The organism is Hydrogenophaga sp. NFH-34, assembly GCF_021401345.1.
In the GTDB taxonomy this organism is placed as follows: Bacteria; Pseudomonadota; Gammaproteobacteria; order Burkholderiales; family Burkholderiaceae_C; genus Hydrogenophaga; species Hydrogenophaga electricum.
Map to the genome: position 1 here is coordinate 1 of NZ_JACBGE010000034.1, position 43,962 is coordinate 43,962.

39 protein-coding genes and 1 pseudogene are annotated in these 43,962 nt (G+C 68.0%); 23 read left to right on the top strand and 17 right to left on the bottom strand.

Annotated features, from left to right (window positions below):
• Nucleotides 1–269: 269 nt before the first annotated feature.
• The gene (locus L0977_RS23255) at nt 270–1,247 is read left to right on the top strand and encodes a hypothetical protein (RefSeq protein ID WP_234267312.1); all 978 of its coding nucleotides are present in this window, start codon (nt 270–272) and stop codon (nt 1,245–1,247) included.
• Nucleotides 1,248–1,274: 27 nt separating this feature from the next.
• Here the strand turns inward: L0977_RS23255 and L0977_RS23260 are convergent, their stop codons facing one another.
• Together L0977_RS23260 and L0977_RS23265 are read right to left on the bottom strand one after the other, a co-directional pair.
• On the bottom strand, nt 1,275–2,498 hold the full coding sequence (locus L0977_RS23260; RefSeq protein ID WP_234267313.1) for a DesA family fatty acid desaturase: 1,224 nt from the start codon (nt 2,496–2,498) through the stop codon (nt 1,275–1,277).
• Between the two features lie 164 nt (nt 2,499–2,662).
• Nucleotides 2,663–3,922, bottom strand: a complete 1,260-nt coding sequence (locus L0977_RS23265) for an RsmB/NOP family class I SAM-dependent RNA methyltransferase (protein WP_234267314.1) — start codon at nt 3,920–3,922, stop codon at nt 2,663–2,665.
• A 34-nt stretch (nt 3,923–3,956) separates the two neighbouring features.
• Here L0977_RS23265 and L0977_RS23270 point away from each other — a divergent pair, with 34 nt between their 5' ends.
• Together L0977_RS23270 and L0977_RS23275 are read left to right on the top strand one after the other, a co-directional pair.
• Nucleotides 3,957–5,576 carry a peptide chain release factor 3 gene (locus L0977_RS23270; protein WP_234267315.1) on the top strand — a complete coding sequence of 540 codons (1,620 nt, stop codon included), beginning with the start codon at nt 3,957–3,959 and terminating at the stop codon, nt 5,574–5,576.
• A gap of 23 nt (nt 5,577–5,599) precedes the next feature.
• A complete protein-coding gene (locus L0977_RS23275; RefSeq protein ID WP_234267316.1) occupies nt 5,600–5,827 on the top strand; it encodes a DUF3820 family protein in 228 nt (75 codons plus the stop codon).
• A 7-nt stretch (nt 5,828–5,834) separates the two neighbouring features.
• Here L0977_RS23275 and purN read toward each other — a convergent pair whose 3' ends face one another.
• On the bottom strand, nt 5,835–6,416 hold the full coding sequence (gene purN, locus L0977_RS23280; RefSeq protein ID WP_326491104.1) for a phosphoribosylglycinamide formyltransferase: 582 nt from the start codon (nt 6,414–6,416) through the stop codon (nt 5,835–5,837).
• 54 nt (nt 6,417–6,470) lie between these two features.
• Between purN and L0977_RS23285 the strand changes: the two genes are divergently transcribed.
• The 4 genes from L0977_RS23285 to mdtD all read left to right on the top strand — a co-directional run bounded on the left by L0977_RS23285 (nt 6,471) and on the right by mdtD (nt 11,258).
• On the top strand, nt 6,471–7,142 hold the full coding sequence (locus L0977_RS23285) for a YceH family protein (RefSeq protein ID WP_234267317.1): 672 nt from the start codon (nt 6,471–6,473) through the stop codon (nt 7,140–7,142).
• A gap of 78 nt (nt 7,143–7,220) precedes the next feature.
• Nucleotides 7,221–8,402: an acyl-CoA dehydrogenase family protein gene (locus tag L0977_RS23290; RefSeq protein ID WP_234267318.1), complete on the top strand. Its 1,182-nt coding sequence runs from the start codon at nt 7,221–7,223 to the stop codon at nt 8,400–8,402.
• A gap of 93 nt (nt 8,403–8,495) precedes the next feature.
• Nucleotides 8,496–9,611, top strand: a complete 1,116-nt coding sequence (locus L0977_RS23295; protein ID WP_234267319.1) for an acyl-CoA dehydrogenase family protein — start codon at nt 8,496–8,498, stop codon at nt 9,609–9,611.
• 207 nt (nt 9,612–9,818) lie between these two features.
• Complete coding sequence (mdtD, locus tag L0977_RS23300) at nt 9,819–11,258, top strand: multidrug transporter subunit MdtD (protein ID WP_234267321.1); 1,440 nt, start codon at nt 9,819–9,821, stop codon at nt 11,256–11,258.
• 29 nt (nt 11,259–11,287) lie between these two features.
• Here mdtD and L0977_RS23305 read toward each other — a convergent pair whose 3' ends face one another.
• Nucleotides 11,288–11,845 (bottom strand): HNH endonuclease, encoded by a 558-nt coding sequence (locus L0977_RS23305; protein WP_234267322.1) that lies wholly within the window; start codon nt 11,843–11,845, stop codon nt 11,288–11,290.
• 158 nt (nt 11,846–12,003) lie between these two features.
• Between L0977_RS23305 and L0977_RS23310 the strand changes: the two genes are divergently transcribed.
• The 6 genes from L0977_RS23310 to L0977_RS23335 all read left to right on the top strand — a co-directional run bounded on the left by L0977_RS23310 (nt 12,004) and on the right by L0977_RS23335 (nt 20,283).
• On the top strand, nt 12,004–13,077 hold the full coding sequence (locus tag L0977_RS23310; protein ID WP_234267323.1) for a bifunctional riboflavin kinase/FAD synthetase: 1,074 nt from the start codon (nt 12,004–12,006) through the stop codon (nt 13,075–13,077).
• A 121-nt stretch (nt 13,078–13,198) separates the two neighbouring features.
• On the top strand, nt 13,199–16,120 hold the full coding sequence (ileS, locus tag L0977_RS23315) for an isoleucine--tRNA ligase (protein WP_234267324.1): 2,922 nt from the start codon (nt 13,199–13,201) through the stop codon (nt 16,118–16,120).
• Nucleotides 16,121–16,122: 2 nt separating this feature from the next.
• Nucleotides 16,123–16,632, top strand: coding sequence for a signal peptidase II (gene lspA / locus L0977_RS23320; RefSeq protein WP_234267325.1), 510 nt, complete (start codon nt 16,123–16,125; stop codon nt 16,630–16,632).
• 76 nt (nt 16,633–16,708) lie between these two features.
• Nucleotides 16,709–18,367: a Na/Pi cotransporter family protein gene (locus L0977_RS23325; protein WP_234267326.1), complete on the top strand. Its 1,659-nt coding sequence runs from the start codon at nt 16,709–16,711 to the stop codon at nt 18,365–18,367.
• Between the two features lie 62 nt (nt 18,368–18,429).
• Nucleotides 18,430–19,575 (top strand): aminotransferase class V-fold PLP-dependent enzyme, encoded by a 1,146-nt coding sequence (locus tag L0977_RS23330; protein WP_234267327.1) that lies wholly within the window; start codon nt 18,430–18,432, stop codon nt 19,573–19,575.
• 195 nt (nt 19,576–19,770) lie between these two features.
• Nucleotides 19,771–20,283, top strand: a complete 513-nt coding sequence (locus L0977_RS23335) for a porin family protein (RefSeq protein WP_234267328.1) — start codon at nt 19,771–19,773, stop codon at nt 20,281–20,283.
• 72 nt (nt 20,284–20,355) lie between these two features.
• On the opposite strand, the gene L0977_RS23340 is transcribed toward L0977_RS23335, so the two are convergent.
• Entirely contained in the window at nt 20,356–21,348 is a 993-nt protein-coding gene (locus tag L0977_RS23340) for a quinone oxidoreductase family protein (RefSeq protein ID WP_234267329.1), read from the bottom strand.
• A gap of 139 nt (nt 21,349–21,487) precedes the next feature.
• Between L0977_RS23340 and L0977_RS23345 the strand changes: the two genes are divergently transcribed.
• Nucleotides 21,488–22,417, top strand: coding sequence for a DMT family transporter (locus L0977_RS23345; protein WP_234267331.1), 930 nt, complete (start codon nt 21,488–21,490; stop codon nt 22,415–22,417).
• Nucleotides 22,418–22,420: 3 nt separating this feature from the next.
• On the opposite strand, the gene L0977_RS23350 is transcribed toward L0977_RS23345, so the two are convergent.
• The 6 genes from L0977_RS23350 to L0977_RS23375 form a co-directional block, all read right to left on the bottom strand.
• A complete protein-coding gene (locus L0977_RS23350) occupies nt 22,421–23,815 on the bottom strand; it encodes a GntP family permease (RefSeq protein ID WP_234267332.1) in 1,395 nt (464 codons plus the stop codon).
• Nucleotides 23,816–23,943: 128 nt separating this feature from the next.
• A complete protein-coding gene (locus L0977_RS23355) occupies nt 23,944–24,741 on the bottom strand; it encodes an SDR family oxidoreductase (protein WP_234267334.1) in 798 nt (265 codons plus the stop codon).
• 28 nt (nt 24,742–24,769) lie between these two features.
• On the bottom strand, nt 24,770–25,717 hold the full coding sequence (locus L0977_RS23360; RefSeq protein WP_234267336.1) for a DMT family transporter: 948 nt from the start codon (nt 25,715–25,717) through the stop codon (nt 24,770–24,772).
• 64 nt (nt 25,718–25,781) lie between these two features.
• Nucleotides 25,782–26,519 (bottom strand): Crp/Fnr family transcriptional regulator, encoded by a 738-nt coding sequence (locus L0977_RS23365; RefSeq protein ID WP_234267337.1) that lies wholly within the window; start codon nt 26,517–26,519, stop codon nt 25,782–25,784.
• 5 nt (nt 26,520–26,524) lie between these two features.
• Nucleotides 26,525–28,345 carry a GspE/PulE family protein gene (locus L0977_RS23370; RefSeq protein ID WP_234267338.1) on the bottom strand — a complete coding sequence of 607 codons (1,821 nt, stop codon included), beginning with the start codon at nt 28,343–28,345 and terminating at the stop codon, nt 26,525–26,527.
• On the bottom strand, nt 28,342–29,142 hold the full coding sequence (locus L0977_RS23375) for a spermidine synthase (protein ID WP_234267339.1): 801 nt from the start codon (nt 29,140–29,142) through the stop codon (nt 28,342–28,344). Before L0977_RS23375 ends, L0977_RS23370 begins: the two co-directional genes overlap by 4 nt.
• 141 nt (nt 29,143–29,283) lie before the next feature.
• Between L0977_RS23375 and L0977_RS23380 the strand changes: the two genes are divergently transcribed.
• Nucleotides 29,284–30,093: a mechanosensitive ion channel family protein gene (locus L0977_RS23380; protein ID WP_234267340.1), complete on the top strand. Its 810-nt coding sequence runs from the start codon at nt 29,284–29,286 to the stop codon at nt 30,091–30,093.
• Between the two features lie 34 nt (nt 30,094–30,127).
• Here the strand turns inward: L0977_RS23380 and L0977_RS23385 are convergent, their stop codons facing one another.
• Nucleotides 30,128–30,625: a DNA-deoxyinosine glycosylase gene (locus L0977_RS23385; RefSeq protein WP_234267341.1), complete on the bottom strand. Its 498-nt coding sequence runs from the start codon at nt 30,623–30,625 to the stop codon at nt 30,128–30,130.
• Nucleotides 30,622–31,470 (bottom strand): TatD family hydrolase, encoded by an 849-nt coding sequence (locus L0977_RS23390; protein ID WP_234267342.1) that lies wholly within the window; start codon nt 31,468–31,470, stop codon nt 30,622–30,624. Before L0977_RS23390 ends, L0977_RS23385 begins: the two co-directional genes overlap by 4 nt.
• Before the next feature lie 126 nt (nt 31,471–31,596).
• Between L0977_RS23390 and L0977_RS23395 the strand changes: the two genes are divergently transcribed.
• Nucleotides 31,597–32,025, top strand: coding sequence for an META domain-containing protein (locus L0977_RS23395; RefSeq protein WP_234267343.1), 429 nt, complete (start codon nt 31,597–31,599; stop codon nt 32,023–32,025).
• Nucleotides 32,026–32,110: 85 nt separating this feature from the next.
• On the opposite strand, the gene lolD is transcribed toward L0977_RS23395, so the two are convergent.
• Together lolD and L0977_RS23405 are read right to left on the bottom strand one after the other, a co-directional pair.
• Nucleotides 32,111–32,785 (bottom strand): lipoprotein-releasing ABC transporter ATP-binding protein LolD, encoded by a 675-nt coding sequence (gene lolD, locus L0977_RS23400; protein WP_234267344.1) that lies wholly within the window; start codon nt 32,783–32,785, stop codon nt 32,111–32,113.
• A 257-nt stretch (nt 32,786–33,042) separates the two neighbouring features.
• Nucleotides 33,043–34,299 (bottom strand): lipoprotein-releasing ABC transporter permease subunit, encoded by a 1,257-nt coding sequence (locus tag L0977_RS23405; protein WP_234267345.1) that lies wholly within the window; start codon nt 34,297–34,299, stop codon nt 33,043–33,045.
• A 74-nt stretch (nt 34,300–34,373) separates the two neighbouring features.
• Here L0977_RS23405 and L0977_RS23410 point away from each other — a divergent pair, with 74 nt between their 5' ends.
• Together L0977_RS23410 and recJ are read left to right on the top strand one after the other, a co-directional pair.
• Complete coding sequence (locus L0977_RS23410; RefSeq protein WP_234267346.1) at nt 34,374–35,318, top strand: hypothetical protein; 945 nt, start codon at nt 34,374–34,376, stop codon at nt 35,316–35,318.
• A 10-nt stretch (nt 35,319–35,328) separates the two neighbouring features.
• Nucleotides 35,329–37,149, top strand: coding sequence for a single-stranded-DNA-specific exonuclease RecJ (gene recJ, locus L0977_RS23415; protein WP_234267347.1), 1,821 nt, complete (start codon nt 35,329–35,331; stop codon nt 37,147–37,149).
• A 5-nt stretch (nt 37,150–37,154) separates the two neighbouring features.
• Here recJ and L0977_RS23420 read toward each other — a convergent pair whose 3' ends face one another.
• Together L0977_RS23420 and L0977_RS23425 are read right to left on the bottom strand one after the other, a co-directional pair.
• Nucleotides 37,155–37,898 carry a LytR/AlgR family response regulator transcription factor gene (locus tag L0977_RS23420; RefSeq protein WP_234267348.1) on the bottom strand — a complete coding sequence of 248 codons (744 nt, stop codon included), beginning with the start codon at nt 37,896–37,898 and terminating at the stop codon, nt 37,155–37,157.
• A gap of 33 nt (nt 37,899–37,931) precedes the next feature.
• The gene (locus L0977_RS23425; protein ID WP_234267349.1) at nt 37,932–38,999 is read right to left on the bottom strand and encodes a sensor histidine kinase; all 1,068 of its coding nucleotides are present in this window, start codon (nt 38,997–38,999) and stop codon (nt 37,932–37,934) included.
• Between the two features lie 97 nt (nt 39,000–39,096).
• Here L0977_RS23425 and argH point away from each other — a divergent pair, with 97 nt between their 5' ends.
• From argH to L0977_RS25645, 5 genes and pseudogenes are all read left to right on the top strand, one after another.
• Nucleotides 39,097–40,548, top strand: a complete 1,452-nt coding sequence (gene argH, locus L0977_RS23430; RefSeq protein WP_234267350.1) for an argininosuccinate lyase — start codon at nt 39,097–39,099, stop codon at nt 40,546–40,548.
• A gap of 29 nt (nt 40,549–40,577) precedes the next feature.
• Nucleotides 40,578–41,465 (top strand): LysR substrate-binding domain-containing protein, encoded by an 888-nt coding sequence (locus L0977_RS23435; RefSeq protein ID WP_234267351.1) that lies wholly within the window; start codon nt 40,578–40,580, stop codon nt 41,463–41,465.
• 129 nt (nt 41,466–41,594) lie between these two features.
• Nucleotides 41,595–42,749, top strand: a complete 1,155-nt coding sequence (locus tag L0977_RS23440) for a mandelate racemase/muconate lactonizing enzyme family protein (RefSeq protein WP_234267352.1) — start codon at nt 41,595–41,597, stop codon at nt 42,747–42,749.
• A 49-nt stretch (nt 42,750–42,798) separates the two neighbouring features.
• Entirely contained in the window at nt 42,799–43,797 is a 999-nt protein-coding gene (locus L0977_RS23445; RefSeq protein ID WP_234267353.1) for a Bug family tripartite tricarboxylate transporter substrate binding protein, read from the top strand.
• Between the two features lie 43 nt (nt 43,798–43,840).
• A pseudogene (locus L0977_RS25645) lies at nt 43,841–43,962 on the top strand (L-lactate dehydrogenase); the annotation flags it as partial.

The following is a 43,962-nucleotide window of genomic DNA, read 5'->3' on the forward strand; positions in this document are numbered from 1 at the left end:
GATTTTCGATAGCGTAACTGTACAGTGAAGCGACAATGTTTGCAACACTGTTTTACGACTTCTGGCTGGCGTGACATACATCAGCCCATTGTTGGCGCCCACCCGCTTTTACGAATACCCGTTTTTTCATGCACGGGCGTCAGCACCGGGGTCGCGCCATAGGCCATTTCGCCTATTGCGAACACTTCGCTTTTGCCACACAGTGACGCACCTTTTGCCACTGGGCGAAGGCGGATGATCTGCAGCCGCCTCACCGCCGCCGCGCTCCGATGAAAAACATACAACTGCTGCAGAACTGCCTGACCGACACCCAGCTGGCCCACCTCATGCCGGGCTTCAAGGCCCTGGATTTTCGCCACAACCCCCGGCCGGAGTGCCGCGAGTTCCAGATCTTCGAAGCCCTGATGGAGGCGGGCGTCCCCCAGTCCCACGACCTGCTCGGGGCGGTGTCCAGCCGGTTCCAGGCCAAAACCCGGTTGAATGGCCTCCAGGTGCGCCAGTGGATCACCGCCCATCCGGGCTACGAGGTCTACGGTGTCCACCCCTGGCCCCAGTGGCAGTACCTGCATTTCAACAGTTTCGAGCGTGCCCACATCATTCACGGGCCGGACTTCACGGCCCGCACCCAGCAGGTGTTGGACGCGGCGCGAATCCCGATCAATGCCACCGCGCCAGGGCGCCAGCACAACCGCAACCTGTGCATGAGCAGCTACTGGTTCGGCACGCCACGTTTCTGGGGCCGGTTCATGTCGGAACTGGTGCTGCCGATCATGCGCCTGAGCCCCCGCGAACTGGGCAGCGAACTGCACGACTACCTGTATGGCAACCCACTGCCTTACTATGGCCTGTCCAATCACCGGGCCGGCGCCCTGCCCTTTGTGTTGGAGCGGCTCACCAGCCTCTACATCGCAGCGGCTTTCCCCGGCCAGGCCCTGTATTACCAGCGCGATCTGCCGCAGATCCTGGAAAGCTGCCTGTTCCCCTTCGAGCGCGACCTGATCACCCAGTTTCACACCCAGGTCGATGCCTGGGATGCGGCAGGCGTCTACGACACGGAAGCCATGCGCTACTTCGACCGGGCTTCCCGGCATGGGGCCCACGGATGGCTGACCTACATGCTGATGCACCCGGTCAGCTTCGACCACGGCGACCCGCGCCCGCGCCTGCCCTGGTTTGCCAGACAGGCACCCGCGAGCACCTCGGTCACGCCGCGCCCGGCAGTCACCACGCCCGAAGAGGCATGGTGACGACAGGATCGCGGAACGGTCCCCGGATCAGGCGTGCGCCGAACGCAGGCGCACGGAGAAGTCCCGCAGCGCCGCGATGCCACTTTCTTCGGCGCGACGGCACCAGGCCTGCAGGTCGGCCGCCATCTGTTCGCGCGTGGCATGGGTGCCCGTCCAGAGGGCACGCAGCTCTTCGCGCATGGTCACCATCTTGTCGAGCACCGGATGCTCGGCACGGACCTGGGCCAGTTGCGGACGCACCTCGGCGGGAACCTTGTCGTCGTCACGGTGCAACCAGCGCCGCGCCGACTTCATCACGCCCGTGTCGGCACTGCGGGCCTTGAGGCCTTCCAGCTCGCGCTGGCAGGCAGCACGCAACTCGACGGCGAAACCGGCCATGACCTCATAGCGGTTGGCGATGATGGCCTCCAGCGTCTTTTCATCCGCCACCGGCTTCACATCGCCGTATGCCATCTTGGGCGGCACCTTCTTGGGATTGGCCAACCCGAGCAGCCCCAGCGCCCGGATATAGAACCAGCCGATATCGAATTCGTAGGGCTTGACCGAGAACTTGGCCGAGGTGGGATAGGTGTGGTGGTTGTTGTGCAGCTCTTCGCCGCCCACCACCAAGCCCCAGGGAAACACGTTGGTACTGGCATCGGTCGCTTCGAAATTGCGATAACCCCAGTAGTGACCGATGCCGTTGATGACGCCCGCAGCCCAGAACGGAATCCAGAACATCTGGACGGCCCAGACCGTCAGACCCACGGCCCCGAACAGGACCACGTCCAGGATGAGCATCAGGCTCACCCCCAGCACCGGGAAGCGGGAGTACAGGTGGCGTTCGATCCAGTCATCGGGCGTACCGTGACCAAACCGGCTCAGCGTCTCGGCATTCTTGGCTTCGGCACGGTAGAGCTCGGCGCCCTCCCACATCACTTTCTGGATACCGAACACCTGCGGGCTGTGCGGGTCGTCCTCGCGCTCGCACTTGGCGTGGTGCTTGCGGTGGATGGCCGTCCACTCCTTGGTCACCATGCCGGTGGTCAGCCAGAGCCAGAAACGGAAAAAGTGCGCCGCCACCGGGTGCAGGTCCAGCGCCCGGTGCGCCGAATGGCGGTGCAGGTAGATGGTGACGCTGGCAATCGTGATGTGCGTGAGCACCAGGGTCACCAGCACAACCTGCCACCAGCTTGCACCGGTCAGACCTTGGTCCAGAAAGTGGACCACGCCGTCCCACAGGGTGGAAACAACGGTATCGGAGGTATTCATTCAGTTCCTAGCAGTTCGCCCAACGACGGCGAGGGGACAACCCGGCAGCGGCGGTCTGCGCGACCGGAAAACCACCGATTTTACCGACGGTACCATTGGGAACCAAATCGGGCCAGCCGGTGGAAAACACGGGTAAGACCCGCCAGTTCCCGAAAAGTGCCGCCTCAAGGTTTGCGCTGCCAGACGGCGGCAAAAAAGCCGTCCGTCGCATGCCGGTGGGGCCACAGGCGCAGAAAACGCCCATCGACGCCCTGGCACAGCCGACCGGCGTCCGCCCCCGGCAGCAGCGCGGCCACCGGCTGCGCCACAAAGTCGGGATGCGCCTGGTCGAACGCCTCGGCCACCGCCTCGTTTTCCTGCGGCAGCAGGCTGCAGGTGGCGTAGACCAGACGCCCACCCGGCTTGAGCAGACGGGCCGCGCTGGCCAGGATGCGCTGTTGCAGCTCTGCCTGGGCAGCAATGGTGTCCGGCGTCTGGCGCCACTTGAGGTCCGGGCTGCGGCGCAGCGTGCCCAGGCCGGAACAGGGGGCGTCGACCAGCACCCGGTCGATCTTGCCGGCCAGGCGTTTGATGCGCTCGTCGCGTTCATGGGCAATGGCCACCGGGTGCACATTGGACAGGCCGCTGCGCGCCAGCCGCGGCTTGATGGCGTCGAGCCGGTGCGCGGAGGTGTCGAAGGCGTAGAGCCGGCCGGTGTTTTTCATGGCGGCGCCAATGGCCAGGGTTTTGCCACCGGCTCCGGCACAGAAATCGGCCACCATCTCGCCGCGCTTGGCGTCCAGCAGCAAAGCCAGCAGTTGCGAACCCTCGTCCTGCACCTCGACCTCGCCGCTGGTGAAGGCTGGCAGTTTGTACAGGGATGGCTTGCCCTGCAAGCGGATGCCCAGTGGCGCATAGGGCGTCGGGTCCGCCACCAGCCCAGCTGCGCGCAACTCGGCCAGCACGGCCTCGCGTTTCTTCTTCAGGGCATTGACGCGCAGATCCAGCGGTGCGGGCGACAGCAGGCTGGCCGCGAGCGCGTCGAATTCGTCGCCCACCTGCTCGCGCAGCGCGGCAGCCAGCCATTCGGGCAGGTTGTGGCGGTGCGGTGCCAGCAGGTCGGCATCACCGGCCTTGGCACAGGCATCGAGCCAGCTCTTTTCGGCGTCGTTGAGCGCACTTTTGAGGAAGTCGCGATCGCCCGGGAAGCCCAGAATGGCCAGGCGCCGCCATTTGGAACCGCTCCCTGAGCGCGCCAGGCCCTCGAATTTCAGCCGCTCGCGCAGCACCGCAAACACGGTGTCGGACAAGGTGGCCCGCTCGCGCGGGCCCAGGGCCTTGTTCTCGCGGAAATGGCGCGCCACCACGGCGTCGGCCGGGTGATCGAATTTGAAGACTTTTTCAATGAGGCTGGCGCTTTCGTCCAGCAGGGCTTTCGGGTGCATCCTGACATTGTCCCACCGGGGATAATCGAAGGCTATGTCCGACATCGCCCAACAGGTGCGCCGCCGCCGCACCTTCGCCATCATTTCCCACCCCGACGCGGGCAAGACCACCCTGACCGAGAAGCTGCTGCTGTTCTCGGGTGCCATCAACATTGCCGGCTCGGTCAAGGCGCGCAAGGCCGCACGCCACGCCACGTCCGACTGGATGGAGATCGAAAAGCAGCGCGGCATTTCGGTCGCCTCGTCGGTGATGCAGATGGAGTACCGCGACTGCGTCATCAACCTGCTGGACACCCCCGGCCACCAGGACTTTTCGGAAGACACCTACCGCGTGCTCACCGCCGTGGACGCGGCGCTGATGGTGATCGACGCCGGCAACGGCGTGGAGCCGCAGACCCGGCGCCTGCTGCAGGTCTGCCGCGCGCGCAACACACCCATCCTCACCTTCGTCAACAAGATGGACCGCGAGGTCAAGGCCCCGCTGGACCTGATGGACGAAATCGAGCGCGAACTGGGCATGACCGTCGTGCCCTTCACCTGGCCGGTCGGCATGGGCAAGACCTTCCGCGGCGTGTACGACCGCCGCGAGGACCAGATGCGCGTGTTCGCCGCCGGTGAAGACCGCCGCGGCGGCGACGAAGAAGTGCTGGCCGGTCTGGACAACCCCGAGAGCGCGCAACGTTTCGGCATGGAGTGGGGCCCCGCCAAGGACGAGCTCGAACTGGTGGAAGGCGCTTCCCCCGCTTTCGACAAAGAAGCCTTCCTCAACGGCCAGCAAACGCCCATGCTGTTCGGTTCAGCCGTCAACAACTTCGGCGTGCGCGAGGTGCTGGACGCCCTGGTGGATCTGGCGCCGCAGCCCGGCGCCAAGGCGGCGATCCAGCGCGTGGTCGAGCCGACCGAACCCAAGTTCAGTGGTGTGGTCTTCAAGATCCAGGCCAACATGGACCCTGCGCACCGCGACCGCATCGCCTTCGTGCGCTGCGCCAGCGGCCACTTCGAGCGCGGCATGCGCCTGAAGGTGGTGCGCAGCGGCAAGGAATTGCGGCCCAACACCGTGGTGAGCTTCCTGAGCCAGCGCCGCGAACTGCTGGACGAGGCCTTTGCCGGCGACATCATCGGCATTCCCAACCACGGCGTACTGCAACTGGGCGACACCCTCACCGAGGGCGAGGCGCTGCAGTTCACCGGCCTGCCCTTCTTCGCGCCGGAAATCATCCGCAGCGTGGAAGTGGCCGATCCGCTCAAGACCAAGCAACTGCGCGCCGGCCTCACGCAGTTGGGCGAAGAAGGCGCGATCCAGGTGTTCCGTCCCATCGCCGGCACGGTGCTGCTGCTGGGCGCCGTCGGGCAGCTGCAGTTCGAGGTGGTGGCGCACCGGCTGGAGCACGAATACGGTGTCAAGGCCCGCATCACGGGCAGCAGCTACAACGTGGCGCGCTGGGTGACCTGCGCGCCCGAGGACGGCGGCGAACAGGAACTCAAACGCTTCATGGACGCCAATGCCCACCGCGTGGCGCTGGACGCGGTGGATGCGCCAACGGTGCTGCTGGACCACATGGCCACGCTGCGTGCGGTCGAAGGCAATTGGCCGAAGATCAAATTCCACGCGATGCGCGAGCACGCGGGCCTGGTGTTCCACAAGGGCGTCTGATGGCAGCGGCAGGCGCGCCCGGCATGCGCCCTGAAGACCTGGAGCGCCTGTTCAGCGTGAAGATGCCCTACGGTAAGTACCAGGGCCGCGCCATTGCCGACCTGCCCGGCAACTACCTGAACTGGTTTGCTCGCGAGGGTTTCCCCCGCGGCGACCTGGGGCGCCTCATCGCGCTGATGCACGAAATCGACCACAACGGCCTGGGCGAGTTGCTCGCGCCACTGCGGGCGCGCCACCGCCCGCCCGGCTGAGGCCGGTTCAGGCCGCGATCAGGCGCTCGACCACTTTCGGGTAAATCTGGTGCTCCTGCGCCAGCACGCGTGCGGCCAGCGCCTCGGGCGTGTCGCCCGGCAACACGGGCACCACGGCCTGGTCGAGGTATTCGCCGTGGTCCAGCTCGGCCGTCACGCGGTGCACCGTGCAACCCGCAAAGCGGCAGCCGGCTTCGATGGCGCGCCGATGGGTGTGCAGGCCCGGAAAGGCCGGCAGCAGGCTGGGGTGGATGTTGACCAGCCGCCCCGCGTAATGCTGGACAAAACCGGGCGTGAGAATGCGCATGAAACCCGCCAGCACCACCAGCGCCGGGTGGTGGCGGTCGATCTCGGCCATCAGCGCCGCGTCGAAGGCCTCGCGCGAATCGAAGGTCTTGTGGTCCAGCGCGGCGGTGGGGATCCGGTGCTCGCGGGCCATCGCCAGGCCGGCTGCATCCGACCTGTTGCTGACGACAGCCGCCACGCGGGCGCCATGGCGCTCGGCCCAGCGCTCTTTGAGGGACGCATTGACGATGGCGGCCATGTTGGAGCCGCTGCCAGAGATGAGAATGACGATGTTTTTGTCCACGGCCCTGATTGCAGCCACCCGCCAGTCGGGGCCGCCAAGTGTAGCGACCCGCCCATGACCCTCGACTTCCGCACCCGCCCCCTTTCCCCCGCCGAAGCCCGCGTGCTGGCCACCCTGATGGAGAAAGCCCGCACCGTGCCCGACAGCTACCCGCTGTCGCTCAACAGCCTGCAAAGCGGCTGCAACCAGAAATCGTCGCGCGAGCCGGTGATGAATCTCGGCGAAGCCGAGATCACCGACGCCATCGACGGCCTGCGCGACCTCAGCCTGGTGATCGAATCCAGCGGCAACCGCGTGCCGCGCTATGAACACAACTTCCAGCGGGCCGTGGGCGTGCCCGAACAGTCGGCCGTGCTGCTGGGCTTGCTGATGCTGCGCGGCCCGCAGACGGCGGGCGAGTTGCGCACCAACGCCGACCGCTGGTACAGGTTCCTGGACATCGCCTCCGTCGACGCCTTCCTCGACGAACTGCAGGAACGTGCCGAGGAAAAAGGCGGGCCGCTGGTGGTCAAGCTGCCCCGCGCGCCAGGCGCCCGCGAACAACGCTGGGCGCACTTGCTGTGCGGCCCGCTGGACCTCTCATCGCCGGCAGCGAGCAGCGCCCCAGCCGGCGATACCGCGCTGGCCGAGCGCGTGGCCACCCTGGAGAACACCGTTGCCACCCTCCAGGCCCAACTGGCCGATCTGCGCGAACAACTGGGCATGTCGCAGCCCGGACAGCCCTAAAACGAACGGCCGTGCGAAACTCCGCGGATCGGGCCGCCACCGCCGGCGGCTGTCGATCACCCGACCACGGAGACAAGCATGGATTTGGCATTCACGCCGGAAGAACTGGCATTCCGCGATCAGATTCGCAGTTGGGTCAAAGCCAACCTGCCTGCGGACATTGCCCACAAGGTCCACAACGCCCTGCGCCTCTCACGCGACGACATGCAGCGCTGGGCCAAGATCCTGGGCAGCAAGGGCTGGCTGGGTTATGGATGGCCCAAGGAATTCGGCGGCCCCGGCTGGACCGCCGTGCAGAAACACCTGTTCGAAGAGGAATGCGCCCTGGCCGGCGCGCCGCGCATCGTGCCTTTCGGGCCGGTGATGGTGGCCCCGGTGATCATGGCCTTTGGCAATGCCGAACAGCACCAGCGTTTTCTGCCTGGCATCGCCAGCGGTGAAGTGTGGTGGAGCCAGGGCTACAGCGAACCGGGTTCGGGTTCGGACCTGGCCTCGGTCAAAACGCGCGCCGAACGCCAGGGCGACCACTACCTCGTCAACGGCCAGAAGACCTGGACCACGCTGGGCCAGTACGGCGAGTGGATCTTCTGCCTGGTGCGCACCAGCACCGAAGGCAAGCCGCAGACCGGCATCAGCTTTCTGCTGATCGACATGAAGTCACCCGGCGTGACGGTGCGGCCGATCAAGCTGCTCGACGGGGAGTGCGAGGTCAACGAAGTCTTCTTCGACAACGTCAAGGTACCGGCCGAAAACCTGATCGGCGAGGAAAACAAGGGCTGGACCTACGCCAAGCACCTGCTCAGCCACGAGCGCACCAACATCGCCGACGTCAACCGCGCCAAGCGCGAGCTGGAGCGCCTCAAGCGCATCGCCAAGGCCGAGGGCGTCTGGGACGACGCGCGGTTCCGGGATCAGATCGCGCTGCTCGAAGTCGACATCGTGGCGCTGGAAATGCTCGTGCTGCGCGTGCTCTCGGCCGAAAAATCGGGCAAGAACCCGCTGGACATTGCCGGCCTGCTCAAGATCAAGGGCAGCGAAATCCAGCAGCGCTACGCCGAGTTGATGATGCTGGCCGCCGGCCCGTTCAGCCTGCCCTTTATCGAAGAAGCCATGGAAGCCGGCTGGCAGGGCAACTTCCCGGGTGGCGTGGTGGCCAACGCGCCGCTGGCGTCGACCTACTTCAACATGCGCAAGACCACCATCTACGGCGGCTCCAACGAAGTGCAGCGCAACATCGTCGCGCAGACGGTGCTGGGATGATTTTCCGCCGGGCCGCCCCTGGGAAAATCGCGCCCCCTTGGGGGGGCAGCGAACCCGGGGTGAGCGTGGGGGCTCAAATTTCTGGAGATTCACATGGACTTCAATTTTTCCGACGACCAGGAACAGCTGCGCGACGCGGTGCGCAAATGGGTCGACAAGGGCTACGATTTCGAGCGCCGCCGTGGCATCGTCAAGGCGGGCGGGTTTGACCGCGCGGCGTACAACGAACTGGCCGAACTCGGTCTGGGTGGCCTGTACATCGGCGAAGACGACGGCGGCCTGGGCATGGGCCCGGTCGAGGGCATGGTGGTGATGGAAGAGCTGGGCCGCGGCATCGTGCTGGAGCCGCTGGCGCAGACCCTGATCACCGGCGGCGTGATCGGCGCTTACGGCGGCACCGAGGTGAAGGCCGCCTGGCTGCCGAAGATCGCGACGGGCGAGGCCCTGGTGGTGCTGGCGCAGCAGGAGCGTGGGGCGCGGTACCGGCTCGACGTCTGCAAGACCACGGCCACCCAGACCGGCAGTGGCTGGACGGTCAGCGGCACCAAGAGCGTGGTGCCCGCCGGTGATCAGGCCGATGCGTTCCTCGTGCCCGCCACCGCCCACGGCAAGATCGCCCTCTTCCTGGTCGAGCGCAGCGCCAGCGGCGTGAGCACACAAGGCTACGGCACGCAGGACGGCGGTCGCGCGGCCGAGGTGACGCTGCAGAACGCGCCCGCCACCCTGGTGACCTCCGACGGCCTGCCGGCGCTGGAGCACGCGGTGGACATCGGCATCGCCGCCATCTGCGCCGAAGCCGTGGGCGTGATGGACAAGACCATCGCGGTGACGGCGGAATACCTGAACACGCGCAAGCAGTTCGGCGTGGTCATCGGCAGCTTCCAGGCCTTGCGCCACCGCATCGCCGACATGAAGATGCAGCTCGAACTGGCCCGGTCGATGAGCTATTACGCCAGCCTCAAGCTCAATGCCCCGGCCGACGAGCGCCGCCGCGCGCTCTCGCGCGCCAAGGTGCAACTGGGCCAGAGCATGCGCTACGTGGGCCAGCAGGCGGTGCAGCTGCATGGCGGCATCGGCGTGACCGACGAGTACATCGTCAGCCACTACTTCAAGAAGCTCACCCAGCTGGAAATGACCTTCGGCGACACCCTGCACCACCTGGGCGAGGTGTCGGCGCGCATGGAGGACACGGCCGGGGTGTTTTCCTGAACACCCCCCTGCGCCGCTGACGCGGCTTCCTCCCGCTCTGGCGCGCCGCAACGCGGCGCTGGGCAGGGGGACGGCGCCTGGCCGGCGAAGCCGGACCCTCGTCGCCCTGGTGGCGCAGACACTTGGCGCCGGACAGGGAGATGGGCTCCTGCGCCACTTTCACCCTGCTCTCTTCGGGGCAGCGGCAGCCCACCTATCATCCGCGCCATGAATTCCGCCGCATCGCCCGCCTCGTCCCGCCAACTGCTGTGGCTGGTCGCGGTGGGTTTTTTCATGCAGACGCTGGACGCCACCATCGTCAACACCGCCCTTCCCGCCATGGCGCGCAGCCTCGGCGAAAGCCCGCTGGAGATGCAGGCGGTGATCGTCTCGTACGCGCTCACCATGGCGGTGGTCATCCCGGCCTCGGGCTGGGTGGCCGACCGCTTCGGCACCCAGCGCGTGTTCTTCACCGCCATCGTGCTGTTCACCCTGGGCTCGGCCGCCTGCGCCGCCTCGCCCAGCCTGCACTGGCTGGTGGCTGCGCGTGTGCTGCAGGGCCTGGGCGGCGCCCTGCTGCTGCCGGTGGGCCGCCTGGCGGTGCTGCGCGCCTACCCGCGCGAGCAGTTTCTGGAAGCCATGAGCTTCGTCGCCATGCCGGGCCTGATCGGTCCGCTGGTCGGTCCCACGCTCGGCGGCTGGCTGGTGGAGGCCGCGTCCTGGCACTGGATCTTCCTCATCAACCTGCCTGTGGGCGTGCTCGGCGCACTGGCCACCCTGCGCTACATGCCGGGTGGTCGCTCGGAACGGCCGCCCGCGTTCGACGCGGGTGGCTACACGATGCTGGTGGTGGCCATGCTGGCCCTTTCGCTGGCCCTGGACGGACTGGGTGGCCTGGGCATGAAACACCTGCTGGTGCTGTTGCTGCTCCTGCTGGGGCTGGCCGCCCTCACCGCCTACTGGCTGCACGCCGCGCGCGTGCCCGCCCCCCTGTTCACGCCCCGGCTGTTTTCGCTGCAGAGCTTCCGGGTCGGGCTGCTGGGCAACCTGTTCGCGCGCATCGGTTCCGGTGCCATGCCTTACCTGATTCCCTTGCTGATGCAACTGGCCATGGGCTACAGCCCGGCCCAGGCCGGCATGCTGATGCTGCCGGTGGCACTCGCCGGGCTGGGCATGAAGCGCCTGGTCACGTCCATCATCGGCCGCTGGGGCTACCGCCGCGTTCTGATCGGCAACACGCTGGCCCTGGGGGCCATGATCGCGGGCTTCGCACTCATGACGCCCGACCAGCCGCTGTGGCTGCGCGTGTTGCAGATGGCGATGTTCGGCGCGGTCAATTCGATGCAGTTCACGGCCATGAACACCGTCACGCTCAAGGATCTGGACCCGGCCCACGCCAGCGGCGGCAACAGCATGCTGTCGATGGTGCAGATGCTCGGCATGGGCATGGGCGTGAGCGTGGCCGCCACGCTGCTGGCCGCTTTCGGACCTTGGCTGGGCGTTTCCGCCAGCGCCGCGGGCCCGGACGCCCTGCCCGCGTTCCGCGCAGCGCTGGGTGCCATCGGTGCCGTCACCATGCTGTCGGCCGGCATCTTCTGGCAATTGCAGCCCGAGCCGCCCCGCCCCGACGACGACCGCCGTGCCGGCGAATCGCGCGCGGAGCACTGAACCGACTCACGGCGACCGAGCGCCCGCCGTCAGGCGTGCAGCCGCGACGACTTGGGCAGATGCGCCATCAGAAACTCCATCTGGTCGGCCAGGATGCGGCGGTTGCGCAGGATGAAGTCTTCCCACAGGCTGGGCACATAGGGCGTGTACAGCAGTGCCATGTGCGCCTGCTCGGGCGTGCGGTTGCCCTTGCGGTGGTTGCACGAACGGCAGGCCGTGACCACGTTCATCCAATGGTCGCGCCCCTGCTGGGCCAGCGGCCGGATGTGCTCGCGCGTCAGCTCGTCTTCGTGGAAAGGGTTGCCACAGTACGCGCACACGTTGCGGTCGCGCGCGAACAGCTTGGGATTGGTGAGCGTGGGATAGAGCTCGAAGGGGTTGATGGCCGGCACGCCCTTGGTGCCGATGATCGAGTTGACGGTGACGATGGACTGCCGCCCGGTGAGCGCGTTGTGCCCGCCATGGAACACCGCGATCTCTGCGCCCATCTCCCAGCGCACCTCGTCGGCGGCGTAGTGGAGCACGGCTTCCTCCAGGCTGATCCACGATTGCGGCAGCCCCTGGGCAGAGAGCTTCAAGACCTTCAAGACCCACTCCTTCGAAGCAGAGACCGGCAAAGCCCGGCTGCACCGACCGGGCAACCGGTGCGCCCGGATCGCCGAAAATTCCGCGACCCGAAAGCGCTGTCTTGTATGCCAATATAGCGTGCTTTGATGACAGGCCTTTGCCTGCGACGATTGCCCCCATGAAAATCCTCCGAGGCCTCTGGAACCGCGACGCAGCCGTCCCGCACGGCTGCGCGCTGACCATCGGCAACTTCGATGGCGTACACCGTGGTCACCAGGCCATGCTCGCCCTGCTGCAGAACGAGGCCCGCCACCGCGGCGTGCCCACCTGCGCCCTGACCTTCGAGCCCCACCCGCGCGACTTTTTCGCCGCCGTGCACCGCAAGCCCGAGCTGGCACCGGCCCGCATCGCCACCCTGCGTGACAAGCTGCTGGAGCTGGAACGCTGCGGCGTCGACCAGTGCGTGGTGCTGCCCTTCAACGCCCGGCTGGCGGCCCTGCCGCCGCAGGCCTTCATCGACGACATCCTGGTCAAGGCCCTGGGCGTGAAATACGTGCTGGTGGGCGACGACTTCCGCTTCGGCGCGCAGCGCGCGGGCGACTACGCCCTGCTCGACAGCGCCGGCCAGCGGCTCGGCTTCGACGTTGCCCGCATGCAAAGCTACGAGGTGCACGGCATCCGCGTCTCCAGCTCGGCCGTGCGCGAGGCGCTGGCCGCTGGCGACATGGACCGCACGGCCGCGCTGCTGGGCCGCCCCTACAGCATCAGCGGACATGTGGTGCACGGGCGCCAACTCGGGCGACAGTTGGCCGAGAGCCGACCCGGTGCGGGCGATGGCTTCCGCACCCTGAACCTGCGCTTCGCGCACTGGAAGCCGGCCGCCAGCGGCATCTTCGCCGTGCACGTGCACGGCCTGCACCCAGACCCGGACGCGCCGCCGCTCAACGGTGTGGCCAACCTCGGCATCCGCCCCTCGCTGGACCCCGACGACGTCAACGGCGGACGGGTGCTGCTGGAAACCCACTGCCTGGACTGGCCCGCCGAACTGGCCGCGCACCTGCCGCAGGGAGAGGCCTACGGTAAAATCATCCGGGTGGAACTGCTGCACAAACTGCACGACGAGCTCAAGTACCCCAGTCTCGACGCCCTGACCCAGGGCATCGCCAAAGACTGCGACGATGCGCGCGCGTTCTTCGCCTCCCTGCACGCGCAGACCCGCCGCCAGACCACGCGCGACCGAATTCAGGGCTGATCGCCGCCCGGTCGCCGCCCCCGACAGACTCAGGGCGAACGGTCCCTTCCTTTGTGCTCGCCTGCCCTGCCGTCCGGGCTTGAGTCTGTCGACACCCCGATCCCGAGATTCGAGACTCATCATGTCCGACCAGAAAACCCCCGCCAAATCCGAGGCGAAAGCCGACCCTTCGGGCGGCGCCTACCGCGCCACGCTCAACATGCCCGACACCCCGTTCCCGATGCGCGGCGACCTGCCCAAGCGCGAACCGGGCTGGGTGAAGGATTGGAACGAAGGCGGGCTGTACCAGCGCCTGCGGATGGCGCGTCGCGGTGCCCCACTGTTCGTGCTGCACGACGGCCCGCCCTATGCCAACGGCCAGATCCACATGGGCCACGCGGTCAACAAGGTGCTCAAAGACATGATCGTCAAGAGCCGGCAGTTGGCCGGCTTCGACGCGCAGTACATCCCCGGCTGGGACTGCCATGGCCTGCCGATCGAGAACGCCATCGAGAAAAAACACGGCCGAAATCTGAGCCGTGATGACATGCAGGCCAAGAGCCGCGCCTTCGCCACCGAACAGATCAGCCAGCAGCGCGAAGACTTCAAGCGCCTGGGCGTGCTGGGCGACTGGGAACGCCCCTACCTGACCATGAACCCCGGCAACGAGGCCGGCGAAATCCGCGCCTTCAAACGCGTGATCGAGCGCGGCTTCGTCTACCGTGGCCTCAAGCCGGTCTACTGGTGCTTCGACTGCGGCTCCTCGCTGGCCGAATTCGAGATCGAATACGCCGACAAACAGAGCGACACGCTGGACGTGGCCTTCGAGGCCGACGATCCGGCGAAGCTGGCCGCCGCCTTCGGCCTGGCCGCCTTGCCCGAGGGCAAGAGCGCCTTCGTCGTCATCTGGACCACCACCGCCTGGACCATCCCGGCCAACCAGGCGCTCAACGCCCATCCCGAACTGGACTACGCGCTGGTCGACACGCCGCGCGGTGTGCTGCTGCTGGCCGAGAGCCTGGTTGGCCCGTGCCTGGAGCGCTTCGGTCTTGAAGGCACCGTGCTGGCCACCGCCAAGGGCGAAGCCCTGGGCGGCCTGGCCTTCCGCCACCCGCTATATGACGCCGACGCCGGCTACCGGCGCCTGTCACCGGTGTACCTGGCGGACTACGTGAGCGACAGCGACGGCACCGGCATCGTGCACTCGGCGCCCGCCTACGGTGTGGACGACTTCAACTCCTGCGTCGCCAACGGCCTGCCATACGACCAGATCCTGAACCCGGTGCAGGGCAACGGTACCTACGCGGCCGACTTCCCGCTGTTCGGCGGCCTGCACATCTGGAAGGCCGTGCCGGTCATCCTGGATGCGCTCAAGCTCGCCGGCCGGCTGATGGCCACCCAGCGCATCACCCACAGCTACCCGCACTGCTGGCGCCACAAGACGCCCGTGATCTACCGCGCTGCCGCGCAATGGTTCGTGCGCATGGACGAAGGCGAAGGCGTGTTCACCCAGCCGGGCGCCAAACCCGCGAAGACGCTGCGCCAACTGGCGCTGGACGCCATCGAGCACACCGGCTTCTACCCGGAGAACGGCCAGGCCCGGCTGCGCGACATGATCGCCAACCGGCCCGACTGGTGCATCTCGCGCCAGCGCTCCTGGGGCGTGCCGATTCCCTTCTTCCTGCACAAGGATTCGGGTGAACTGCATCCGCGCACGATGGACATCCTGGACCAGGCGGCCGACATCGTGGAAAAAGGCGGGATCGAAGCCTGGAGCCGGGTGACGGCCGAAGAGATCCTGGGCGCCGAGGACGCGCCGCACTACACCAAGAGCACCGACATCCTGGAAGTGTGGTTCGATTCCGGCTCCACCTTCTGGCACGTGCTGCGCGGCTCGCACGCCCACGCCTACCCGAACGGCGCCGCGCACGCCGAAGGCCCCGAGGCCGATCTCTACCTGGAAGGCCACGACCAGCACCGCGGCTGGTTCCACAGCTCGCTGCTGCTGGCCAGCGCCATCTACGGCCGCGCGCCCTACAAAGGGCTGTTGACGCACGGCTTCACCGTGGACAGCCAGGGCCGCAAAATGAGCAAGTCGCTGGGCAACGGCATCGACCCGCAGGACGTCAACAAGAAGCTCGGCGCCGAAATCATCCGCCTGTGGGTGGCCGCGTCCGACTACTCCGGCGACATCGCGGGCGACGAAAAAATCCTGGCCCGTGTGGTCGACGCCTACCGCCGCATCCGCAACACGCTGCGTTTCCTGCTGGCCAACACCAGCGACTTCGACCCCGCCACCGACGCCGTGCCGCTGGACCAGATGCTGGAGATCGACCGCTACGCGCTGGCGCGTGCCGCCGAGCTGCAGGCCGAAATCCTGAAGCACTTCGACGTCTACGAATTCCACCCCGTGGTCAGCAAGCTGCAGGTGTACTGCTCGGAAGATCTGGGCGCGTTCTACCTCGACGTGCTCAAGGACCGGCTTTACACCACCGCGCCCAAGAGCCTGGCGCGCCGCAGCGCCCAGACCGCGCTGCACCAGATCACCCACGCCATGCTGCGCTGGATGGCGCCGTTCATGAGCTTCACGGCCGAAGAGGCCTGGCCGGTGCTGGCCGGTGTGCAGAGCCAGGGCTCGATCTTCTTCGAGACCTTCCTGTCCCTGCCCTCGCCGAACGAAGCGCTGCTGGCCAAGTGGTCGCGCATCCGCGCCATCCGCGACGTGGCCAACAAGGCCATCGAGGACCTGCGCGCCGAAGGCCAGGTGGGTGCTTCGCTGCAGGCCACGCTGACCATCACCGCCGGTGCCGACGATGCGGCCCTGCTGCGTTCGCTGGGCGCCGATCTGAAGTTCGTGACCATCACCTCGGCGGTTGCGGTGGAGGACGGTGACGTCCTGCACGTCGTGGTCAGCCCGAGCACGGCCACCAAATGCGAACGCTGCTGGCACTACGCCGACGACGTGGGCCAGCACGCCGCCCACCCCACGCTGTGCGGCCGCTGTGTCGGCAACCTGGCCGAGGCTGCCGGCAACGGGAGCGGCGAAGTCCGCACGGTGGCCTGAACATGGCCAAGAACCGATCCTCCGTCTGGCCCTGGCTGGGCCTGAGCGCGGCCATCGTGCTGCTGGACCAGTTCACCAAGGTGCTCATCCTGGGCAACTACCGGCTCGGCGACAGCACCCCCGTCACCAGCTTCTTCAACGTGGTGCGGGCCCACAACACCGGTGCGGCCTTCTCGTTCCTGGCCAACGCCGGGGGTTGGCAGCGCTGGGTGTTCATCGGCCTGAGCGTGGCCGTGGCGATCTTCGTGCTGTGGATGCTGCGCTCGCACCCGGGCCAGAAGCTGTTCGCGTTCGCGCTTTCGTGCATCCTGGCCGGTGCCATCGGCAACAACCTGATCGACCGCGTGGTGCACGGCTACGTGGTCGACTGGCTGGACTTCCACTGGGCCTTCCTCGGAGGCATCTTCCCAGGGGGTCACTTTCCGGCCTTCAACGTCGCCGACATGGCCATCACGGTGGGGGCGGCCTCGCTGATCCTCGACGAAATCCGGCGCGTGCGCCGCAGCAAATAAGCCCGACCTTGCCCGCGCTGCGGGCTTTTTGGGCAGCTGCAGCAATATTCGAGCGGTTGTATATTCCTTCTGGAATATGAAACATCTGCTCAACTTGCTGGCGGCGATCGCGCTGCTGGTCTGGGGAACCTATCTGGTGCGCACCGGCGTGCTGCGGGTCTTCGGCAGCAATCTGCGCCAGATCCTGGCCATCAGCACCGGGAACCGCTATTCGGCCGCGCTGTCGGGGCTGGGTGTCACGGCGCTGGTGCAGTCCAGCACCGCCACCGCCCTGATCGTGTCGGCGTTCGTCGGACAGGCCCTCATTCCCCTGTCGGCCGCCCTCGCCGTGATGCTGGGCGCCGATATCGGCACGGCCGTGATGGCGGTGCTGTTCTCCTTCGATCTGTCCTGGCTGTCGCCGCTGTTCATCTTCGTCGGCGTGACGCTGTTCATCGCGCGCCAGGGCACGCCGGTGGGCGACGTGGGCCGCGTGTTCATCGGCCTGGGTCTGATGCTGCTGGCCCTGCAGTTGGTGTCGGAAGCCACGCATGTGCTCACCCGCAACCCGGCGGTGCAACTGATGCTGCAGTCGCTCAGCAGCGACCGCCTGCTGGAAATCCTGGTCGGCGCCACGCTGGCCGTGCTGTCCTATTCCAGCCTGGCGGTGGTGCTGCTGACCGCCACCCTGGCCATCAACGTGGTGGGCATCGACGTGGCCATGGGTCTGGTGCTCGGCGCCAATCTGGGCAGTGGCCTGCTGGCGGTCATCACCACGGCCGGCGCCTCGCGCCACACCCGCCAGGTGCCGCTGGGCAACCTGCTGTTCAAGGCCATGGGCGTGGCCATCGCCATCCCGCTCATTCCCTACTGGCTGCGGGCCGCGACGCCCTGGGTCAGCGACCCGGCGACGCAGACGGTGCTGTTCCACTTGAGCTTCAACCTGCTGGTCGGCCTGGTCTTCATCGGCTTCACGGCCCCGGTGGCGCGCTGGGTGGAGAAAGTCTTTCCGGTCCACGCAGGCCAGCAGCTGCACCGGCCCAACCACCTCGACCCGTCGGCGCTGGCCACCCCGTCGCTGGCCATTTCCTGCGCCGCGCGCGAGGCCTTGCACCAGGCCGACGTGGTGGAAACCATGCTGCGCGGCGTGATGACCGTGATCCGCCACAACGACCTGCAGCTCTCGCAAGACCTGCGCAAGCTCGACGACACGGTCGACGGCCTGTATTCGGCGATCAAGTACTACCTCACCAAGCTCTCGCGCGAGCAGCTCAGCGAGGCCGAAAGCCGCCGCTGGACCGACATCATCAGTTTCACCATCAACATGGAACAGATTGGTGACACGGTGGAACGCGCGCTGCTGGACATCGAGGACAAGAAGATCCGCAAAGGCCGCGATTTTTCCGAGGCTGGCCTGGCCGAAATCGCCGAACTGCACAGCCGCCTGCTGGACAACCTGCGCCTGGGCATGAGCGTGTTCCTCAACGGCGACGTGCGCGACGCACAGAAGCTGCTGGAGGAAAAGGCGCGCTTTCGCGACCGCGAGCGCGAATGCGCGCAGGCCCACCTGCTGCGCCTGAGCGACAAGACCCTGCAAAGCATGGAGACGAGTTCGCTGCACATCGACCTGCTCAGCGAACTCAAGCGCATCAACTCCAGCATCTGCTCCATCGCCTACCCGATCCTGGACTCGGTGGGCGCGCTGGCCCCTGACCGCCTGCGCAGGGACGCCGACCCCACAGGCCTGCGGCCCTGACGCCCCTGTGCTAACCTGCCGGCCCCGCCACCGGCGCCGGTGGCCTTTCCCTGGAGACACTCATGCCCGGCCTGCTGCCCCACATCGACCCTGACGGTCTGCTCGAGTTTTCGGTCGTCTACACCGATCGCGCGCTCAACCACATGTCGCGCCGCTTCCAGGGCGTGATGAACGACATCTCCACCCTGCTCAAGCGCGTCTACGGTGCCCATTCGACGGTGCTGGTGCCCGGCAGCGGCACCTTCGGCATGGAAGCCGTGGCCCGCCAGTTCGCCCAGGACCGCCATGTGATGGTCATCCGCAATGGCTGGTTCAGCTACCGCTGGACGCAGATCTTCGACATGGGGCACATTCCGGCCAGCCACACTGTGCTCAAGGCCCGCCCCACCGGCAGCGACGCTCAGGCGGCCTGGGTGCCCTGCCCCATCGACGAAGTGACGGCGGCCATCGCCCGCGAAAAACCCGCGCTGGTGTTCGCCCCGCACGTCGAGACCGCCGCCGGCATGATCCTGCCCGACGACTACCTCCAGGCCGTGGCCGACGCGGTGCACGCCGTCGGTGGCCTGTTCGTGCTGGACTGCATCGCCTCGGGCGCGATGTGGGTCGACATGAAGGCGACCGGTGTGGACATCCTGATCTCGGCCCCACAAAAGGGCTGGAGCAGCTCGCCCTGCTGCGCCATGGTCATGCTCAGCGAGCGCGCCCGCCAGGCCATCGATGCCACCCAGAGCACCACCTTCGCGGCCGACCTGAAGAAATGGCTGCAGATCATGGAAGCGTACGAAGGCGGTGGCCACGCCTACCACACCACCCTGCCCACGGACGCGCTGCAACGCCTGCGCGACACCATGAAGGAAACCGAGGCTTATGGCTTCGAGCGGGTGCGCAACGAACAGATCGAACTGGGCCGCCGCGTGCGTGAACTGCTGGAGCGCCACGGCTTCGCCAGCGTGGCCGCGCCAGGCTTCCAGGCCCCTGGCGTGGTGGTCAGCCACACCACCGACCCGGGCGTGCAGAGCAGCCAGAAATTCCTCGCCGCCGGCCTGCAGACCGCGGCCGGTGTGCCGCTGCAGTGCGACGAAGGGCCTGCGTTCAAGACCTTCCGCATCGGCCTGTTCGGCCTCGACAAGTGGCACGACGTGGACAGCACGCTGGCGCATCTGGAGCAGGCGCTGGCCCAGGTAGCGCCCGCGCCCGCCACGGCCTGAGGTGTTGGCCCGCCCCCACAGTGCGGGGGCGGTTTTTCAGCGCGATGCACAAATAGTGCACAGCCTTCACAGCCCGTTTCAGGCCCGGGTGAAAAACCCTCTTAGGATGAAGAGGCAGTCTCGGCGCACGCCATGGTCCCCATGAAGTCGCCGGGTTTGCGAATGCAATCTCTGCCAATCTTCAAGGAGGATCACATGAAAAAGGCAATCGGCATTGTCGCCACCACGATGATCATGGGCCTGTCGGCCGCTCAGGCGCAAGGTCTCTACGGCGAAATCGCCTACCAATCCCTCGATTTCGACACCAAGACCAACCCGGCGGCGGTGCGCCTGATCGGCGGTTACGAAATCACCCCCCACATCGCCGTCGAAGGCATGCTGGGTCTGTCGGCCAAGAAGGGCAAGGAAACCGTGGACGGCATCCCGGTCTCCCTCAAGGTCAAGGAACTGTGGGGCGTGTACGCCAAGCCCAAGTTCAAGGTCGGTGAATCGCTGGAGCTGTTCGCTCGCCTGGGTTACGCCGGCGCGAAAGCCAAGGCCACGGCGACCGCCTTCGGCTACACCGCTTCGGCCACCGTCAAGGACGACGACTTCTCCTACGGCGTCGGCCTGAGCTACGCGATCACCCCGCAGATGTCGATCACGGCGGACTACCTGAAGATCAGCGATGTCGACGGTTTCGCCATCGGCCTGGGCTGGCGCTTCTGAGCCTGACGCGCTCGGCACAAAACCAAGGGCTGCCACGGCAGCCCTTTTTTGTGCCTGCGGAACGGCCGCAGGTCAGGGCAGCAACACCGTGCAGCCGGTGGTCTTGCGCGCCTCCAGGCTTTCGTGCGCCAGGCGCGCGTCGGTCAGGGCAAAACGCTGATCGATGCGGATCTGCACCTGGCCACTGCCCACCACCTGAAACAGGTCGTTCGCCATGGCCTGGGTGCGTTCACGGCTGTTGATGTGGGTGAACAGCGTCTGCCGGGTCACATAGATTGAACCCTTGGGCCCCAGGATGCCGGGCGCGAACGGCGGCACCGGACCGCTGGCATTGCCGAAGCTGACCATCAGCCCGAACGGGCGCAGGCAGTCGAGCGAACCGTCCCAGGTGTCCTTGCCCACCGAGTCGTACACCACTTTCACGCCCTGGCCCGCGGTGATGTCCTTGACGCGCTCGGCAAAGTTCTCGGTCCGGTAGTTGATGGTGAACTCGGCACCGTGCGCCTGGGCCAGTGCGCACTTCTCGTCCGAGCCCGCGGTGCCGATCAGGCGCAGCCCCAGGGCCTTGGCCCACTGGCAGGCGATGAGGCCAACCCCGCCGGCCGCCGCATGGAACAGCACAAAGTCACCCGGCTCCAGACCCTCCACCGGACGGCAGCGGCGCAGCAGGTACTGCGCGGTCAGCCCCTTGAGCATCATGGCCGCACCGGTCTCGAAGTCGATGGCGTCGGGCAACTGGCAGACATTCATGGCCGGCATCACCCGCAGATCGCTGTAGCTGCCCGGCATGCCAGCGGCATAGGCCGCCCGGTCACCCGCCTTGAGGTGCATCACCCCGGGGCCGACCGCTTCGATCACCCCGGCGCCCTCCATGCCCAGCGTCAGCGGCAACGGGTTCTGGTAAAGCCCCGTGCGCTGGTAGACGTCGATGAAGTTGAGGCCGACGGCCTCGTGGCGGATGCGCACCTCGCCGGGCCCCGGCTCGCCAACCTCCACGGTGTCGACGACGAGTTGCTCGGGGCCCCCATGGGCGTGAATGCGCACGGCACGGCTGGTCTGGGTCATGACAGTCTCCTTGATTCACGGCAGCCCGGAACACCCGGACATCGCCCCCGATGCTGCCATGAATCCGCTGCCGGCCGCGTCGGCTGGCAGCGGCATCCCCAGAAGCCCGGAGGGCTTGTGCAGGTGGTTACAGTTGGGCATGACTTCGAGTGCCCGACTGACACCCGCCACCATCGCCCTGTTGCTGGTGCCGCCCCTGATGTGGGCCGGCAACGCGGTGGTCGGGCGGATGATGTACCAGACCATCCCCCCCATCACGTTCAATTTCGTACGCTGGGTGCTGGCGGGACTGCTGCTGCTGCCGCTGGCGGGCTGGGTGCTCCGGCCAGGCAGCGGCCTGTGGGCACACCGGCGCCGCTTCGCCCTGCTGGGTCTGCTGGGCGTCGGCCTCTACAACACCTTGCAATACCTGGCGCTGAAAACGTCGACCCCCCTCAACGTGACGCTGGTCGCCGCCAGCATTCCCGTCTGGATGATGCTGGTCGGGCGCCTGTGCTACCAGGTGCCGATCTCGCGGCGGGCCGTGGCCGGTGCCTTGCTGTCGTTCTGCGGGGTGGTGGTGGTGCTGACACGCGGCCAACTGGTGCAGCTGGATGCCATCCGCTTCGTGCCGGGCGATGGCTGGATTCTGCTGGCCACGCTGGCCTGGGCCTTCTACAGCTGGCTGCTGGTGCGCCCGCCGGCAGGTGGTTACCCGGCCCACATCCAAGGCGACTGGGCGGCCTTCCTGCTGGCGCAGATCGCCTTTGGCCTGTGCTGGTCCGGCCTGATGACCACCGGCGAATGGCTGTGGCCACAGGGCGATGGCGCCCCGCCTGCCATCCAGTGGGGCTGGCCTCTGGTACTCGCCCTGGTGTATGTGGCCACCGGTCCTTCGCTGCTCGCGTACCGCTGCTGGGGCCTGGGCATCGCGCGCGTGGGCCCTACCGTGGCCAGCTTCTTCAACAATCTGACCCCACTGTTCGCCGCCCTGATGTCGGCCCTGATGCTGGGCGACATGCCCCGCCCCTACCATGCGGTCGGGTTCATCCTCATCGTGGGCGGCATTCTGGTGAGTTCGCGGCGCTGATCCTCAGAAACTGCCGAACAGGCTGCCCAGGGTGATCACCAGCGCCAGCGCCGGCAAAGGAAACAGGATGGTCACGACCGCGATGTCGGCGTACGACTGGCGGTGGTTGAGCTTGCAGATCGACAGCAGCGTGATGATGGCGCCGCAGTGAGGCAAGGTGTCCATGCCACCGGCAGCCATCACGGCCACGCGGTGCAGCAACTCCGGGCCAATGCCCACCTGTTGCGCCATCTGCAGATAGTCGGCGCCCAGTGTCTGCAGCGCAATGCTCAGGCCCCCCGATGACGAGCCGGTGATGCCCGCCAGCACGTTCATGGCGATGGCCTCGGAGATCAGCGGGTTGTGGGGCGACACGTTGAGCACCGCGTCGCGGATGACGACAAAGCCGGCCATGCTGGCGATCACGGCACCGTAACCCACTTCCGAAGCGGTGTTGAACAGGGGCAGCATGAAGCCGAACACGCCCTGGTTCACCGTGTCCTTCAGGTTCGTCCAGTGGCGCAGGCGCAGCACGATCAATGCGGCACAGGCCACCATCAACGCGATGATGAGCGCCCACAGGCCCATCTGCTTGGACGGGCTCAGCGCCGGGAAGCGCTCGGTCATGAACGCCAGATCCAGGCGCGGAAACACCCCGTAGGTGAACACGGCGTTCACACCGATGACCAGCAGCAGCGGCAGCAAAGCCACCCACAGCGGAATCTCGGTGTGGCGGGCCTGGGCCAGGGCGCTGCCCTGCACATCGTTTTCGTCCTTGTGCTGGCCATACCCTTCACCAGCCCGGCGCGCGGCCGCCGCGCGCCGCTGCAGCCACAGCATGCCGGCGGCAAAGATGCACACCGAAGCGATGAGGCCCAAGCCCGGTGCAGCGAACACGTTGGTGCCGAAGTACGGGATGGGGATCGCGTTCTGGATCGCGGGCGAACCGGGCAGCGCCGTCATCGTGAAGGTGAACGAGCCCAGCGCGATGGTGGCCGGAATCAGCCGCTTGGGAATGTTGGCCGACTCGAACAGGCTGCGCGCGATCGGGTAGATGGCAAACGCCACCACGAACAGCGACACCCCGCCATAGGTGAGCAGCGCGCAGGCCAGCACCACGGTCAGGATGGCGTGGCGTTCGCCCACGCTGCGCACGATCGCCATGGCCAGCGTGTAAGCCGCCCCCGAATCGGCCATGAGACGACCGAACAGCGCGCCCAGCAGGAAGATCGGCAGGTACTGAATGACGTAATTGCCCAGGGCCGACATGAAGGTGCTGGTGTACAGCGGCAGCAGGAAGGCGCTGTCGCCCGACAGCAGCACAGCGACCGCCGCCATCAGCGGCGCGAGCAGCAGCACGGTCACGCCCCGGTAGGCGAGCACCATGAGCAGCAGGAGAGAAACCAGGATAGCCAGCATCGTGCGCAGAAAAAATGGCTTTCGCCACTACAAAAAAAAGAGCTCGAATCTAACGCAGTTTGTGGCTTTTGGTCGCATTACCCGGCCATCTCTCAGGAGCACGCCGTCAATGCCCCCGAGTGCGGAGCTCAGAACGTGCCCGGGTACAGCCCGCCGTCGGGCAGGATGTTCTGGCCGTTGATGTAGGCCGCATGCACGCTGCACAGGAAGGCACAGATGGCGCCGAACTCCTGCGGCGTGCCAAAGCGCTTGGCCGGTATCTGCGCTTCCTGCTGGGCCCGCACGGTGTCCACGGGTTGGCCGCTCTTGCTGGCCGCGCCCGCAATGGTGCCGCGCAGGCGGTCGGTGTCGAACTTGCCCGGCAGCAGGTTGTTGAGGGTCACGCCCCGGGCGGCGATGGCGCTGCGCGCCGCGCCAGCCACAAAACCGGTCAGCCCGCTGCGCGCGCCGTTGGACAGGCCCAGGATGTCGATGGGCGCCTTGACCGCGCTGCTGGTGATGTTGACGATGCGTCCGAACCCGCGCGCGGCCATGCCGTCCACGGTCGCCTTGATCAGCTCGATCGGGGTGAGCATGTTGGCGTCCACCGCGCGGATCCAGGCATCACGGTCCCAGTCGCGAAAGTCGCCCGGCGGTGGACCGCCGGCGTTGGTGACCACGATGTCGAAGTCGGTTCCCGGACCGCCGGGTGCGGCAAACACCGCAGCCCGGCCTTCGGGTGTGGTGATGTCTGCGGCCACGGCGACCACCTGCACGCCCGGCGCCGCACGGCGCAGACCGCTGGCCGCAGCCTCCAGCGTTTCGGCACCGCGAGCCACCATCACCACGTTCACGCCTTCGGCGGCCAGAGCGCTCGCACAACCCCAGCCAAGCCCTTTGCTGGCACCGCCCACCAGCGCCCATTTGCCTTTGATGCCCAGATCCATGATGCGGCCTCCTTGCCGTTCTTGACAGTCAGCGGCCCGCGGCCGGCCGGCCGAAACGGGTCACCAGAAACACCCCGGCCACCACCAGCACGGTGCCGGCCACGATCCACCCCGTGAAGGGTTCGTCCAGCAGCAGCACCCCCATGGCGATGGTCGACATGGGGCCGATCATGCCGGTCTGGGCCGTGAGCCCCGGACCGATGCGCTCGATGGCCATCATCACCATGACCACGGGTGCGAAAGTGCAGGCGGTGGCGTTCAGCAGCGACAGCCAGATGACCTCCGGCGCCACCTCCGCCGCCGACAGGGGCCGCAGCAGCACGAACTGCAGCAGGCACAGCACGCAGGCCACCACCGTGGCCAGGCTCACCAGCCGCATGGAGCCCAGGCGCTTGACCATTTCGCCGCTGTAGACCAGATAGATGGCATAGCTGATGGCGCTGCCGAACACCAGCAGGGCCCCCAGGGCCGCGTCGCGCCCCATGCCCGCCAGCGCCTCGTGCCCGAAGACCAGCAGCACGCCCCCGTAACTGACCGCCATCGCCACGCCCTGCATGAGTCCGATGCGGCGCCGGTAGAGCACCCAGCCCAGCAGCAAGACCAGCGTGGGGTTGAGATAGAGAATCAGCCGCTCCAGGCTGGCGCTGATGTACTGCAGGCCCCAGAAATCGAGAAAGCTCGCGAGGTAATAACCGGTCACACCCAGACCGAGAATGCCCAGCCAGTCGCGCTGCGTCAAAGGCGCCAGCTTGGGCGTCTGGTGCCGCGTGGCCCACCAGGCCAGCCCGAGGAACAGCGGCAGCGCAAACAGCATGCGGTACATGATGAGGGTGACCGCATCGACCCCGTAGCGGTAGGCCAGCTTGACGATGATGGCCTTGCCGGAAAAGGCGATGGAACCGGCCGAAGCGAGCAGCAGACCGGCGGCGAGATGTGGGTGGGCAGCAGAGCCCGAAGGCGCGGAAGAGGCGGACATCCAGCCGATTATCGGCAGCCCTCAACGTTTCCGCTGTCGTTTTCCGCGAGGGGCACCTTCGCCCTCAGTCTTTGGGCGAGGCCAGGCGCTGCGTGTCCACGATGCGGTAACTGCGCCCAACTCGGTCCATCGGCTCGATCAGGCCCTCGCGCACAAAGGCGTTCAGCGTGCGGCTGACGGTTTCGAGCTTGAGGTCGAGCATGGCCCCCATGTCCTCGCGCGAAAACAGATGCGCGGTGGAGGGGTCTTCCACCGATCGCATCTTGAGCAACAACCCCGCCACGCGCTGGCGCGCGGTGCCGAAGTTCAGCTCGGCCAGCCAGTCGTCGGCCTCCTTCAGGCTGCGGTGCCAGCGTTCCAGCAGGCGCTGGTGCAGGCGCGGTGTCTCGCGATCGAGGCGCTGCACCACCTGCAGCGGCAGCCGGCACATGCGCGCTGCGGTCAGCGCCACCGCTTCGGCCTCGTAGGCCGACGACATCAGCGCTTCGAGCCCGATCACGTCGCCCGCGCGCAGCACCCGCACGATGCGCTGGCGCCCGTCGATGGTGTTGCGCACCAGCTTGATCATTCCCGAGCGCACGGAATAGAGCGACGTGGCGGTTTCGCCGATGCGCACCACCGTCTGCCCGGGTGCGAACTCGAGGTCGTCGATGGGCGCGTGAATGAGGTTGAAGTCGTCGTCATGCAGGTCGGCGAACAGCACGATGTCGCGAATGCCGCAGTTGCGGCAGTCGGCCGTGCCGCGCCAGGCGGAGTCGGTCCGGGCAGACGGGGTGTCGGGGGTGCGCTGGGGATCGTTCATGGCGCTCAACCCAAAACCGGCGGGGTACTCGCCAGCACTTCGTCCAGCGTGGTGCGCCCTTCGGCGACACGTGCGGCACCGCCCAGGCGCAGCGGTCGCATGCCGTCGGCCACCGCCTGCCGGCGCAGTGCTTCCAGCTTGGGTTCGCGGCTGACCTTGTCCTTGAACGCCTCGGTCACGACCAGCAGTTCGTACAGACCCATGCGGCCGCGGAAGCCCGTCATGCGGCAATCGACGCAGCCCACGGGGCGGAAGGGCTTGTAGCCGCCGCTGACCTGCCAGGGCTTGACCAGCTCTTCCAGCGCCGCCCGCGACGCGGCCTGGCTGGCCTCGTCCTCGCGTTCGCGGCAGGCCGGGCACAGGGTGCGCACCAGGCGCTGCGCCAGCACCCCCAGCACCGTGGCGTTGATCAGGTAGGGGGGCACGCCCAGTTCCATCAATCGCATGATGGCGCTGGGCGCGTCGTTGGTGTGCAGCGTGGTGAACACCAGGTGGCCGGTCAGCGCGGCCTGCACGGCCATTTCGGCGGTGGCCAGGTCGCGGATTTCGCCGACCATGATGATGTCCGGATCCTGACGCATCAGCGCGCGCAGGCCTTGCGCGAAATCGAGCTCCAGGTGCGGCTGCACCTGGGTCTGGTTGAAGGACGGCTCGATCATCTCGATCGGGTCCTCCACGGTCGAGACGTTCACCTCTTCCGTGGCCAGGCGCTTGAGCGTGGCGTACAGCGTGGTGGTCTTGCCCGAGCCCGTGGGGCCGGTCACCAGCACGATGCCGTGCGGCTGGCGCATGAGCTGTTCCCAGCGCTGCGCGTCGCTGGGCGGGAAGCCCAGCGCGGCCAGGTCCTTGGTGGTGGAGTCCGGGTCGAAAATGCGCATCACCAGCTTTTCGCCAAAAGCGGTCGGCAACGTCGACAGGCGCATTTCCACCTCGTCACCGCGCGCGCCATTGCGGCCCGGGCGCAGCGTTTTGATGCGGCCGTCCTGCGGCCGACGGCGCTCAACCACGTCCATGCGGCCCAGCAACTTGATGCGCGCGGTCATGGCGTTGAGCACGCTCATCGGCACCTGGTAGACGGGGTGCAGCACACCGTCGATGCGGAAGCGGATCACGCCCTGCTCGCGGCGCGGCTCCAGATGGATGTCGCTCGCGCGCTGGTCGAAGGCGTACTGCCAGAGCCAGTCGACCACCTGCACCACGCCCTGGTCGTTGGCGTCGAGCTGCTTGTTGCTCTTGCCCAGCTCGACCAGTTGCTCGAAGCTGGCCATGGCGTTCTGGCCACCGCTCTTGCTGGCCGCACGCACCGACCTGGCCAGCGCAAAAAACTCGCCCGTGTAGCGTTTGATGTCTTCGGGGCTGGCCAGCGCCAGCCGCACGCTCTTGCGCGTCTGGCGCTCGACCTCGGGCACCCAGTCACGCACAAAGGGTTCGCTGGTCGCCACCGTCACCTCGGCCGGGCCCACCTGCACCGGCAGCACGTGGTGGCGCTCGGCGTAAGCGGCGCTCATCACGTCCGCCACCCGGGCCACGTCGACCTTGAGCGGGTCGATGCGCACATAGACCAGCCCGCAGCGCGGCGCCAGCCATTCGGTAAGTGCCTCGATGTCGAGCACCGTGCCATCAGGCCGGCACACACCCACCACGGCCAGCCGCTGCAACGGGTGCAACGTGCTCTGGGCCGACGCGCAGCGCGCCACCGTGCGCGCCGCCTCTTCGGCCGTGATCAGCCCGTCCTCTCGCATCCAGCCCACCAGGGTGCGCCAGTCCAGCGGACCGGTGGTCACGGCGCCGGTTTGCGCCGGCTCGGCAGATAGATTCGTCGTCATGCAGCCCCCTCGACCGGCTTGAAGATGCGCAGCCACTTCACCGCCGGCAGGCGCCAGCGTGACTGGATGACCTCGGCCCGCGCCAACAGTTCCATGCGGGAGGGCCGGTCGGGCGTGCGCTGCGCCAGCACGATGGTGTTGCCTTCGCGCGTCGGGCGGAACGCCCAGACGGCCGCCTCGCCAAACGCCTGGGCAATGGCCTGCAGCGAACGGGCGAAGCTGGCGTCGCGCCCGAAGAGGTTGACCGTCATCACCCCGTCTTCGGTCAGCAACGCGCGGCAATCGGCATAGAACTCGGGGCTGTCCAGCACCGGCGCGGCGGCCTCGTGGTCGTACAGGTCCACCTGCAGCGCATCGATCCGGCCGGCATGGGCCGGGTTGCGGATCTCCAGGCCGGCGTCGGCCAGCAGCACCCGCAACCGGGCGCCGTCGGGCGGCAGCTTGAACCAGGTGCGGCACACCGCGAGCACCTGCGGATTGATCTCGATGGCCGTGGTTTCCGTGCGCAGCAGCTTGTGGTGGAACTTGGTCAGCGCGGCCGACCCCAGGCCGAGCTGCATGGCCCGGCGCCGGGGCACGCTGGCCGGGTCGACGAAGAGCAGCCAGGCCATCATGCGCTGCACGTACTCGAGTTCGATAGCGAACGGGTCGTCGATCAGCATCGACCCCTGGATCCATTCGGTGCCCAGGTGCAGGAAGCGCACCTCACCGTCTTCCGACACCGTCACCGGTGGCAACGCATCCAGGGTGCGCGAAGGCGACCGGACACGGGAAGAAGGCGATACCGTTTTCGACATGAAAGACCCAGAAAGGCAACAAAACACCACAGATCAGCGCAATTTCACACGCAAACGCCCTGGGACCGAGGGGCTCGGCGCCACGGGCAGCGAGCGCGCCAGATACTCCCCGGCATCGCTGAACAGCCACAAGGGCTCATTATGAACACGGAAGTGATCTGGAATTTTCTGACGACGCAGGGGGCTGACTTCGGCCTCAAGATCCTGGGCGCGATCGCGGCCTGGGTGATCGGCCGCTGGCTGATCGGGCTGGCCGTGCGCCTCATCGGCGGTGCGCTCGAAAGAGGCCGCAAGATCGACGCCACCCTGATCCAGTACCTCAAATCCATCATCTCGGTGGGTCTGACGCTGGTGCTGGTGCTGGCCATCCTGGACATCTTCGGCATCAAGACCACGTCGTTCGCCGCGTTGCTGGCCGGCGCGGGCCTGGCCATCGGTGCCGCCTGGAGCGGCATGCTGGGCAATTTCGCGGCGGGGCTGTTCCTGCAGGTGCTGCGCCCCTACAAGGTGGGCGACTTCATCAACGCAGGCGGTGTGACCGGCACGGTCAGGGAACTGGGCCTGTTCGCCACCACCATCCTGACCATGGACAACGTGCTGACCGTGGTGGGCAACAACAAGGTGTTCTCGGACAACATCCAGAACTACAGCGCCGAACCCTTCCGCCGCGTCGACTGCGTGGCCAAGGTGGCCAACGGCGTGGACGTACAGGACGCCATCGCGCGCCTGCGCCCGGTGATCGCCGCGATCGCCCATGTGCGCGATACGCCGGCTCCCGACATCGAAATCCTGCAGTTCACGCCCGAAGGCCCGCTGCTGTGCGTGCGCCCCTACACCCACACCGACCACTACTGGCAGGTGTACTTCGACACGCACAAGGCCATCGTGGCCACCTTCGGCGCCGCCGGTTACCCGGTACCGGAAACCCCGGTGGCGCACCGCACGGTCTGACCTGCCTGGCGCCCGCTCCGTGCGGGCGCGCCGCTCAGCCCAGCAGCCCTGTCGCTTCGAACACCGCCTGCCAGGCCTGGCGCTTGCGCTCGAAGCTCCAGCTCGCGTTGGCCGGGCTGGTGGACGGCAGGCGGTACACCGGCAGGCCCAGCGCCCGGGTGTGCCGCGCGTGGCGGAAGCTTTCGCCGCCGTTGTGCGCAATGGCCTGCAGGCGCGGGCATTCGCGCTGCAGCCGGCCCCAGTCGTTGAGCTCGGCATGGCGGATGTCCGCATCCAGGCTGCCTTCGCGCTCGCAGGCGGCGTACACGTCCCAGATGCCCAGGCCGCGCGAGCGCACCGCGTCGAGCCGGTGTGCATAGGTCAGGGCCACCAGATCGGTGGCCCACAGCGCCGACAGGATCTTCCAGAACTGGTTCTGCGGGTGGCCGTAGTACTGCTGCGCGCGCAGCGAAGCCACGCCGGGAAAACTGCCCAACACCAGCAGACGGGTGTCCGGCCCAATGACCGGCGCCAGACCGACCAGGCGCGTCATGCGCCGCGCTCCGGCAAGGCCGCCAGGCGCGGCAGGGCGGCCAACGCATTGGCGGTGGTGGCCTGCGCCAGCGCCTCGGGCGCCATGGCACGCAACCCGGCCAGCACCGCCCCGATGCGCGGCAACTCGGCCGGGGTGTTCAGCCCCTGTGGCCGGCCAGCGGCACGTTCGGCGGCCGTGGCATAGAGCCACTGGGGCGGAATGTCGGGCGCATCGGTTTCGAGCACCAGCGCCTCCAGCGGCAGGGCCGCAGCCAGCGCCCGCAGGCGCAGGGCCGGCTCGAAGGTGGCCGCTCCGCCGAAACCGAGCCGGAAACCCAGTGCCAGAAAGGCCTGCGCCTGCGCCGGGCTGCCGTTGAACGCATGGGCAATGCCGCCGCCCGTGGGCAGCTCGCGAAGGTGCTTGAGCAGCCCGTCGACGCTGCGCCGGCAGTGCAGGATGACCGGCAGCCCATGCTTGCGCGCCAGTTTCAGTTGCGCGCGGTAGAAGCGTTCCTGGCGCGCCCGCATCGCGGGCTCGGTCAGCGCCGGCACAAAAAAATCGAGGCCGATCTCGCCCACGGCCACCAGCCGGGGATCGTCCCGGTACGCCGTCAGTTCAGCGTCCAGGGCGTCCAGGTCCTGCTCATCAGCTTGCGGCACGTAAAGGGGATGGATGCCGAGGGCATAGGCATCGCCCAGCTCGTGCGCCAGTTGCCGCACGGCGGCGAAGTGGCGGCGCTCGACCGCCGGGATCACGCAGCGCGACACGCCCAGCGCGCGCGCGGCTTCCCGCGCCTGCCGCGCCAGCGCATGGCCGTCGCCGAATTCGGGGGCATCCAGATGGCAGTGTGTGTCGATCCACATGGTCGGCAAGGCAAAGTGCGGCGGCCGCCGCTCCAGCGGGTTAAGCTCGGTCAGGCATTCTGCCCGGTTGCCCGGCCCCGCCAACGTGTGGGGTTGACCCACCAGGCCCGTTCACGGAGGAAGATCATGAAGACCCGCACCCACCTGCTGCCCGCCCTGCTCGCCGCTGCCGCCCTGACGGCCTCCTGCGCCACCCCGCCGCCAGCATCGGTGGTGTGGGGCTCCGAATGGCAGTTGCAGGCGCTGGGCGATCAGCCCGTGCTGCACCGTCCCCTGGCCACGCTGAACTTTCCCGAACCGGGCCGGATCGCGGGCAACGGCTCGTGCAACCGCTTTTTCGGCAGCGCCAGCATCGACGGCGCCAATCTCCGGATCGAACAGACCGGCATGACGCGCATGGCCTGCGCCGAGCCCGTGAACGCCCAGGAAATGCACTACATGAAGGCCCTGACAGCGGCCCAGCGCTTCGAGCTGCTGGGCGATGTGCTGCTGATCCACAGCAGCGCCCTGGACAAGCCCTTGCGCTTCGTGAAGCCGGGCATCCGGGACGAGTGACCCGCTGGCCTCCCAGGTGGAGGAGCGCCAGCCCCCCCGGCCCTGCCCGGGCGGTTCGCTGACCGGTTGCCGGCGTTCCTGGCCGTCAGGCCAGCACACCGGCCTTGAGGCGAAGCACCCGGCCGCAGCGGGCGGCCAGGCTCTCGTCGTGGGTCACCACCACGAAGGCCGTGCCCTGGTCGCGGGCCAGTTGCATCATCAGGTCGAACACCCCGTCGGCGGTGCCGCGGTCGAGGTTGCCCGTGGGCTCGTCGGCCAGCACGCAGGCCGGCCGGGTGACCAGCGCACGCGCGATCGCCACGCGTTGGCGCTCGCCTCCCGACAGCTCGGCCGGCCGGTGCGCCAGCCGGCTGGCCAGGCCCACACGGGCCAGCATGTCTTCGGCCTGACGCGCCGCCTCGGCGCGGTCGGTGCGACGGATCCACAGCGGCATGGCAACGTTGTCGCGCGCGCTGAACTCCGGCAGCAGATGGTGGAACTGGTAGACGAAACCCAGATGCTGGTTGCGCAGCGCGCCCTGCTGCGCCGCGTTCAAGTCCGACAGGCGCTGACCCTGGAGCTGCACAGAGCCGGTGGTCGGTGCGTCCAGCCCGCCCAGCACATGCAGCAGCGTGCTCTTGCCGGAGCCGGAGGCGCCAACGATGGCCACGGTTTCACCGCGGCGCACGGCCAGGTCCACGCCACCGAGCACGGTCACATCGAGCCGGCCTTCGGTAAAGCGCTTGGTCAGGCCCGTGGCCTGCAGAACGAGGTCATTCATGAAACAGAGCTTTCCTTCAGCGGAGCGGGGTACCGCCCGCCCTGCGACCGCGGCCGGCGACAGCCGCGACAGAACCTGACGGCCGGCATGCCGGCGCCTGGATGCCCGCCTTCGCGGGCATGACGGGCACACAACGCCCGTGCCCGGCAAAACGGCGGAGCGAGGAGGCAGACGATCCAGCAGCACCGAGCCACCCCAAGGCAGGTGCAGCCCCCCCGGGGGGCAGCGACCCGCGCCAGCGGCGGAGCGTGGGGGCCTCATTCATACCGCAGCGCCTCGGCCGGGTTCACGCGGCTGGCGCGCCAGCTCGGGTACAGCGTAGCCACGAAGGCCAGTGCCAGCGAGATCAGCGCGATGGGCACGATGTCGCCCTGCTGCGGGTCGCTGGGCATGCGGCTGATGACATAGATGTCCTTGGGCAGGAAGCTGGCCCCCAGCAGGTGTTCGAGCGCCGGCACGATGGTGTCGATGTTGAACGCGATGCCCAGGCCCAGCAGCAGGCCCAGACCGGTGCCGATCACGCCCACAGCCGCGCCCTGCACCATGAAAATGCCCATGATGCTGCGCGGGCTGGCACCCAGGGTGCGCAGGATGGCGATGTCGGCGCGCTTGTCGGTCACGGTCATCACCAGCGTGGACACGAGGTTGAACGCCGCCACAGCCACGATCAGCGTGAGGATGATGAACATCATGCGTTTTTCGAGCTGCACGGCTGCGAACCAGGTGCGGTTCTGGCGCGTCCAGTCGCGCACCAGCAGGCCCGGGTCGAGCTTGGCAGCCAGCTCCAGCGCGACCTCGCGCGCCTCGTGCAGGTTGCGGATCTTCACGCGCACCCCGGTCGGCCCTTCCACGCGGAAGATGCGGGCCGCGTCCTGCTCGTGCAGCAGGGCCAGCGCCGAGTCGTATTCGTAGTGGCCGGAATCGAAGGTGCCCACCACCGTCATCTGGCGGATGCGCGGAACCACGCCGGCCGGCGTGACCTGGCCGCTGGGAGCGATCAGCGTCACGCTGTCGCCCACGCCCACCCCCAGACTGCGCGCCAGCTCGCCACCCAGGATGACGCCGAATGCGCCCGGCACCAGCCGCGGCAGCACGGTCTGCGACAGGTCGGCCGCCAGCTCGGTGACCTGGGGCTCCTGCGCCGGGTCGATGCCGCGCACCATCGCGCCCTTCATGTCCTCGCCACGGGCGATCAGCGCCTGGGCGCCCACGAACGGGGCCGCGCCCACCACCGCGGGGTGGCTGCGCACGCGGGCCAGCACCTCATTCAGCTGCGGCACGGCCTGGCCGCCGGGTTCGAAGATCTCGATGTGCGAGAGCACCCCCAGCATGCGGTCGCGCACCTCTTTCTGGAAGCCGTTCATCACCGACAGCACGATGATGAGCGCCGCCACCCCCAGCGCGATGCCGAGCATGGAAATGAGCGAGATGAAGGAAATGAAGCCGTCCCGGCGGGACGCGCGGCCGGCGCGGGTATAGCGCCAGCCCAGAAGAAGTTCGTAAGGGGTTTGCATGAGCAGGTTCCAGCCGGGCGATTGTGGCATCCCCGACAATGCTGCTCTGACCGTCCGCCCACCTCTCCGGTTCCGTGATCCCCCACCTGCTCATTCCCCATGCCGCCGCCCGCGACCAGCACGACCAGTCCCTGTGGCCGGCGCAGGTGCCGCGCGAACTGCCCCACCTGAGCGCGCTGCTGCCCCTGATGTCGGTGGCCGAGCAGGTGGATGCCGGCCCCGAATGCCCGTCCATGCCCTACGAACTGGCGCTGGCCGCCCTGCTGGGCCTGCCGGCCAGCGAAGGCCAGATCCCCTGGGCCGCCCTGGAAACCCGCACCACCGGCCAGCCCTGCGGCTGGATCCGCCCCTGCCACCTGCAGGTCGGCAGCGACCAGGTCCGGCTGGGGGCCCCGGAACAGCTGGACCTGCAGGAAGCCGAGTCGCGCGCGCTGTTCGAAGCGGCCCAGCCCTACTTCGAAGAAGACGGCATCGCGCTGCGCTACGTCATGCCCCACGCCTGGCTGGCGACGGGGGAACCCCTGCGCGGGCTGACCACCTGGTCGCTGGACCGCCTGGCGGGCCGGCCCATCACGCCGGCGGTGTTGCATTTCAGCGGCCATCCCGAGGCCCTGCGCTGGCGCCGCCTGCAAAACGAGATGCAGATGCTGTTCTACGCCCACCGCGTGAACGACGACCGCCAGCAACGCCGCCTGCCGCTGATCAACGCCCTCTGGGTCACGGGCGCCGGCTTGCTGGAGGCCTTGCCCCCACCGGCACCGCAGGTGCAGGTCGAAAACCGCCTGCAGGCCAGTGCCCTGGCGCTGGATGCCCGCGCCTACGTCGACGCCTGGCAGGCGGTCGACGGCGACAGCGTGGCCCGCCTGCTGGCCGAGGCCCGCCGCGGCACACCGGTCCGCCTCACCCTGGCGGGCGAGCAGCGCGCCATCACCCTGGTGGCCTCGCGCGCCTCGGCCTGGCAGCGCCTGACCCGCCTGTTCGCCTCCCGGCCTTCACTGGCCCTGCTGGACACGCTCTGAACGACACCGCATGAAGATCATCACCCGCGATGTACCCCCCCGCGCCGCCTGGGCGCTTGAACAGGGCGGCCTGCACCCGCTGCTGGCGCGCCTGTTCGCCGCGCGCGGCATCACCGACAAGGCCCAACTGGACGACGCGCTCGCCCTGCTGCTGCCGCCCGGCACCCTGCTCCATGCGCAGACCGCCGCCCGGCAACTGGCCGACGCCCTGCAGGCGGGCCAGCGCGTGTGCATCGTGGCCGACTACGACTGCGACGGTGCCACCGCGTGCGCGGTCGCCGTGCGTGGCCTGCGCCTGCTGGGTGCGCCGCTGGGCTGGGACCGCGTGGACTACCTCGTACCCGACCGCGTGACCGACGGCTACGGCCTCACGCCCGCCATCGCCGAGCGCGTGAAGCAGCGCGGCGCCGACTGGCTGGTGACCGTGGACAACGGCATCGCCAGCGTGGCCGGGGTGCAGGCGGCGCAGGCACTCGGCCTGCAGGTGCTGATCACCGACCACCACCTGCCCGCCGTGGTTGACGGCGCCATCACCCTGCCCACGGGCTGCACCATCGTCAACCCCAACCAGCCCGGCTGCGGCTTCGAGAGCAAGTCCATCGCCGGCGTGGGCGTGATGTTCTACGTGCTGCTGGCGCTGCGCGCGGAACTGCGCGAGCGCGGGGTGTTCGATGCCCGCCCCGCCGCCGGGCCGTCCCAAGGCGAGGCCGCCCCTTCGGGGGGCAGCGAACCACGCGAAGCAGGAAGCGTGGGGGCGCGTGTTCTGCAGCCCAAGATCGACACCCTGCTGCCCCTGGTCGCGCTCGGCACCGTAGCCGACGTGGTGAAGCTCGACGCCAACAACCGCCGCCTGGTCGCGCAAGGCCTGCGCCGCATCCGCGCGGGCGCCATGCCCCCCGGCATGGCCGCGCTGTTCGCCGTGGCCGCCCGCCAGCCGGCCAAGGCCAGCAGCTTCGACTTCGGCTTCGCGCTGGGCCCGCGCCTGAACGCCGCAGGCCGCCTGGCCGACATGACACTGGGCATCGAGTGCCTGATCACCGACGATCCCGGCCGCGCCGACGAACTGGCGCGCACGCTCGACGGCATCAACCGCGACCGCAAGGCCATCGAGGGCGAGATGCGCGAACAGGCGCTGATGATCGTGGAAGAACTGTTCGACGAATCGGAGGAGCCGCCGCCGGCCATCACCGTGTTCGACCCCGACTTCCACGAAGGGGTGGTCGGCATCGTGGCCTCGCGCCTGAAGGACAAACTGCACCGGCCCACCTTCGTGTTCGCCGCCAGCGGCGCCGAAGGCAAGGAGCACGAACTCAAGGGTTCAGGCCGCTCCATTCCCGGCTTCCACCTGCGCGACGCGCTGGACCTCATGGCCAAACGCCACCCGGGCGTGCTGCTGAAGTTCGGCGGCCACGCCATGGCCGCCGGCTGCACCATCAGCGAAGAGCACATCGACACCTTCGAGCAAGCCTTTGCCCAGGTCGCGCACGAATGGCTGGACGCGGCCACGCTGCAGCGCCGGCTCGAAGCCGATGGTGCGCTGGACAAACAGTACCGCCGCCCCGACCTGGTGGACACCCTGCACCAGGAGGTGTGGGGCCAGGGTTTTGCGCCGCCCGTGTTCTGCGAAGAGGTGCAGGTGCTCAGCCAGCGGCTGGTGGGCGAAAAGCACCTGTCGGTCAAGCTCAAGCACCAGGGCGACGCGGTGGACGGCATCTGGTTCGGCCACACCGAACCGCTGCCGGAGCGCGTGAAGATCGCCTACCGGCTCGACGCGGACGAATGGCAGGGCCAGCGCCGCGTGCGCTTTCTGATCGAGGCGGCCGAAGGCTGAACGACTCAGCCCAGCAGGGCTTCGCGCACCGCCGCCAGTTGACGGCGGGAGATCGACAGGCGCTCGTCCACACCATCGAGACGCACCGCCCAGCCTTCGCCCTCGGTCGGGTCGTTGACCTTCTCGACCGCACGCACGCACCGGCGCGCAACCAGCGCATTGCGGTGCACGCGCACGAAGAGGTGGCCGTAGCGCTGCTCCAGGTCGCTCAGTGCGCCGTCGTAGATGTGCTCTTTGTCCGCAGTGCGCACCGTGATGTATTTGAGCTCGGCCTTGAGGTAGAGCACATCGTCCAGGGGCACCCGCTCGCTGCGGCCACGCTCCTGGATCACCAGGCAATCCTGCGCCGACACCGCCGCTGCCGGCACTTCCACGACCGAGCGCGCGCGCAGCACCTTCTGCAACGCCTGCTGCAGGCGCTCCAGCCGCACCGGCTTGGTCAGGTAATCGGCCGCCTCCAGATCGAAGGCTTCCACCGCGTGTTCGGCATGGGCGGTCACGAACACGACCGCAGGCGCCGGCGACACGCGCCGCAGATGGGCACCCAGCGCGATGCCGTCCATGCCCGGCATGTGCACGTCGAGCAGCACCAGGTCGGCCGGCTGCCGCTGCAACTGCTCCATCGCCTGCACGGCGTTGCCCGCTTCCGCGACGACCTCCGCACGCGGATCGGTGCAATCACCCAGCAGGGTGCGCAGGCGGGACCGCGCCAGCGGTTCGTCGTCCACGATCAGTACCTTCAGTGTCATGGGTGCTCCGTCGCGAATGCCGTTGGTTCCCGTTTATACCGGGATTTCGAGGCGAACCTGAAACACACCGTCCACCATGCCGCTCTGGAAGCGTCCCTCCAGATCGTGCAGCAATTGCAGACGCTGCCGCACATTGTCCAGCGCCAGGCCGTTGCCGCGTGCGCCGCTGCCGGCGGGCACGGTGTTGGTCACCTTGATCACCACGACACCGGCGCGGCGTTCGGTGCGGATGCGCACCACGGCGCCCGTGGGACTGGGTTCGACCCCGTGCTTGACCGCGTTCTCCACCAGCGGCTGCAGGATCAGCGGCGGCAACCGGGCGCCGCTGGCGGTCTCGTCGATCTGCCACTCCACCTGCAGGCGGTCACCGAACCGCACCTGTTCGATTGCCAGGTAATGCCGCGCCAGTTCCAGCTCTTCGTCCAGGCGGCGGTTTTCGCCCGCATCCACCAGCGCATGGCGGAACAGCTCGCTGAGGTCTTCGAGCAGGCGCTCGGCCTTGGCCGGCTCTTCCCGCACCAGCGCGATGGCGCTGTTGAGCGAATTGAACAGAAAGTGTGGGCGGATGCGGGCCTGCAGCTCGGCCAGCCGCGCCGTGGCACCGGCCGGCATGCGTGCCCGCTCACGCCACATCAGCGACGCCACCAGCACGGCCGATACCAGCGCCCCGGCCGCGGCGCTGCCCAGCCATGGCGCCGGACTGAGCATGCCCGTCCAGTAGAGCATGGCGCAGCCGTACAGGCCGGCCAGCGCACCCAGCGTGATCGCGACCGCCCACTGCAGGCGGCGCGGCAAGCGGTCCAGCGGGCGCTTGAGCGCACACACCACCAGCAGCCAGATCACGGTGGACGGCTGTACCGCGCCCGTGAGCACCACCACCCCGCTGAACCACGCGGCCGCACCGCGCAGTTCGAACAGCGAAGCCACCAACACCACCGCCTGCACAAACAGCACCGTGCGCAGCACCACCCCCACCTGGCAGGTGTTGAACACCAGCGCGCGGGAAGCGGCCGCCTCCCGGCTGGCGGTACCCGCCCGCGCACGGCGCGTGGCCGTCGGCGGCAGTTCCTGGAAGGTCGATAAAATCCGGGAATCCTTCATGGGTCCTTCTGAGCGTGGGCCTGGCGCCGCACCCGCGACCCCGACTCCCTTTTCCTGACACAGCCTACCCGACCGGTGCACCGCGCCGGGCCTTGCCATGACCTCCAACCAACTCGACAAAAAAGCCGAAGCCTGGTCCGCCCTATTCTCGGAGCCCATGAGCGAGCTGGTCAAGCGCTACACCGCCAGCGTGTTCTTCGACAAACGCCTGTGGCTGGCCGACATCACCGGCAGTCTCGCCCACGCCGAGATGCTGGCGGCGCAGGGCATCATCGGCGCCGGTGACCTGGCCGACATTCAACGCGGCATGGCGCAGATCCGCAGCGAGATCGAGGCCGGCAGCTTCGAATGGAAGCTCGACCTCGAAGACGTGCATCTGAACATCGAGGCGCGCCTGACCCAACTGGTGGGCGACGCCGGCAAGCGCCTGCACACCGGCCGCAGCCGCAACGACCAGGTCGCCACCGACGTGCGCCTGTGGCTGCGCGACGAAATCGACCTCATCAGCGACCTGCTCAAGGAACTGCAGATCGCGCTGGTCGATGTGGCCGAACAGAACGTCGAGGTCATCCTGCCCGGCTTCACCCACCTGCAGGTGGCGCAGCCGGTGAGCTTCGCGCACCACCTGCTGGCCTATGTGGAAATGTTCAGCCGCGACGCCGAGCGCATGGCCGACGTGCGCCGCCGCACCAACCGCCTGCCGCTGGGCAGTGCCGCGCTGGCCGGCACCACCTACCCGCTGGACCGCGAGCGCGTGGCGAAGACCCTGGGCATGGTGGACGAGAACGGGTCCCCCGTGGTGTGCCAGAACAGCCTGGACGGTGTGAGCGACCGCGACTTCGCGATCGAGTTCACCGCCGCCGCCAGCCTGTGCATGGTGCACGTCAGCCGCTTCTCTGAAGAGCTGATCCTGTGGATGAGCCAGAACTTCGGCTTCGTGAAGATCGCCGACCGCTTCACCACCGGCAGTTCCATCATGCCGCAGAAGAAGAACCCCGACGTGCCCGAACTGGCGCGCGGCAAGACCGGCCGCGTGGTCGGCCACCTGATGGGCCTGATCACCCTGATGAAGGGCCAGCCCCTGGCCTACAACAAGGACAACCAGGAAGACAAGGAGCCGCTGTTCGATACCGTCGACACGCTCAAGGACACGCTGCGCATCTTTGCCGAGATGGTGGGCGGCCAGCTCAACCCCGCCACCGGCGCCAAAGAAGGCGGCATCACGGTCAATGCGGCCGCCATGGAAGCGGCGGCCAACAAGGGTTACGCCACCGCCACCGATCTGGCCGACTACCTGGTCAAGAAGGGCCTGCCCTTCCGCGACGCGCACGAGACCGTGGCCCACGCCGTCAAGGCGGCCACGTCGCACAACTGCGACCTGTCCGAGCTGCCCCTGACCGTGCTGCAGGGCTTCCACCCGGACATCGGCAAAGACGTGTTCGACGTACTCAGCCTGCGCGGCAGCCTCAACGCCCGCAACACGCTGGGCGGCACCGCACCGGCCCAGGTGACGGCGCAGATCGCCCGCCACCGGACCCGGCTGGGCTGACACCTGCACCGGCAGGCGGCGCCCTCCGCATGCAGGAGTCCATCGATCTCGGCACCTTGCGCGTGGTGGTCGCAGCGGCCGACCACGGCTCGATCAGTGCCGCCAGCGAGCGCCTGCAGCTCGCGGTGGCCGCCGCCAGTTCGCGCATCACCGCACTCGAAGAGTCGCTCGGGTTCCGCATCTTCGAACGCTCCTCGCGGGGGGTGCAGCTCACCCCCGCCGGGCAGATGCTGGTGCAGCGCGCACGCGCCCTGTTGACCGACGCCGACCGGCTGGCCCAGCACCTCCAGGGCTACAGCCAGGGGCTGCAAGGCCAGGTGCGTGTGCTGGCCAACACCTCGGCGCTGCTGGAAGTGCTGCCCCAGCGCCTGCAGCGCTTCATGACCGAACACCCGCTGATCCGCATCGACATCGAGGAACGCGGCAGCCCCGAGATCCCGCTGGCGCTGCTCGAAGGGCGCGCCGATTTCGGTGTGGTCGACCTGCCGGTGCCCCCGGCGGGCCTGGCGTTCACCCCGTTCTTCCACGACACCCTGGTGCTGCTGGCTCCGGCCACGCACCCGCTCGCGCAGCGTCGCCGCCTGCGCCTGGCCGACGCGCTGGACGAGCCGTTCATCACGCTCAGCGGCGGCACCGCACTGTCCAACCGGCTGATGGCCTCGGCCGCCGAAGTCGGTCGTCCGCTGAACGTGCGCATGCGCATGCGGGGGTTTGACGCCGTCTGCCGCATGGTCGCGGCCGGTCTGGGCGTCGGCGTGCTGCCGCTGGAAGCGATTGCCCCACAACTGGCGCACCTGCCCGTGACGGCCATCCCGCTGGCCGATGCCTGGGCCCAGCGCCAGCACAGCCTGGCCACCCGCGCCGGCGTGCCGCTGTCGCCCGCCGCCGCCACGCTGCTGCAGGCCCTCACGCGCTGACCGGCCGGCTTTCGCGTTTGGCGAAAGCGGCCTTTGGCAGAGGTCATTGCCCCGTCCGCCAGGGGCTTCCTACACTGCGCCGTCCCCCTTCCCAACCACCCGCCGCCCCCACGCGGCGCAGGAGACCCCATGAAGATTGCCCGCGTCTGGGCCACGCCGTTGCACCTGCCTGTGGAAGTGAATGCCACCGGCCGGACCAAGACCACCAGCCTGTCCGTCTGCCTCGTCTCGGTCGAAACCGACACCGGTCTGGTCGGCACCGGCATGACCGCCATCACCGAAGAGGAGGTCATCGGCAGCATCGTCAACGACATCGCCGCCCACCACCTGGTGGGGCTGGACCCGTTGCGCCACGAGCAGATCTGGGAGCGCCTCTACTGGCTGCTCACGCCCCGCGGGCAGTCGGGCTATGCGAGCCACGCCATCGCCGCCATCGATCTGGCGCTGTGGGACCTCAAGGGCCAGGCGTTGGGCCAGCCCTGCTGGCGCCTGCTCGGCGGCGCGCGCGCCGAAGTCCCGGTGTACGCGACTTTCGGCTTTGCCTTTTTCGACCGCGACGAGCTCGCGGCGGCCGCGCTCGACTGGGTGGGCCGCGGCTTCACGCGCCTGAAAATGACCGTCGGCCACCACGCGCTGCAGCGGCGCGACGAGCCCCGGCCGCTCGACGCGGTGATCGCGGAGGACGTGCAGCGCATCCGCGCCGTGCGCGAGGCGGTCGGGCCCGACGTGCAGCTCTACATCGACGCCAACTGCAGCCTGGACTATTTCCACGCGCTGAGCCTGGCCCGCCAGGTCGAGCCCTATGGCATCAGCTTCTTCGAAGAACCGGTGTCGCACAACGACATCCCCAACCTGGTGAAGCTGCGCGGCAAAACCGATATCCCCCTGGCCGCCGGGCAGAACGAGGGCCTGGCCACCCGGTTCCGCGACATGCTGGTGGCCCAGGCGGTCGACGTGGTGCAGCCCAACGCCTGCATCAGCGGCGGGTTCACCCAATGCACCCGCATCGCCGGCATGGCCGCCGCCTTCAACACCCGTTTTGCCAACGGCGGCGCCTGGCCCCACCACAACATGCACCTGCACGCGGGGCTGGCCAACGGCTCGCTCGTGGAATACCACTCGGTGGCCGTGCAGTGCTGCGAACTGGTGTTCGACAACCTGCCCAAACCCGTGGCAGGCACGCTCCACCTGAGTGAGCAACCCGGGCTGGGTTTCCGACCCGACCCCGGGCGGCTCGCCGAACTGGCACGACGACCAGGGTCACGAGGGGCAGGCAAAGCCTGACCTGCCGCCGCCCCTGCCACGATCACGACAACAAACACCGGAGACAAGCATGCACCACCCCCAGCCCCCCTTCTCGGCGGACCGCCGCCACGCCCTGATCACCGCCTTGCTGGCCACCGTGGGCAGCGCCACCACGCCCCTGGCCTGGTCACAGGACTGGCCCAGCCGCCCCGTGCGGCTGGTCGTCGGCTACTCGGCCGGCGGCGGCGTCGACGCCATGGCACGCCTGGTCGCGCCGCGCCTGTCGGAGCTGCTGGGCCAGCAGGTGATCGTGGAAAACCGCACCGGGGCTGCCGGCCTGATCGCGGGCGACACCGTCGCGCGCGCCGCGCCGGATGGCTACACGCTGATGCTCGGCGACAGCTCGTTGTTCATCGCGCAGCACCTGCAGTCGCGCATGAGCTTCGATCCGCTCAAGGCCTTCACCCCGGTGGCCAGCCTGTTCACGCTGCCGCTGATCATCGTCACCCACAACGACTTTCCGGCCCGGACGCCGGCCGAATTTGTCGCCACCCTGAAAAAGAACCCGGGCCGCTATTCGTACGCCACCTCCGGCGTGGGCACCGTGCACCACCTCGGTTTCGAAATGCTCAAGGGCCGCACGGGCTCCTTCGTGCTGCACATCCCGTACCGCGGCGCCTCGCAGATCGTGCCCGACGTGATGAGCGGCCAGGTGCCCATCGGCGTGGTCAGCGCGGCCTCGGCCATCGCCCAGGCACGGGCCGGCCGGCTGCGGGCCCTGGCGGTGATGAACCCGGTCAGGCTGTCCGGCGGCGAAGACATTCCCGCGCTGTCCGACGCGGTGCCGGGCTTCTCCGCCGTGCCACGGCTGTACGTGCTGGCCCCGACCGGCACGCCCGCGCCCATCGTCGAGCGGCTGAGCGAATCGCTGCGCAAAGTCATGGCCGCCCCCGACATCGCGCAGGTCGCGGCCCAGCAGGGTGCCGTGCCGGCCTACATGCCGGCCGCGGCCCTGGCCACCGACCTGGGGCGCGAATCGGCCGAATGGGGCAAGGTCATCCGCGAACAGAAGATTTCCGCGCAATGAGCGCGTGCCACCCGGTGCCCGGCCACCAGCGGGAGAGCCCCCCGTGCCCGTGATGACGAACATCGAAGACCTGCGCCGCCTGGCCCGGAAACGCGTGCCGCGCATGTTCTACGACTACGCCGACTCCGGCTCCTGGACCGAAAGCACCTACCGCGCCAACGAGAG

Bases quoted from the DNA above. Each gene is read 5' to 3' on its own strand.
- L0977_RS23255 (WP_234267312.1), top strand. From the start codon at position 270: ATGAAAAACATACAACTGCTGCAGAACTGCCTGACCGACACCCAGCTG.
- L0977_RS23260 (WP_234267313.1), bottom strand. From the start codon at position 2,498: ATGAATACCTCCGATACCGTTGTTTCCACCCTGTGGGACGGCGTGGTC.
- L0977_RS23265 (WP_234267314.1), bottom strand. From the start codon at position 3,922: ATGCACCCGAAAGCCCTGCTGGACGAAAGCGCCAGCCTCATTGAAAAA.
- L0977_RS23270 (WP_234267315.1), top strand. From the start codon at position 3,957: ATGTCCGACATCGCCCAACAGGTGCGCCGCCGCCGCACCTTCGCCATC.
- L0977_RS23275 (WP_234267316.1), top strand. From the start codon at position 5,600: ATGCGCCCTGAAGACCTGGAGCGCCTGTTCAGCGTGAAGATGCCCTAC.
- L0977_RS23285 (WP_234267317.1), top strand. From the start codon at position 6,471: ATGACCCTCGACTTCCGCACCCGCCCCCTTTCCCCCGCCGAAGCCCGC.
- L0977_RS23290 (WP_234267318.1), top strand. From the start codon at position 7,221: ATGGATTTGGCATTCACGCCGGAAGAACTGGCATTCCGCGATCAGATT.
- L0977_RS23295 (WP_234267319.1), top strand. From the start codon at position 8,496: ATGGACTTCAATTTTTCCGACGACCAGGAACAGCTGCGCGACGCGGTG.
- mdtD (WP_234267321.1), top strand. From the start codon at position 9,819: ATGAATTCCGCCGCATCGCCCGCCTCGTCCCGCCAACTGCTGTGGCTG.
- L0977_RS23310 (WP_234267323.1), top strand. From the start codon at position 12,004: ATGAAAATCCTCCGAGGCCTCTGGAACCGCGACGCAGCCGTCCCGCAC.
- ileS (WP_234267324.1), top strand. From the start codon at position 13,199: ATGTCCGACCAGAAAACCCCCGCCAAATCCGAGGCGAAAGCCGACCCT.
- lspA (WP_234267325.1), top strand. From the start codon at position 16,123: ATGGCCAAGAACCGATCCTCCGTCTGGCCCTGGCTGGGCCTGAGCGCG.
- L0977_RS23325 (WP_234267326.1), top strand. From the start codon at position 16,709: ATGAAACATCTGCTCAACTTGCTGGCGGCGATCGCGCTGCTGGTCTGG.
- L0977_RS23330 (WP_234267327.1), top strand. From the start codon at position 18,430: ATGCCCGGCCTGCTGCCCCACATCGACCCTGACGGTCTGCTCGAGTTT.
- L0977_RS23335 (WP_234267328.1), top strand. From the start codon at position 19,771: ATGAAAAAGGCAATCGGCATTGTCGCCACCACGATGATCATGGGCCTG.
- L0977_RS23340 (WP_234267329.1), bottom strand. From the start codon at position 21,348: ATGACCCAGACCAGCCGTGCCGTGCGCATTCACGCCCATGGGGGCCCC.
- L0977_RS23345 (WP_234267331.1), top strand. From the start codon at position 21,488: ATGACTTCGAGTGCCCGACTGACACCCGCCACCATCGCCCTGTTGCTG.
- L0977_RS23350 (WP_234267332.1), bottom strand. From the start codon at position 23,815: ATGCTGGCTATCCTGGTTTCTCTCCTGCTGCTCATGGTGCTCGCCTAC.
- L0977_RS23355 (WP_234267334.1), bottom strand. From the start codon at position 24,741: ATGGATCTGGGCATCAAAGGCAAATGGGCGCTGGTGGGCGGTGCCAGC.
- L0977_RS23360 (WP_234267336.1), bottom strand. From the start codon at position 25,717: ATGTCCGCCTCTTCCGCGCCTTCGGGCTCTGCTGCCCACCCACATCTC.
- L0977_RS23365 (WP_234267337.1), bottom strand. From the start codon at position 26,519: ATGAACGATCCCCAGCGCACCCCCGACACCCCGTCTGCCCGGACCGAC.
- L0977_RS23370 (WP_234267338.1), bottom strand. From the start codon at position 28,345: ATGACGACGAATCTATCTGCCGAGCCGGCGCAAACCGGCGCCGTGACC.
- L0977_RS23375 (WP_234267339.1), bottom strand. From the start codon at position 29,142: ATGTCGAAAACGGTATCGCCTTCTTCCCGTGTCCGGTCGCCTTCGCGC.
- L0977_RS23380 (WP_234267340.1), top strand. From the start codon at position 29,284: ATGAACACGGAAGTGATCTGGAATTTTCTGACGACGCAGGGGGCTGAC.
- L0977_RS23385 (WP_234267341.1), bottom strand. From the start codon at position 30,625: ATGACGCGCCTGGTCGGTCTGGCGCCGGTCATTGGGCCGGACACCCGT.
- L0977_RS23390 (WP_234267342.1), bottom strand. From the start codon at position 31,470: ATGTGGATCGACACACACTGCCATCTGGATGCCCCCGAATTCGGCGAC.
- L0977_RS23395 (WP_234267343.1), top strand. From the start codon at position 31,597: ATGAAGACCCGCACCCACCTGCTGCCCGCCCTGCTCGCCGCTGCCGCC.
- lolD (WP_234267344.1), bottom strand. From the start codon at position 32,785: ATGAATGACCTCGTTCTGCAGGCCACGGGCCTGACCAAGCGCTTTACC.
- L0977_RS23405 (WP_234267345.1), bottom strand. From the start codon at position 34,299: ATGCAAACCCCTTACGAACTTCTTCTGGGCTGGCGCTATACCCGCGCC.
- recJ (WP_234267347.1), top strand. From the start codon at position 35,329: ATGAAGATCATCACCCGCGATGTACCCCCCCGCGCCGCCTGGGCGCTT.
- L0977_RS23420 (WP_234267348.1), bottom strand. From the start codon at position 37,898: ATGACACTGAAGGTACTGATCGTGGACGACGAACCGCTGGCGCGGTCC.
- L0977_RS23425 (WP_234267349.1), bottom strand. From the start codon at position 38,999: ATGAAGGATTCCCGGATTTTATCGACCTTCCAGGAACTGCCGCCGACG.
- argH (WP_234267350.1), top strand. From the start codon at position 39,097: ATGACCTCCAACCAACTCGACAAAAAAGCCGAAGCCTGGTCCGCCCTA.
- L0977_RS23435 (WP_234267351.1), top strand. From the start codon at position 40,578: ATGCAGGAGTCCATCGATCTCGGCACCTTGCGCGTGGTGGTCGCAGCG.
- L0977_RS23440 (WP_234267352.1), top strand. From the start codon at position 41,595: ATGAAGATTGCCCGCGTCTGGGCCACGCCGTTGCACCTGCCTGTGGAA.
- L0977_RS23445 (WP_234267353.1), top strand. From the start codon at position 42,799: ATGCACCACCCCCAGCCCCCCTTCTCGGCGGACCGCCGCCACGCCCTG.